Source organism: Roseovarius sp. TE539, from assembly GCF_003298505.1.
Taxonomy (GTDB): Bacteria; Pseudomonadota; Alphaproteobacteria; order Rhodobacterales; family Rhodobacteraceae; genus Roseovarius.
On sequence record NZ_QNGB01000017.1, the window covers coordinates 1 to 54,637 of the forward strand.

Here is a 54,637-nt window from a genome sequence, read left to right on the forward strand (position 1 = left end):
ACCAAAGGTTCGATGATCGCCCACTGCCTGTCTGTCAAAGTCCGTCTGCTCAAGATCGCCTCCCGTTTTTGATCTTGAATCAAACGAGAACCGATTTGGGAATCCCCTAAATGCAGACGCCGCCTAGAGCGGGGTGCTAAGAAAGGTGCATGACCATGATTGCCGAACTCCTGCCAGCGGGCAGCGTGTTTTTCGTGATATTGATCAGCATGCTGGCCGGGCTGGTAAAGGGCGTGGTCGGATTCGCGATGCCGATGATCCTGATTTCGGGGCTGGGGTCTGTCGTCGCGCCGGAGGTGGCGTTGGCAGGGCTGATCCTGCCCACATTGCTCACCAACGGGTGGCAGGCGCTGCGGCAGGGACGACGCGCAGCATGGGACTCCGTTAGTAAATTCAGGGTCTTCCTGATCTCGGGTCTGGTGCTGTTGCTGGCTTCCGCGCAACTGGTTCGGGTGTTGCCGCAGGGCGTCATGTTGCTGATGATCGGAGGGCCGATCCTGCTTTATGCCGGGAGTGCGTTGGCGGGATGGCCGTTACGGCTGCCGCGGAATGCGGGCCGGAGATGGGAAGCGGCGATCGGTGCCGTGGCCGGTTTTTTCGGCGGAATATCGGGCGTTTGGGGGCCGCCAACCGTGGCGATGCTGACCGCGCGGGAAACCGACAAGGGCGAACAGATGCGCGTGCAGGGGGTGATCTACGGCCTTGGCGCCCTCGCGCTTCTGGGCGCGCATGTAGCTTCGGGCGTCTTGCGGGCAGAGACGCTTCCGTTTTCGATTTTCCTGTGTTTTCCTGCATTTGCAGGAATGGCCGTGGGATTGTGGATACAGGACCGGGTGGACCAGCGAAGTTTTCGCCTGCTCACGCTTCTGGTGTTGCTTCTGGCCGCGTGCAACCTCGTCCGCCGGGGAATTTTGGCACTTTGATGCCCCTCCGGATCCTGAACGGTTTGAACAGGGTTTTGACCGGAAAGCCCGACCTTCCGGTCACCCGATTGCGGCGGCTTTCACATCCTCGTCGATATAGGGCACGTACTGTTCAAAATTGTCGGCGAACATCTGCACCAGTCGCTCGGCCTGATTGTCATAAGCTGACGGGTCGTCCCAGGTGCGGCGGGGGTCGAGCAGGACCTCGGCCACGCCGGGTACCTCGACCGGCACCTCGAAGCCAAAATTGGGATCCTTGCGGAACTCGACCTCGCCAAGCGACCCGTCGAGCGCCGCCGAAAGCAGCGCGCGCGTGGCCTTGATCGGCATCCGGGAACCGGTCCCGTAGGCCCCGCCCGTCCAACCGGTGTTGACCAGCCAGCAGGTGGCGCCGTGCTTGGCGATCTTCTCGCGTAGCAGGTTGCCGTAGGCTTCGGGACGGCGCGGCATGAAGGGGGCGCCGAAACAGGTCGAGAACGTGGGCTCGGGTTCGGTCACGCCGCGCTCGGTCCCCGCCACCTTCGAGGTGAAGCCCGACAGGAAATGATACATGGCCTGCGCAGGCGTCAGCCGCGCTATGGGGGGCAGCACGCCGAACGCGTCACAGGTCAGCATGATCACGTTCTTGGGATGCCCGCCAAGCGCGGTATCGGAGGCGTTGGAGATGTAGTGCAACGGATAGGCACAGCGCATATTGGCGGTAAGGCTGTCATCCTCGAAATCCAGTTCCAGGGTCTCGGGATCGTAGACCATGTTCTCGATCACCGTGCCGAACTTGGCCGTGGTCGCGTAGATTTCCGGTTCCGCCTCGGGATCCAGGTTGATCGTCTTGGCATAGCAGCCACCCTCGAAATTAAAGGTGCCGCGATCGGACCAGCCATGCTCGTCATCGCCGATCAGCGTGCGGGCGGGATCCGCCGACAGGGTGGTCTTGCCGGTGCCCGAAAGGCCGAAGAATACGGCCGTGTCAACGGGATTGCCCTCGGCGTGGTTGGCCGAACAGTGCATCGGCATGATGCCCTTTTCCGGCAGGATGTAGTTGAGCAGCGTGAAGACCGATTTCTTGTTCTCGCCGGCGTATTCGGTGCCGCCGATGAGGATCAGCTTGCGATCGAAATTGAGCGCAATCACCGTTTCGCTACGGCACCCGTGGCGATCCGGGTCGGCCTTGAACGAGGGGCAGTTGATGACCGTGAAATCGGCCATGAACCCGTCCAGCGCGGCGCGGTCGGGCCGGCGCAGCATGTGGCGGATGAACAACCCGTGCCAGGCAAGTTCGGTGACCATGCGCACATTGATCGCGTGCTTGGGGTCGGCGCCGCCGATCAGGTCCTGAACGTAGTAGGTGCGGCCTTTCATGTGCGCGCGCATGTCATCGTAGAGCGCGTCGAAGCCCTGCGCGCTCATCTCGGCGTTGTTTTCCCACCAGATGTGCTTGTCCACGGCGGCGGTGCGGACGACATGCTTGTCCCTGGGCGAGCGGCCGGTGAAACGGCCGGTGGAGACGAGGAAGGCGCCGCCCTGTCCGAGGGTGCCCTCGCCGTTGCGCAGCGCCGCTTCGATCAGGGCGGGTTCGATCAGGTTGTAATGGACATCTTCCAGCCCTTCGATGCCCTGATCTTCAAGCCGGAATTGCGGGTTTACCCGTCCGAATGTCATCTGCGTCAGTCTCCAGTCAGTATCATTACCGCACCGGGCGGCGGCCTTGGCCGGGCGGGCAGCCGGGCTTTCCTGTGCCGGGGAGCACCGTCCATTGCTGCCTCATAACATGCCGTTTCCGGAAAAGAACAGGACGCTTTCGCGCAGTTAGCGCAACCAAACGCAAGTTAGCGCAACCACCCTCAGGGCCGGGCAAGGAACCGCCTGACCGTCACCGCAAGGAGCGCAATTTACCCTCCGTTAAGGCGTTGTGCGGCCAAATGGGCGCAGTCGCGGAACCCGATTCGCAGTTTTGGATTGATTGTAAAGGCCGAAAGGGCGCATAATGGAAGAAAAACAGGCAAATCAGAGCAGCACAAGGAACACAGCATGTCGAAGATCGCCCTCGTGGACGATGACAGGAATATCCTGACATCGGTGTCCATGACGCTTGAGGCCGAAGGCTTCGAGGTCGAAACCTACAATGACGGCCAGCAGGCCTATGACGCCTTCAACAAGAAATTGCCGGACATGGCCGTGCTGGACATCAAGATGCCGCGCATGGACGGGATGGACCTGCTGCAGCGGCTGCGGCAGAAATCCTCCATGCCGGTGATCTTCCTGACGTCCAAGGATGACGAGATCGACGAGGTTCTGGGCCTTCGCATGGGCGCAGACGACTACGTCAAGAAGCCCTTCTCGCAGCGCCTGCTGGTAGAGCGGATTCGCGCACTGCTGCGTCGGCAGGACGCGATCGACGGCGACATCGTCGGCGACACCGAGGAAACCAAGGTGATCGAACGTGGCCACCTGCGGATGGACCCACTTCGCCACGCGGTGACCTGGAAGGGAAAGGACGTATCGCTGACGGTGACGGAATTCCTGCTGCTGCAGGCGTTGGCGCAGAGGCCCGGTTTCGTCAAGAGCCGCGATCAACTCATGGACGTGGCCTATGACGATCAGGTCTACGTGGACGATCGCACGATCGACAGTCACATCAAGCGGTTGCGCAAGAAGCTGAGAATGGTGGATGACGAATTCTCGGCGATCGAGACGCTTTATGGCATCGGCTATCGCTACAACGAAGAATAGGCGATGGCGCTGGCGGATGGGATGAGCATGCGCGACGACTCGCGCGGCCAGGACGGCGATGTTGTTCTGGGCGATGATTTCGTTGCGCCCGATGCCGTGGTCGAGGACGAACTTCAGGAACGGCGCGCCCGGCGCGGGTTCCTGTCCCTTCGGGGGTCGCCGCTGACCAGACGGATCATCACCTTCAATCTCATCGCGCTCAATGTGCTGGTCGCCGGAATCCTTTATCTCAACTCGTCGCGGGATGGGCTGGCGCTGCAACGCGCCAACAGCCTTCTGGTCGAGGCCGAGTTGATCGCCGACGTTTTCGAGGCGCAGCTTCCGGCGGGTGCGCCGGTAAGCGTGGTGACCGGTGACGGCGTGGATGTGGCTCAAACGCTGGACGGTCTGGACCTTAGGCGCGGGGCCGAGGTTCTTGTCTTCGACACCTCGGGCACGCTGGCCGGGCATGTCGTGGGCGACGGCAAACCGCGCGACAGCCCCGCCGACACCCGCCCGACGCTGATTACCGACGGGCTGACGGGTATCTGGGAGTGGATATCCGGGCCCTTCGCGGCAGACTCCGACAGTGGCGCGGGTGCGAGCCTGGAGGACAAGGCGCGTGAAATGGTCCCGCGCGCAATTGCGCAGGGCACCCAGATAGAGACCGGCGAGGTGGCCGAAGGCACGGTGTTCGCCGTGGCCACGCCGGTCTTGCAGGGGACGACACCCGTGGCGGTGGTGGCTATTGCCAGCGCCTCGGGCGAGATCGACGCGCTGGTGCGCAGCGAGCGTGAGCGCGTGTTGCAGATGTTCGTCATCGCGACGCTGGTGTCGATCGGACTGAGCCTGATACTCGCCTCGACAATCGCGCATCCGCTGGCCGATCTGGCCGCCGCGGCCGAGATCGGCGGCGACCGGCATCGCGGTCCCGGCAGCGGCGGACGCATCCGTATACCCGATCTCACGGCGCGACCCGACGAGATCGGGAGACTCAGCGGCGCCCTGCGCGGGATGGTGGCAGCACTCTATAACCGGATCGACGGCAACGAGCAGTTCGCGGCCGACGTGGCGCACGAAATCAAGAACCCCCTCGCCTCGCTTCGGTCGGCGGTGGGCACGATGCGGGTGGCCCACCGGCCGGAACAACGCGAGAAGCTGCTGGACGTGATCGACCACGACGTGCGGCGGCTTGACCGGCTGGTGAGCGATATCTCCAATGCCTCGCGGCTGGACAGCGAACTGGTCAAGGAGCAGGAGGAATCGTTCGACCTGCTGGGCATGCTGGAGAACCTTTCACAGTACCTTGGCGAGGAGGCGCGCGGCAAGGGCATCGAGTTCATCACCGATTTTCCTGACCGGGCGGTCGTGATCACGGGGCTCGAGGCTCGTCTCGCGCAGGTATTCGTGAACCTGATCAGCAACGCGATCAGCTTCTGCGAGGATGGTGACGCCATACGCCTGTGGGCGCGTCAGCGCGAGAACCGTGTTCTCGTGGTGGTGGAGGATACCGGCCCCGGCATCCCGGATCAGGCCCTCGGAAAGATATTCAAACGCTTCTATTCGCAGCGCGACGAGAGCGATTTCGGCAATAATTCCGGCCTCGGCCTGGCCATATCCAAACAGATCGTCGAAGCGCATGGTGGTGTCATCTGGGCCGAGAACATCCGCCCGACCGAAGCCGACATCACCTCAGATCCGCTGGGTGCACGCTTTGTCGTGGGCCTGCCTGTCTGAGGGTCCAATGCCGGGCCTGCCTGACCCCCGCGCCGCGTCCGAAGACGACAGGATCGTGCATGCAAGCACAGTTGCCGTGGCGGGTTGCGCGGCAATGATCAGGGGCGCGTCGGGCTCGGGGAAATCGACGCTCGCCCTGGAGATGATCGCGTTGGGTGCGGTATTGGTGGCCGACGACCGGACCCACCTGCGACGCGCCGGTGCAGCCGTCCTGGCGGAGGCTCCGGAGGCGATCCTGGGGCGGATCGAGGCGCGCGGCGTCGGGCTTCTGGCTGCGCCGACGGCGGGACCGGTGCCTCTGATCCTGGTCGTGGACATGGATGCCGGTCCGCCGGCGCGCCTGCCCGAACCGCGCGAAACCGAGATCCTGGGCCTTTCCCTGCCGTTGGTTGAAAATCCGCGCGCGCCCCATTTTCCGGCGGCGCTGATGCTATATCTAAAGCATGGACGCGTTGGATAATGCGCCACGACAAGGAACCGATCGATGCAGGCCAGTGATTATCAGCCCCGACCCACAGCACCGAGCATGGTACTGGTGACCGGGCCATCGGGGGCCGGCCGCAGCACCGCCATCCGGGCGCTGGAGGATATCGGCTACGAGGCGATCGACAACATGCCGCTGTCGCTGGTACCGCGCCTTCTCAACGGGCCGGCGCCGGACCGCCACACGGCGCTTGGCATCGACTGCCGCAATCGCGATTTTTCCACCCATGCGCTGATCGAGGCGATCGACCGCATTGGTGAGGTCAGTGACGTTCCGGTGCAGATCCTTTACGTGGACTGCCGTGCGGAGGTTCTGATCCGGCGTTTCTCGGAGACGCGGCGGCGCCATCCCCTGGCGCCGGCGGAAAGCCCGAGCATCGGAATAGAACGTGAATTCGACCTTCTGAGCCCGATCCGGGCGCGCGCCGACATCCTGATCGACAGTTCGGACCTGTCGCCGCATGACCTTCGCGCCGAGGTGGAACGCTGGTGCGCGCCCGAGGCTGGCCGGCAACTTGCCGTTTCGGTTCATTCGTTTTCCTACAAGCGCGGGCTGCCGCGCGGGGTGGACATGATCCTGGACTGCCGTTTCCTGCGCAATCCCTACTGGGAAGAAGGACTCAGGGCACTGGACGGGCGGGCGCCCGAAGTGGCTGCCCATGTGCGCGAAGACCCGCTATTCGCGGGCTTCAGCGACCGGGTGAAGGGGCTGGTGGAACTGCTTTTGCCGGCCTACGAAGCGGAAGGGAAATCATATCTCTCGATCGCTTTCGGATGTACCGGCGGGCGCCACCGCTCTGTCGTGATGGCAGAAACTTTGTCCACGGCCCTTGCACAGGCGGGCTGGCAGGTGTCAATAAGACATCGTGAACTGGGCCGCGACCGGCAGGCACCTGCCGGAGCGGTCAAAGCATCTGAAGGGAAGACGGGGCGTTGATCGGTATCGTGATCGTGGCGCATGGCGGGCTGGCCCGTGAATATCTCGGTGCGATCGAGCATGTGGTTGGCCAACAGCAGGACGTCAGGGCAATCGCCATAGATCGCGACCATGACCGAGAGTCCAAGCAGACCGAGATCTGTGCCGCCGCCGATGACGTGGACACCGGCGATGGCGTGGTGATCGTCACCGACATGTTCGGCGGATCGCCGTCAAACCTTTCGTTGAGGGCCTGTCGCCCGGAGAATCGTCGCATCCTTTACGGGGCCAACCTTCCGCTGCTGATCAAACTGGCGAAAAGCCGCCACCTGCCCCTGGCCGAGGCGGTGCGCAATGCACTCGATGCAGGGCGCAAGTACATTGACAGCCAGAACATTTCGGTAGAGCAGAAGATCCCATGCCCGAAACAGTGACGCGCAGCCTGCGAATCGTGAATGAAAAAGGCCTTCACGCCCGCGCCGCCGCGCGGCTGGTGGAGGTGGTTGAGGGGTTCGACGCCACCGCGGAGGTTTCCCAGGACGGTCAAAGCACCGGTGGCGACAGCATCATGGGTCTTTTGATGTTGGCAGCGTCGAAAGGAACGACTATTGACGTGCGCACTTCGGGGCCCGATGCCGCGGCGCTGGCTGATGCGGTCGAGGCGCTGATCGCGGACCGTTTCGGAGAGGAAATGTAGCCGCGCAGCCGGAGCGGGCATGACGCAATGGGATCTGAGCAGGTGGCCGAATATCCAGATCAGCAGGCGGGCGATGCGCCGGCGGAGACGGTTTCGTTCACGAAATACGATCGCCGCAGCCTGACCTACGCCAATTCGTTCGACAGCCCGCTGAAATCGGCAGCGATCCGGTCGGTGGAATGGTTCACCGGCAAGATCACTATCCTGCGCCTGATCAGCGAGTTCGAACGCCGCGGCGCGCCCACCGGCCCCGCGTTCTGGCGGGCGGCGCTGGACGTGATGGGAATCGACCTTCGAACCCCGTCCGAACAGTTGCGCAACATTCCCGCCGAGGGGCCCGTGGTGGCGGTTGCCAACCACCCCCACGGAATGGTGGACGGCATGATCCTGGCGGAACTGATCGGGCGGCGGCGCAGCGATTACAAGATCCTTACGCGGGCACTGTTGACCGGGATCGACGAGATCGCAGCCTCCTACATGATCCCGGTGCCGTTCCCGCACGAGCCCGATGCGCAGCGCAAATCCGTGGAAATGCGGGCCAAGGCGATGGCCCAACTCAAGGAAGGCGGGCTTGTCAGCCTGTTTCCCTCCGGAGTGGTCGCCTCGTCGGACACGTTGTTCGGGCCGGCGGTCGAGCGCGAATGGAACGTGTTCACCGCACAGATGATCCGGCGGTCCGGCGCACGGGTGGTGCCGATCTTCTTTCCCGGGGCCAATTCGCGTTGGTACCAGATGGCGAACCGGGTTTCCGCGACACTGCGTCAGGGGTTGTTGCTGCACGAGATCGTGCACAGCTGCAACAAGCCGCAAGCGCCGGTGGTGGGGGCGCCGGTCAGCGACGAGCAGATGCGCCTGCTGGAAAGCGATCCGCGCGGCTTCATGACCTGGCTGCGGGCGCACACCCTGGCACTTGGAGAACAAAACGACGGGCGCGGCGGCGAAACCGGCTGAAGGGTCGGCCAACGGGGCCGCGCGACGACAAGGGCCTTGACCCCGCGGCGCCGCGCGGCCAAGAAACGCGCCCAACCACAGGGGACTTCCACATGGTGCGCAAAGCCGCCAACGACGCCGACAAGATCGATCGGGAGAAATCCAGAAAGGTAAGCGCGCTGGCCGGGCTGTGGCCGCATATACGGCCTTACCGGCTTCTGATGGCAGCCGCGCTTGCGGCGCTTGTGCTGACGGCCTGCGTGTCGCTTGCGCTTCCGCTGGCGGTGCGACGGGTCGTTGACAATTTCAACGCCGAGGACGGCGCCATCCTGGACACATATTTTGCCGCCGCGCTCGGTATCGCGGCGCTTCTGGCCTTGGGCACGGGGCTGCGTTACGCGCTGGTCACGCGGCTGGGTGAACGCGTGGTGGCCGATCTGCGCAAGGCCCTGTTCGACCGGATGATCGGAATGAGTCCGGCATTCTTCGAGCGCATCATGACCGGCGAGGTCCTGAGCCGGATCACCACTGACACGACTCTGGTGCTCAGCGTCATCGGCTCGTCGATCTCGATCGCGTTGAGAAACCTTCTGTTGCTGGTGGGCGGGATCGTCCTGATGCTGTTCACCTCGGCCAAGCTGACCGGTCTGGTGCTGCTCATCGTGCCACTGGTGATCGTGCCGATCATGGTTCTGGGCCGGCGCCTGCGCAGTCTGAGCCGCGAAAACCAGGACTGGATCGCGGCCAGTTCCGGCAATGCCTCGGAGGCCCTGACCAGCGTGCAGACGGTGCAGGCCTTCACGCATGAGGCCGCCAGCCGCGATGCCTTCGGGCAGGTGACCGAACAGAGCTTCGACTCGGCACGGCGGCGCATCCTGACCCGGGCACTGATGACGGTGATCGTGATCTTCCTTGTGTTCACGGGGATCGTGTGTGTCCTGTGGATCGGAGCGCGGGACGTGCGCGCCGGCGACATGACCGCAGGCACGCTGGTGCAGTTCGTGATCTATTCGGTCATGGTAGCGGGGGCGGTGGCGGCGCTGGCGGAAATCTGGGGCGAACTGCAACGCGCCGCAGGGGCCACCGAGCGCCTGATGGAACTGCTGACCGCGGAGGACAGGGTGAGCGACCCGCCGAAGCCGGTGGCGCTGCCCCGGCCGGTACGTGGTGAACTGCGCTTTGACAGGGTGGGCTTTGCCTATCCGTCGCGCCCCGGCGTTCCGGCGCTGGACACGCTGGACCTGACCATCGCGCCGGGGGAAACGGTGGCACTGGTGGGGCCGTCGGGGGCCGGCAAGACCACCATCGTGCAGCTCTTGCAGCGGTTCTACGACCCTGATGCGGGGCGGGTCATGCTGGACGGTGCCGACCTGTCGACGCTGCGGCGGGCAGACTTCCGGCGCCAGATGGCCCTGGTGCCGCAGGATCCGGTGATCTTCGCCGCCTCGGCGCGCGAGAACATCCGTTTCGGGCGGCTGGACGCAAGTGACGCAGAGGTGGAAGCGGCTGCCCGTTCGGCCGCCGCGCATGACTTCATCGTCGATCTGCCGGAGGGATACGACACCTGGCTGGGGGAACGCGGTGTCATGCTGTCGGGCGGGCAGAAGCAGCGTGTGGCGATCGCGCGCGCGATCCTGCGTGACGCGCCGGTCCTGCTGCTGGACGAGGCCACCTCGGCGCTGGATGCGGAAAGCGAGCGGGCGGTGCAGCATGCCGTGGACGCGATGGCCCGCACCCGCACGACGGTGATCGTCGCGCACCGTTTGGCCACGGTCAAGAAGGCCGACCGGATCATCGTGATGGACCGGGGCCGGATCGTCGCGCAGGGCACCCATGACAGCCTGGTTGCCGAGGACGGGCTTTACGCGCGGCTTGCACGGTTGCAGTTTACCGACGGCCAGGCGGCATGAGCCGCAGACCCGCGGGAATCGCCGGAGCGGCCGGAAAGGAATAGTGTCATGAAAGTTGCGACCGCGGCTTATCCCCTGGACCCGTTGAGACATTGGGCCGATTACGCCACCAAGATCGAGGCATGGATCGCCGATGCGGCTGGACAGGGGGCCGAACTCCTGGTGTTTCCGGAGTATGGCGCGATGGAACTGTCAATGCTGGCGGGCGCTTCGGCGGCGGGCGAGCTTGAGTTGGCGGCGGCGGCCGTCTCGGAGCGCATCGGGGAGGCCGACGCCCTGCACGGCGACCTGGCGGTGAAATACAAGGTGCATGTCCTTGCAGCGTCGGCGCCGGTTTTTGACCCTTGGATCGGGAAGCGGCCGGTGAACCGGACGCGGCTTTTCACCCCGACGGGTGGCATGGGCATCCAGGACAAGCAGATCATGACCCGGTTCGAACGGGACGAGTGGCGGATCGCGCCCGGCGGGCCGTTGAAACTTTTCGATACCGCCCTCGGCCGTATCGGGGTTCTGATTTGCTATGACGCGGAATTTCCGCTTCTCGGGCGGGCTCTTGCGGAGGCGGATGTGATATTGGTGCCGTCCTGCACCGAGGCCCTGGCAGGGTACTGGCGGGTACGGGTGGGCGCGATGGCCCGCGCGCTTGAGGCGCAATGCGTGAGTGTCATGGCCTCTACGGTGGGGCCGGCGGAATGGTGCCCCGCGGTGGACGCCAATTGCGGGGCGGGCGGCGTGTTCGGGCCGCCCGATACCGGGTTTCCATCCGACGGGATCATCGGCGCGGGAGTTCTGGGCAAACCGGGCTGGACCTATGCCTCGATCGACTCGGCGGCCGTGGCGCATGTGCGTGCCGACGGCGTGGTTCTTGGCCGTCGTCACTGGGATGAGCAGGCCGGGCGCGACGGGCCGGCCACACCCGAGCGGCTCGGATGATTATGCGCTTGAAAAAAACGCCGGATGGGGCCATTTACATGACATTCCGCGGCAGAGCGGAGACGTTGAAGAAGGAGAGACCATGGCCAAGGAAGATACGCTCGAATTTCCCGGTGTCGTGAAGGAACTCCTGCCCAACGCGACATTCCGGGTCGAGCTTGAGAACGGCCATGAGATCATCGCGCATACGGCAGGCAAGATGCGCAAGAACCGCATCCGGGTTCTGGCAGGCGACAAGGTGCAGGTGGAAATGACCCCCTACGATCTGACCAAGGGTCGGATCAACTACCGCTTCAAGTAACGGGCGGCCGGCTAGTTCATGCGGCTGATCCTTGGGTCCGGCAGCCCGCGGCGCCGCGAATTGCTGGCGCAGATCGGGGTGGTGGCGGATGATATCCGCCCGCCCGAAATAGATGAAACCCCCGCGAAAGGCGAGTTGCCGCGACCCTACTGCGCCCGTATGGCGCGCGAGAAGGCACAGGCCGTGGTGGCGGCCGACGAGGACATCGTCCTGTCGGCGGACACCACGGTGGCGCTTGGCCGCCGCATCCTTGGCAAACCCGCAGACGCGCACGAGGCCGCCGGTTTCCTGCGCGCCATGTCGGGGCGGCGGCACAGGGTGGTCACTGCCGTGGCCATTCGGCGCGGCACCCGCCTGTGGCAGCGCGAGGTGGTGACCGCCGTCAAGATGAAACGGATCTCGGACCCCGAGCTGACCGCCTATCTGGCGACCGGGGATTGGCACGGAAAGGCGGGGGGCTATGGCATCCAGGGGCCCGCCGCGGTGCTTATTCCCTGGATCCAGGGCTCTTTCACCGCGGTAGTGGGGCTGCCGCTCTGCGAGACCGCGGGACTTCTGCAGGCGGCGGGCTATCCCCTTCATGGTGCGGCGTCGTGAAGGGGCGTTTGATCGCGCTGGACCATCTGGGCGGGGCCGAAGCCGCCGCATTGCTGGTTGACGGGCGGCTGGACGACCTTCTGATCGACAGCGACCGGCCACGCCCGGGAACCATCTATCGCGCCATCGCGGACCGGCCCGTGAAGGGCCAGGGCGGCATGTTCCTGCGCACCCCGGAGGGGCCGGCTTTCCTGCGGCAGGTCAGGGGCATATCGCCCGGGCAGTCGCTGCTGGTGCAGGTGACGGGGTATGCCGAACCGGGCAAGGCGTTGCCGGTGACGGGCCGGATCCTGTTCAAGAGCCGTCATGCGATCGTGACGCCGGGTGCGCCGGGCCTCAATGTCTCGCGCGGGATCCGCGACGAGGCGCAGCGCGACACCCTGCTGGAGATCGCACATGAGGCAATGGCCGGCGACGGGCCGGCCGGGAAGACCGGGCTGATCCTGCGCTCGTCCTGTGCGGAGGCGGAAGCGGAGACGATCGCCGAGGACATCGGTGCCATGATGGCGTTGGCCATCGCGGTGATGGGCGATGCCGGGGGCGCCGTGCCCGAGAAGCTGACCGAGGGTGACGGGCCGCACGCCCTGGCATGGCGGGACTGGACCGTGCCGGCACAGGTCGTGACCACGACCGGTTGCTTCGCCGAACAGGGCGTGCTGGACCTTATCGAAGAGTTGCGCGCGCCACAGGCGCGGCTGGCCGGGGGCGCGGGAATGTGGGTGGAGCCGACCCGTGCACTGGTGGCCGTGGATGTGAACACGGGCGGGGATACCTCGCCCTCGGCGGGCCTGAAGGCCAACCTGGCCGCGGCGAAGGACTTGCCGCGCCAATTGCGCCTGCGGGGCCTTGGCGGACAGGTCACGGTCGATTTCGCGCCGATGCCAAAGAAGGAAAGGCCGGGCGTCGAGGCGGCGCTGCGCGCGGCACTGCGCACCGACGGGGTGGAAACGACCCTTGTGGGCTGGACTCCGCTGGGGCATTATGAACTTCAACGCAAACGGGACCGGGTCGACCTGCGGGAGGTGCTTCGATGAGTTGTCCGATCTGTGCCGGAAAACCCGAAGAACGGGTCCGGCCCTTCTGTTCGAAACGCTGCGCGGACATCGACCTGGGCCGCTGGATGAGCGGCGCCTACGCGGTGCCGTCACAGGCCCCCGAGGATGCCGAAAGGGCCGTCGAGGAGGCCGAAGCCGCGACGGTGGCTCCGGGTCCGACGCGCCACTGAAAATTTTGTCCCGCCCTCTGGACACCCACCCGGACCTCGCCTAGAACGCCGTCACCCGAACGCCCAAGCGTTCGCCGTGCCCGGGTAGCTCAGGGGTAGAGCAGTGGATTGAAAATCCTCGTGTCGGTGGTTCGATTCCGCCCCCGGGCACCACTTAAATAATTGAAAGAGAACAATAAAATTCAAGGCCGCTGAGTTGGCTCCTGGTGAAGTCCCATTTTGGGCAACGCCGGGGCAACAGATTTTCTCTGGTCGGGATCTCACGTGTTTGTTATCGTTTTGACGGCATTATTCTTGGTCGCCGGGCGTGGTCGGCGTCAGGCGCTGAATATAGGCATGGATTTGGTCTTCGCGCCACCGGACGCAGCCCCGCGACAAGTGCAGCGGCGGCGGAAACCGAGGGTCGCGCTTTTGCATACGGTAAAGCGTGGCACCCGACACGCTCGTAACCGCCCGATTTCTACCGCAGAGACTGGTCCATGACGGGTGCGATCATGTCGGGATGATCGTTGAAGTCTTGTAGGAAGTTGTTCCAGTCCTCCAGCGAACGCCGGGCGTCCGCGAGCATGTCCTTCAGTTCGCAGATGCCATCGTCGGTCAGCGCCGTGACGTATTCGTCGTGCCCGATCTGGACGCTGACGATGCTGCCGTAGGACAGGTTGTCATCGTCGCTGATGACCGCCTCGAGCAGATTCGGATCTTCGCCCAACTGGCCGGCGACATGGGCGAGGGAGCAGACGTAGGTCGTTGCAGCTATCACGCGGCCTCGCTGTGCGGCTGGCCTGCGGGTTTCCAGTTCCAGGGCAGCAACTCGGCCAGCCGTTTGGCCTTGTGATCGTGGATCCGGTCGAGGACGTCGGCGAGATAGACCTGCGGATCGAGGCCGCTCATCTTCGCGCTCTCGATCAGCGTCATCGCGAGAGCAAGGGTTTCGCCGCCGGTACTCTAGACTTTTCTCTAGCACGTGGATGGAACTCTGCATCAGGTCCGGGTGCCGTATGGGTGTGAATTGACATTACCTACACCAGGCACTGACGCTACCCCGGCCAAGCGCGCGCTGCTTCAAGCGGAACGGATTTGCACGGTCGCACGGATGGGCCGGCAAGATTAACGAGAGTTAAAGTCAGGTGCCCGCGCGTCCTCCAGTTTGCTTGCTGAATCTCGCAGGTCTTGCCACGGGCGGTCGTTGGCGGCGCGCCGGCGCACAAGGCCTTCCTTGCGGTGCGGACCAATCAACCCATAAGGACCGAAGCATGACAAAAACCAGGAGAACCGCACTTGTCACCGGCGGGGTGCAGGGTCTGGGGGCCGCCGCGGCCCGGGCGCTGGACGATGCGGGGGTACGTGTCGCTGTCACGCATCTGGGACAAAGCGGGCGTGCCAGGGAATTTGGAGACGAGACAGGGATGCCGGTTTTCGAATGGGACGTGAGCGATCATGACGCATGTATCCGGGGAATCGCCGAGACCGAAGAGGCAATCGGGCCGCTGGATATCCTCGTCAACAATGCTGGCGTCAATCGCGACGGCATGTTCCACAAGATGCCGCACGACCACTGGGAAGCGGTTCTCAAGGTCGATCTGGGGTCGATGTTCAACGTCACCCGGCAGGTGATCGGCGGGATGCGCGAGCGCGGCTTCGGACGGATCATCAACATTTCCTCCGTGAACGCCGCCAGGGGACAGGCGGGGCAGACCAACTATTGCGCCGCCAAGGCCGGGGTCGAGGGCTTTACGCGGGCCCTTGCCCGTGAGAGTGCGGACAAGGGGATAACGGTGAATGCCGTGGCGCCCGGCTATGCCGACACGCCGATGGTCGAGGCGGTTCCCGACAAGATCATGGAGGGTATACTTCAGCAGGTGCCGGTCTCGCGGCTGGCCGAACCGATGGAGATCGGGCGCTGCGTGCGCTTCCTGGCTTCCGACGATGCCGGGTTCATCACCGGGGTCACACTGCCCGTGAATGGCGGTCTGAAGATGGGCTGAGGGCGACGCCCGGGCGCGCGAAACACTGGAAGGGATCGACATGACGGACACCGGAACCGAGCACAGCAAAGAGACCGAGAGGGCGGCCGAGGCGCGCGCCGAAGAGCGCGGCGATCTCGGGGCGGAGGTGCCCGAGATCGAATACACCTCGCCCATCGCGGCCCCTGACCGCTACAGCACCAAGAGCCTTGACCGCGCCTTCAACGCCCATCTCGCGAGGTTCACGCTGGGTGTCTCGCCCTGGGGTCTTGCTTCGACCTGTTTCAACTGGTGGGGGCATCTGATGGGGGCACCGGGCAAGCAGGTGCAACTGTTGGAAAAGGCGGTGCGCAAGACGGCGCAGCTTGGCGTTTACGCCGGGCAACTGGCGAGTGACCCCACGGCCCCGCCCCGCATCGACCCGCTACCCCACGATCACCGTTTCGAGCACGAGGGCTGGCAGCAATGGCCCTACAACCTGATCTACCAGAGTTTTCTGCTGTCCCAGCAATGGTGGTACAATGCCGCGTGCGACATTGACGGGGTGCGCGACCGTGATGAGCGTGTCGTGTCCTTCGTCAGCCGGCAGATGCTGGACATGGTCTCGCCCTCGAATTTCGTGGCCACCAATCCCGAGGTGGCCGCGGCCACTGTCCAGGAGGGGGGCGCCAACCTTGTCCGCGGCGTGCAGAACTTTTTCGAGGACTGGGAGCGCGCGGTGTCGGGCAAGCTGCCGGTGGGCACAGAGGATTACCTGCCGGGCCGCGCCGTGGCGGTTACGCCCGGCAAGGTTGTTTATCGCAATCGCCTGCTGGAACTGATCCAGTACGAACCGCAGACCGACAGGGTGCAAGCCGAGCCGGTTCTGATCGTGCCGGCCTGGATCATGAAATACTACATTCTCGATCTCAGCCCGCACAACTCACTGGTGAAACACCTCGTCGGGCAGGGGTTCACGGTGTTCATGATCTCCTGGCGCAACCCGACCGCGGAGGATCGCGACAAGGGGTTGGCGGATTATGTCGAGGCCGTGGACGAAGCAATGGGCGCGGTTGGCGCGATCGTCCCGGAACGCAGGATGCACGCGGTGGGCTATTGCCTGGGCGGCACGCTGTTGACGGCAAAGGCCGCGCAGATGGCGCGCGACGGGGACGACCGGCTGGCGACGATGACGCTTTTTGCCACCCAGACGGATTTCGAGGAGCCGGGCGAGCTTCAGCTCTTTGTCAGCGAAAGCGAGGTGTCATTCCTTGAAAACATGATGTGGGATCAGGGATATCTGGACACCAAGCAGATGGCGGGCGCCTTCCAGCTTCTGCGGTCGGCCGATCTGATCTGGTCGCGCTATGTGCATGAGTACCTGATGGGCCGCCGGCAGGAGATGTTCGACCTGATGGCCTGGAACGCGGATGCCACGCGGATGCCCTTCCGGATGCACAGCGACTATCTGCGCCATATCTTTTTGGGCAACGAACTGGCGCGGGGCCAGTATCGCATGGGCGCAGAGCCGGTGACGATCAGCGCGATAGACGTGCCGATATTCTGCGTATCGACCACCGAGGACCATGTCGCGCCTTGGCGGTCGGTCTACAAGCTGCACCTGCTGTCCGATACCGAGGTAACCTTCGTGTTGACCAGTGGTGGTCATAATGCCGGGATCATCAGCGAACCCGGGCATGAAGGCCGCGAGTTCCTGATCCGCAAGACCGGCCCGGATGATGGCTATCTCTCGCCTGAGGCGTGGAAGGGCATGGCCGAACGGCGCGGGGGCTCGTGGTGGCCCGGCCTGGTTGACTGGCTGGTCCAGCGTTCTTCGGGCGAAGCCGAACCGCCGGCCATGGGCACCAAATCAGGGAAGTACCGTCCGCTGGAGGACGCGCCCGGCAGCTACGTGTTTCAACGATGAAAGGCCGCACGAGCATCCGCACTTGCCTTGGGCTGAATCCCCTCCCGGTGACAGTGCCGGTGGGTCCGCCATGGTAATCTGCAACCGTTCGGTGAGTCGGTGGCCGGCATCGTCTTGATCGGTGGCGGGCTGACCCGGCTGTCTGGAGTGATGGCGCCGTTCCTCGGGAGGTGACTGTTCTCGGGGCTGTCCCTGTCCGCAAGTGGGAGCGGGAATGCGCCTTCGTTGACGGTAATTCCAATTTACCTCCGGGTTGCATCCCTCTCACCGAGACGTTGATGATGATCGTGATGGGCCTGTGGCGGTCTCTTCGCAGATGGCCGGCTATGGTCTGATCGTGGAGTGGTCACAGGCGGCTGATGATGCGCCAGGCAGTCCGCAACCGGGTGATTGTGGCGGCGGGCAGGGCGTAATAGCGGCCGATCTCGGCATCGCTCAGGCCATAGTCCACCATCGCCGAAAGGGACATGTAAGGCATCGGCCCGAGCGATCGCTCGAAAGTCTCAACCGTGGTCGCTGTCAGGCGGCCGTCCGGCGCGGACGGATTCTGTTGTCCTCGATCCATTGTCTCCTCCACGACCGGACCCGCCCGAAAGGATCATCGATCATCGGCGTCTTTGCATTGATGTTGGTTAATGCCGCTTTGACAGGATCATGGCACTGTCGTGTTCCGCGACCTGCCTCTCCGGTTTTCATGGCCGGTCCATCGCCGTCCGGCAGACTAAGGGGCGGGGCGCGTTTGCGACAAGAAGAGGGTGGCAATCATGAAAGTCAGTGAAATCATGTCACGCACCGTGATCCGGGCCACGCCCGAAACGACCGTCCGCGAAGCCGCGGAGAACATGCGATCCCACGGAATCGGCAGCCTGCCGATCCTCAGGGGGCGCGATAGGCTGGGCATCGTCACCGACCGCGATATCGTCATCCGCCTGCTGGCGGAGCACGAGGCGGCGGCGCAGATCCCGGTCAGCGAGGCGATGTCGTCCGAGCCCGCATGCTGCCATGCGGATCAGGATGTTGCCGAGGCGGCGGCGCTCATGGGGGATCTTCAGATCATGCGGCTTCTGGTGGTTGACAGGTCGGATGATCTTGTCGGCATCCTTTCGGTCGGTGACATCGCCGAAAACGCCTCGGAAGAGCTTGCCGGGCAGGCATTGGGCGAGATCGCCGAAAAGCGCGGTTCCCCTTGAGCGGGTGGCGGCATGTCACCGCGCGGAAATGATTTCGGCGCGCAGGCGGTCAAGATCGACACCGGCGATCCCGGCCAGCCTGTCGAGATCATGGATCGTGATATCCATATGATCCGCAGTCGATATCACCCCGCTGCGGCTCAGGCGTCTGAGGGTTCGGCAGACATGCACCGACGAAAGGCCGACAAAATCGCCCAGATCCTGCTGCGTCATCGGCAGATGATAATCGCAAACGTCACTTTCTCCGATCGCCTTGAGGCGGATGCAGATTTCGGTAAGGGCATAGGCGATGCGGGATTCGGCCGTGCCCTTGCCCAGACGCAGCATCCGTTCTGACATTCGCGACAGCGAGGCGGCGATGGTCACCGCCTCGATCCGACGCATGCAGGGATCAGCGGCTTCCAGCCTGGCCCATGCCGCCTGCGGCACTACCGCCACGGTGGCGTAGCACAGGGTCTCGATCTGTATCCAGCTGGTATGGCTATCCGCCGAGGACGGGTGCACTATCTCGCCGGGCAGGATGACATCTATGATCTGGCGCTCGCCATCCTCGGTCAGCTTGGACAGGGCAAGCCATCCCGACAGGAGGCAGTAGATGGCACCGCTCTCTTCCGCCTCGACCTTCAGGATGGACCCGGCGCGAAAGCCACGATGGTGCGTTTTCAGCAATTGGCGCAAGTCAGGGGAGGTGCCCGGAAAGAGAAAATCGCCTTTCCCGACGGGCGCCTTGCTGCCCTCCGTCGTTTCGACCTGTGGACCGGGCATCGGCACCCCCTCTCGATCAACGAACGAATTTTTTTCAATCACGCCAAAGAAGGCAAGGGCAAACAAAGTAAGACTGTTAAGTTTGATTTAATCACATATGGCGCGTGGCGATGCAATGCGGCCAAATCGTCGCAGTGCGAGAAGCATCCCTGCCCGGGCGCCCTGCTTTACTCAGGTTAATGCGCGAACAGCTTTCACAAATCACTATTGTTTTGGGGAACTGAGCCCGATGACACGGAGGATTTTCGATGACGACCAGGAAGAAGAGTACGGACAACAAGGCCGCCGGGATCGGCGACGTGATGCAACAGGCAAGAGGACTGCTTGCCGTGAACCCGATGATGGCGCCGCAATTCGAACAATTCTGGAAGATGCAGGAAAACGTCCTTCAGGAGGCCGAGGCCTTTTCCAGGGGCTGGTTCCAACGCCGCCACGAAGCCGCGAAATCGGCACTCGAGGCCACCCGCGAACTGAACGGCAATGGCGGTGCTGAGTCTCCGTCGGGCCTTCAGGCCATCACCGACTGGAACCGCCACTCGATGGAACGCATGACGGAGGATTTCCAGGAATGGATGAAATTCTGCACCCAATGCGCCGGACATCTTTCGAAAGCAGAGGCGGAGGCCGGAAAACAGGAACTGGAAGAGGCCCGGAAACAGGCCTCCGCCGCCGGCAAGGCCAAGCATTCGAACCCGGTCTGAACGCGAGAAAGGCGGATGTTCCGCCTGCCCCGAAATCGGCCGGGACAAGAGCCGGCAACACGCATCAATGAAGCGCCGTCACGGCGTTGTTGGAATTCACGTGCATGAATCAGGATGCGGTCAATCTGCTGGGTAAAACAGGTGGTTTGGAATTACAGAGGTGGACATCAATCCGGTCAAAATGCCGGTTTCTCGTGACTCGGTTCCGAAGCGCACCATGCCTTTGAGTGTCATCCTGCTGACGGCACGGAACGGATCACAGGATCGCAGAGGAGTCTGGTTCATGAAAGCCTTTCATAAGATCGTTGAAGATGCCCCTGCTCAGGCGACAGACGGGCGGTACGAATTTCGCATATGGCCCGGTCACTGGCCGCGGGCTGCGGCTCTGATTCAGAAATTCTGGCTGCTTGCCGGGGCCGAGCGGCGATCCGACATTTATCTGCTCACGTCGCGCAGCCCTCGCAGGCTGGTGAAACTGCGTGCGGGTAACCGGCTTGAATCAAAAAGACGCGGTTCTGATCTGGGCGTGCTGCAACACTGGACGCCACACCCCTATCCGATGTTTCCGCTGTCGCGAGAGACGATGCGCCAGTTGGCGCGGGAACTGGGGGTGGCGCCGTTACCTGACGAGTCCGGGATTTCGCCGGGCCACCTTGTTGCCCGGCTGGGCAGAACGGCACCGGAAGTCCGGGTTGAAACGGTCTGCAAGTCGCGGCTCCTGTTCCGCAACGGCAGCACTCGTGCCGAATTGTGTCGCGTCGCTGTTGCCGGCCAGACGAGGCCGACGCTTGCCATCGAGGATCCCGATCCCGAGAGCGCGCGACGCACGCTTGACCTGCTTGGCATCGGGCATCTGATCAACCGCTCTTATGCCGAGATGCTCTGCCGCCGCGTGCTTTCCGCCGCGAAGGCGGGTCCGGTCCGAAATCCAGCAATCTGAAAGGAAAAACCAATGAAACGACTTGACGGAATGACCTGCATCGTCACCGGCGGCAGCAAGGGCATCGGAAAGGCGACCTGCCTGAGGTTGGCCGAGGAAGGCGCACGTGTGGCCGTGACCGATATCGAGGAGGATGCCGGCAAGGAGGTCTGCGACAGCATCGCGGCTCAGGGCGGCACGGCGGAATTCTGGGCCCTCGACGTGACCGACCCCGAGGCTGTGCAGACAGTGTTCGCTGCGGTTGCCGACAGGTTCGGCCGCATAGACGTTCTCGTGAACAATGCCGGAATCGCGGGGGTGAACAAGCCGACCCACGAAATCGACGTCGAGGAATGGCGCAAGGTGATCGAGGTGAACGTGAACGGGGTTTTCTATTGCACCAAGGCGGTGGTGCCATATCTGCAGGCAGGCGACGGCGGCAGCATTGTCAACCTTTCGTCGATCTATGGCTTGGTCGCAGCCCCGGACGTGCCACCCTATCATGCCTCCAAGGGTGCGGTCCGGTTGATGACGAAGACCGACGCGCTGCTTTATGCCAAGGAGGGTATCCGGGTGAATTCCGTCCATCCCGGTTTTATCTGGACGCCCCTCGTTCAGGAGCTTGGGGAACAGTCCGCGGAGGGCCCGGATGCCTTCCGCCGCGCGCTGGATGACCTGCATCCCGTCGGCCATGTCGGCGAACCCGGGGACATCGCCGCCGGGATCGCCTATCTCGCCTCGGCAGACGCGAAATTCGTGACCGGGTCCGAGCTGGTCATTGATGGTGGCTACACGGCCCGGTAGACGCCCGGGATACATGGCCCGGCGGCGGTCCCGGCCGCCGCTTCGGGCTCTGCCATGACGCAAGCCGTGTCGGCCAGCCGCAATCCGAACGGGGGAGAGGCGCCCATCTCCCTCGGCTGTCCCGGCGCAGCCCGCGATATCCAGCCTTTCCCGGGAAAGTGGCTCAGACCGGGGCGGCCCCTTCTTCCCCTTGAACAGAGCGCCATCCGTCATCTGGTGTTTGCTCAAACGTGGCTGCAGGTGCCGGTCCTTTCCGCCACGCTCACCCTGTGCGGGCCAATAGCGCGCGGATCTCGGCATCGTGCTGCCCCCGCTCGGGCAGTTGAGCAGTGGACGGCTGGGAATCCGAAAACCGCGGAGCGGGAGCGGGTTGCAGCACCCCGTGCTGCTGCTGCCATGTGCCGCGGGCCATCATATGAGGGTCTCTGGCAGCCGCTTCGGGCGACAGCACCGGCGCTGCACAGGCATCCGTGCCCTCGAACAGCGTCGCCCAGTGATCCGTTGAGGCGGTCGCGAACAGACCGGCCAGACGTGCGGTCTGAAGCGGCCATTGCCGGGGGTCGTGCTGATCGTTGAAATCCGGATCCTGCGACAGCCCCATCAGACCGAGAAATGTGTCGTAGAATTTCCGTTCGAGGCATTGAACACTCATGAACCCACCATCGGCACACGCGTAGGTGCGGGACCAGTGCGGCCCGTCAAGAAGGCTCCGACCGCGCTCCATCCTCGGCGCGAGCGACATCAGAAGCGCCATCATGTGTGCCGAGCCGTCAACGATCGCGGCATCGACGACGGTCCCGGTTCCCGAGCTGCGAGACTTGATGAGCCCGGCCAGAATGCCGGCGACGAGGTACAGCGCCCCGCCGCCCACATCCCCGAGTAGAGACGGCGGCGTAAGGGGTGGGCGGCCCGGCTCGGACGCGTACCAGAGAGCTCCTGACGTGGCAATGTAGTTGAGGTCATGGCCCGCCATCCCCGACTTGGGACCATCCTGGCCCCAACCTGTCATGCGTCCGTAGACCAGCGCGGGATTGTCTGCCATGCAGATATCCGGCCCCAGGCCAAGGCGTTCCATCACGCCGGGTCGAAACCCCTCGACCAGGGCATCGGAAATCGCGATCAGGTCGCGCGCTGTCCGGCAGTCCGCAGGGCACTTTAGGTCAAGCAGGATCGATTTCTTTCCGCGGTCCAGCAGCCGTGCCGACGGGTGGTCCTGCACCGCGCCACCGGGACGGTGGACCGTGATAACCTCGGCGCCGAGATCGGCCAGCATCATGGCGGCAAAGGGCCCCGGCCCAATGCCCTCGATCTCGATTACGCGCACACCATCCAGCATTCATACCCCCCTCGTTGAAATCCGGCCCGGGCAGCTTAATCGCAGCGTCCGGCAAGCACCAGCAGCCTGCTGGATTTCAAAGTCGCCGGTTGGCGCGCTTGCTGCTGATCAGGGGGCGGTTGCGCTGTCTTTCCCTAAGGAACACGAAAAGCCCGGCCCCGAGGATTAGTACGATACCCGCGACCACGATCGGATCGGGCAGTTCCCCGAAGATCGCCCACCCCCAGAAAATCGCCAGCGGCAGACCCACATATTCGAAAGGGGCCACCGTCGCGGCATCGGCCATGCGGTAGGCGGCACTCAGCGAATAGCCGATAATCGCCGAATTGAAGCCAAGTCCGACGAAAAGCCAGGTATCAATGCCCTCCGGCCATTTCCAGGCCCGCAGAAGGAAGATCAGGCTTTCGTTCTGAAGCCCCTGCGTGTGCCGTCCGTCTCCTGCGACGAGCCAGAAGCCAAGACTGGCGATGATGAATACGCCCTGGATGTAGACGGCCATCGCGGATGCCTTGGAGCGTGCGCCCAGTTTCCGGGTCAGGATCTGGTTGATGGCATAGGTCAGCGCCCCGAGGATCGGCAGAAGATAGATCACGAAACTCACGTCGCGCGCTGAACCGCTCTGCCATGGCCGGGTCATGATGACGACGCCAAGCAGGCCAACGACAACAGCGCCGATGCGAAGCGGACCGACCTTTTCCCCGAGAAACGGAATGCTGAGAAGCGTGATCATCAGAGGCGCGACGAAAAAGATCGCCGTGGCCTCGGCAAGCGGCAGCACCGCGAGGGCCGAGAAGAACAGCAGATTGGCAAGGACGATCATCACCCCGCGCAGAAGGTGCAGGCCGGGTGTGCTGGTTTTCAGGATGCTCCAGCCACCCTCGAACTGGACCAGTGTCAGGCTGAAGACGATCCCGATCGCCGACCGGATGAAGACCATCTGGTGCAGGGGATAGCCGCCCGAGAGCTGCTTGATCAGCATGTCGTTGACCGAGATCGCCAGGATGCCGAGAAGGATGAATCCGATGCCTGCCGCCGGGTTCTGATGGTTTGTCGCGGTTTCCATGAAAGCCGTCCTTTCCCGGTGCGCCTATCATGCCTGTTGTGAAAGCGGCATGTCTGTTTGCGACAGCCCCCGCTCTTGGCGGGATGCAACCGTTGGTCTAGGCTGCGGTCATCAACCGGAGGATCAGCCCAGCATGAAGATGAGCGATGAGAGAAGGATCGAGGCCGACCGTGAAACTGTCTGGGCGGCGCTCATGAGGCCCGAAGTCCTGAAGGAATGCGTGCCGGGTGCGCAGGAGGTTTCCGGATCTCCCGATTCAGGATTCGAGGCCACGGTGACCCAGAAGGTGGGCCCGGTGAAGGCGACCTTCAACGGCCGGGTCGTGATGTCGGAGATGGTCGAGCCCGAAAGCCTGGTGATCAGCGGCGAGGGCAAGGGGGGCGCCGCGGGGTTCGCCAAGGGGGAGGCCAGCGTCCACCTGAAGGAGGAAGACGGCGGCACGGTCCTGTCCTATGATGTGGAGGCCAAGGTCGGCGGCAAGCTGGCCCAGTTGGGTAGCCGTATCGTGGATGGCTTTGCCAAGAAGATGGCCGATCAGTTTTTCACCCGCCTCGAGGAGGTGATCGAAGGCCCGTCGGAGGAGGACGAGACCGAGGAATCCGAGAAGAAAGGCTGGCTCAAGCGCCTGATAAGCTGATCGGGTTTCGGGCTGCATTCAGTCATGGGCGGGATCGTTCCTGCGTATGATTCCGGCAATCCGGTCCGCGATCGCGGCGCTGCCCTTGACTGACGGATGGATCAAATCGATCGCGTGATGTGATCGGTCTCCGGGGGGCACCATGTCTGCCAGGCTCAGGAAGTGCAGCCCACCATCCAGTTCGGCCAGCCGTGCCATGCGGGCGTCCATCTTGTCGCCCTCGTCGGCGCAGCCCTCGATCGGAGAGTTGACCCCAGGGGTCCTGAGGTAGCCCACATAGATCACCTGTGCACCGGTGGCGCGCAGCCTGGAAAGCAAGCCGGGAATGACCCCGCTCCGCCCGTCATCCGAGATCAATCTGTCGATCCTGCGGTTACACACCGCACAGCCGCAGCCGAACCAGATATCGTTGCCACCGCCATTGACAATTATCCAGTCCCAGTCTCCGTCATGGTATTGCTTGGGGATGTTCAAACCCGCACTGCCTGAAATCGGCAGAACGTAGATCATCCGCGCACCAATGACCGAACGGTCGGTGACCTGGGTGCCGAGCTCCTTTTCAAGCGCATGTGATACGGACTGGCCCGTGAGCTTGTGGGATGCCATCAACGAGTCGCCCATCAGCAGTATCCGCGCGGTGCTGTCACGCGTAACCGGCTCGCCGCAGGCGGAAAGCATGAGGATGAGAGCCATAAGTCGCAGATGAGTCACTGTCATCCGGTTCACTTTCGTTATGCGCGATCGGACATATCTCACACATGGCCGGATAGCATTTGCCATGAAGGGTTTACACCCGAATAATCAAAGATCACACCATCTGCGCGGGGCTTTGCCACATCCCCGCACATGGGGTGGTGCACAAAGCGCGAGTTGCACGCGGTGCCACGGCTTCTAGTTTGAGCGGGTGGGATACGAAGGGGTTCGCATGGCACCAATTGTTGATGTTCAAGGTCTGCGCAAGGTCTACAAGGGCGGATTCGAGGCCCTCAGAGGCGTGGATCTGGTGATGGAGGAGGGCGAGATCCTTGCCCTTCTCGGACCGAACGGTGCGGGCAAGACAACGCTCATATCGGCGCTGTGCGGCATCACCAACCCGACAAGCGGCCGCGCGAAGGTTGCCGGCCATGATATCGTCAGCGATTATCGGGCGGCGCGCCGAATGATCGGGCTTGTGCCGCAGGAAGTGGCGCTGGAGCCTTTCGAGCGGGTCATCAACACGGTGCGATTCTCCCGGGGGCTTTTCGGCAAACCGCGTGACGACGCGCTTACCAAACGGCTGTTGCAGCAGTTGTCGCTCTGGGACAAGCGCCGAAGCCGCACGAAGGAACTTTCGGGCGGCATGAAACGGCGGGTTCTCATCGCCAAGGCGTTGTGCCACGAGCCGCGGGTGCTTTTTCTGGACGAACCGACGGCGGGCGTGGATGTCGAATTGCGTCGTGACATGTGGCAGATCGTGGAGGAGTTGAAGAAAAGCGGTGTCACCATCATCCTGACCACCCACTACATCGAGGAAGCAGAGGCGATCGCGGACCGTGTCGCGGTGATCAACCGAGGCGAGATTCTGCTGGTCGAAGAGAAGGAAGCGCTGATGGCGCGCATGGGGCGCAAGATGCTCCGCATCGACCTGAACGAGCCTGCGGCGGAGGTGCCCGATGACCTCAAGGGGTACGACCTTGAGCTTTCCGATGATGGCCGCTCGTTGACATATCACTACGACACGCACGGGGAACGGACCGGCATCACCAGCCTTCTTCAGGCGCTTTCGGCCGCGGGGATGTCCCTGAACGACATTCATACACGGCAATCAAGCCTGGAAGAGATATTCGTGGATCTGGTCAAGGAGGACGCCGCATGAACCTCCATGCCGTCTGGGCGATTTACGTCTACGAGATGAACCGGTTCTTCCGCACGCTGATGGAAAGCCTGTTGTCGCCGGTGATCTCGACATCGCTTTACTTCGTGGTCTTCGGGGCGGCGATCGGCAGCCGCATCGAGCAGGTGGAGGGCGTGAGCTACGGCGCCTTCATCGTGCCGGGGCTGATCATGCTTTCGGTGATGACACAGGCGATTTCCAACGCGTCGTTCGGGATCTATTTTCCCAAGTTCATAGGCACGATCTACGAACTGCTGTCGGCGCCGGCCAACTTCCTTGAAATCGTTCTTGGCTATGTCGGAGCGGCGGCCACCAAATCCTTGATGATCGGTGTCGTGATCCTGTTCACCGCGCAGTTTTTCGTCGAGCTCGAGATCCGGCATCCGTTGGCGATGCTGGCCTTTCTTGGTCTCACCTGCCTGTCCTTCTCGCTTTTCGGGTTCATCATCGGCATATGGGCCGAGAATTTTCAACAACTTCAGATAATTCCCTTGCTGGTCATCACGCCGCTTGTCTTTCTTGGCGGGTCTTTCTATTCGATCTCGATGTTGCCGCCGCTTTGGCAGACGATCACGCTTTTCAACCCGGTCGTCTATCTGATCTCCGGGTTCAGATGGGCCTTCTTCGGGCAGGCGGACGTTCCGGTTGGCCTAAGCCTGCTGGCGATCACGGGGTTCACGGCGCTGTGTCTGGCGCTGATATGGCTGATCTTCCGTACCGGGTACCGGATCAAGTCGTGAACACCCGGGCGATGCAACGGCAACCGGGCAACTTTTTTGCCGCCGCTCCGAGTTAGGAGGGTCTGGTGTCTTGTTTGTGCTGGCGCGGCAATCTAAATCGTCAGGGATGACATTCCGGCGACCTTACAGGATTTCCATACCATTCTTGAAGCGGGGCCCTCTGGTCTCGGTGGTCCGGCTTTCCGGTTCGATCGGATCGGGACCGCGGGCGCGGCTCAGCGATGAGGCGATCGGCCCGGTGATCGAGAAGGCGTTCAAGCGCGGCCGGCCCGCGGCGGTGGCGCTGTTGATCAACTCGCCCGGCGGCTCTCCGGTGCAGTCGTCTCTGATCGCGGCGCGTATACGGCGCCTCGCTGAGGAGAAATCGGTACCGGTCCATGCGTTCGTTGAAGATGTGGCGGCCTCTGGCGGGTACTGGCTTGCGGCGGCCGCGGACGACATATGGGTCGATCAGGGATCGATCGTTGGATCCATCGGCGTCATATCGGCCGGGTTCGGAGCGCCGGTCCTTCTGGCGCGGCAGGGTCTCGAGCGCCGCGTTCACACCTCGGCCAGGTCCAAGAGCATGCTGGACCCCTTCCTGCCCGAAAAGGAAGAGGATGTGGACAGGCTGAAAGGCATCCTGGAACAATTGCATGACGGCTTCACGGATTATGTGAAATCTCGGCGCGGTGACAAGCTTGATACCGGAGAAGAGCTTTTTACCGGAGAGTTCTGGCTGGGACGCAGGGCGATCTCGCTTGGCCTGGCGGATGGCGAGGCGCATCTCGTCCCCAAGCTTAAGGCACTTTATGGCGACAAGGTTCGTATTTCGCGCTACGGACAACGGCGCGGACTGCTACAGCGCTTTGGCGCTGACATGGCCCGGGATGCGCTTTCGGTTGTCGAGGAGCGGGCGGATTACGCCCGTTTCGGGCTCTGACTTGATAGTCAAGATCGTCACCCTCTTCCTGATTGGCATCGGGGTGCTTGCAATGTTCGGCAAGCTGCGTGTCCCGGGCCAGAAGCGGCTGGCCGCGGCGCGATGTCCCAAATGCGGAAAGTTCCGTATCGGCAAGGGGCCATGCGCCTGCGGGAAGGGCAGGCGCCGATGATATCAGTGTGGCTTTTCGCGCTGCTGGGATTGGTTATTCTTCTTCTGGCGGGTGACGCGCTCGTGAAGGGAGCAGTCAATCTCAGCCTGAGGCTTGGTGTGCCGGCTCTGATTGTCAGTCTGACCATTGTCGCCTTCGGCACGTCCGCACCCGAACTTCTGATTTCCGTGAACGCCGTGCTTGAGAACAAGCCCGGCCTCGCCTTGGGCAATGTCGTCGGTTCCAACATCGCGAACATCCTGCTGGTGCTTGGCGTCCCGGCCATAATCGCGGGGCTTCAGACCAGCGAATGCAACAGCCTCAAGACCTATGTCTTCATGCTGATTGCCTCTTGCCTCTTCATCGGCCTGGCTTTTTGGGGCGAGTTCAATTTCGTTTCCGGGCTCATCCTGCTGGCCGTGCTGTTTTTCGTCCTGGCGGATGCGTTCCGCGATGCGCATCAGCATCGCCGGGCCAACGCCCAGGTGCCGGTCACGAACGACCCCGAGGCAGTGGAGGGCGCTGACCCGGACATGCCCTGGTGGCAGATCGTCGTTTTCCTTCTGCTCGGCCTCGTTGGCCTGCCCCTTGGCGCGGATATCCTTGTCGACAACGCCTCGATAATCGCCCGGACATATGGTGTGAGCGATTCCGTGATCGGCCTCACACTGGTTGCACTCGGAACATCCCTGCCCGAACTGGCGACAACGGTGATGGCGGCCTTGCGCAAACAGGCGGACGTGGCGCTGGGCAACGTGATCGGGTCGAACATGTTCAACCTTCTCGCAATCATCGGAATCACATCACTCGTCGGCCCCATCCCGGTGGATCCGGAATTCCTGAAATTTGACCTTTGGGTCATGCTGGGTGCGTCGCTCCTGCTTATACCCGCCGTAGTTTTCTGCCGCGATATCGGAAGGGTGTGGGGCGTGGCCTTGACCGCGCTCTATCTGGCCTATGTCACTTTCGTGCTGAGTTGAACGGAGATGGAAAATGACGCGGGCTCTCGTGACAGGCGCAGGTCGCAGGTTGGGGCGGTGCATGGCCTGCGAATTGGCGCGGCGCGGTTTTGATGTGGCCGTGCATTACGCCGAATCCGCAGACCAGGCGATGGAAGTGGTTGACGAGATCCGCGATCTCGGAAGACAAGCGACGGCAATTCGGGCCGATCTTCTGGATGAAACACAAAGCGCGGGCCTTATACCGGCCGCCGCCGAAGCCCTCGGGGGCCCGCTGACGACGCTGGTCAACAATGCTTCTGTTTTCGAACATGATACGCTTCACTCCGCGACGCGCCAGAGCTGGGACCGCCACTTTGAAAGCAATCTTCGTGCGCCGGTGATATTGGCGCAAACCCTCGCCGCGCATGTTCCGGATCCCGTCACGGATGCAATGGGCGAACCGGTGGCGCAGGGCCTTATCGTGAACATGATCGACCAAAGGGTGCGCAAGCTGACGCCGGATCATTTCAGTTACACACTGGCCAAATCCGCACTTTGGACCTTTACCCGGACTGCGGCTCAGGCACTTGCACCCCGTGTCCGCGTCAATGCGATCGGCCCCGGCCCGACCTTGCAAGGCGCCCACCAGAGCGCCGAGGATTTCCGCCAACAAAGGGGCGCCACGATCCTGGAACGCGGGGCTGATCCCGAGGATATCACCGCCGCCCTGGGGTATCTCTTGACGGCCCGCGCGGTGACAGGACAGCTTCTGTGCGTCGATGGCGGACAGCATCTTGGCTGGAAGACGCCGGATATCGACGGGCTGGAATGAGCCCCCGGGGGTAGAGGTTTTACACCGGCGCCGATTCCGTTACCAAAGCGTTACAAAATCTTCAGTGTTTTCAGGATATTGCCCTGTGGAGATAAAAATAACACGGGAAAACAGTGTGTTAAGAGTTTGCCCAAAAAATAGGCAAATCAACGAACCGGGCCGAATCCAACGAAAATTTTCTGTTCACGGAAAGTTATCTCCAGACTTGTCCACAGAAAAAGTGGAAACCCTTTCCCTTGCTTTCGCCGGTCAGAGATTGCAGCCGCAACGGGGAATCATATCTTCATGTCATGAACGATGAACCTCGGGATACTGCTCCGGTCACCGGACATGCGCTGATCCAATCTTATCTGCGCACTCTCGACGGTTCGCCGGGTGTCTATCGGATGCTCGATGCGCAGGCGCGGGTTCTCTACGTGGGTAAGGCCCGCAACCTGCGCGCCCGTGTCTCAAGCTATGCGCGTCCGGGCGGACATACCGGGCGCATCGCGCGCATGATCCGCGAAACCGCGTCGATGATGTTCCTGACGACGGCGACCGAGACCGAAGCGCTGCTTCTGGAACAGAACCTGATCAAACAGCTCAAGCCGCGCTACAATGTCCTGCTTCGGGACGACAAGAGCTTTCCCAACATCCTGGTTTCCAAGGACCATCCCTATCCGCAGATTCGCAAGCATCGCGGCGCGAAGACCGAAAAGGGCGCCTATTACGGCCCCTTTGCAAGCGCCGGTGCCGTAAACCGGACGCTCAACCAGCTTCAGAAGGTGTTCTTGTTGCGCAACTGCTCTGACAGCGTGTTCGAGTCGCGCACCCGCCCCTGTCTTCTCTATCAGATCAAACGCTGCAGCGCGCCATGCGTGGACTACATCAGCGAGGCGGACTACGCGGCATCGGTCAAGGATGCCGAACGGTTCCTCGCCGGCAGGTCCACCCGCGTTCAGCAGACCCTCAAGGAACAGATGGCCGAGGCCTCTGCAGCGCTGGAATTTGAACGGGCGGCAGCGCTGCGAGACAGGATCAAGGCACTGACCCAGGTACAGACAAGTCAGGGGATAAACCCGCGCACCGTAACCGAGGCGGACGTGATCGCGCTCCACCTCGAGAACGGACAGGCCTGCGTTCAGGTTTTCTTCATCCGTGCCGGTCAGAACTGGGGCAATCGTGATTTCTACCCCCGTGTCGGGGCTGACGTTGAGGAGGCCGAGGTTCTGGAGGCGTTCATCGGTCAGTTCTACGACACCAAGGAACCGCCCCGGCGGCTGATCCTGTCGCACCCGATTGAAAATGCCGATCTCATGGAAGAGGCGCTGACTGACAAGCTGGGCCGCAAGGTCAGTCTTGCCGTGCCCAAGCGCGGTGAGAAGGCCGAGCTTGTGGACGGCGCCCTGCGCAATGCCCGCGAGACGCTTGCGCGAAAGATGGCTGAGACTGCGACCCAGGGCAAGTTGCTGAAGGGACTGGCCGAAGCCTTCGACCTGGAGGCGCCTCCGCAACGGATCGAGGTTTACGACAACTCCCACATCCAGGGACAGGATGCGGTCGGCGCGATGATCGTTTCTGGGCCTGAGGGTCTTGTGAAGAACCAGTACCGCAAGTTCAACATTCGCGGCGAAAACCTGACTCCGGGCGATGATTTCGGGATGATGAAAGAGGTTCTTGAGCGTCGGTTCAAACGCCTGCTCCGGGAGGATCCGGATCGGGCCGAGGGCCATTGGCCCGACCTTCTGCTTATCGACGGCGGGGCAGGGCAGGTCAGTGCGGTCAATGGTATCCTTGAGGATCTTGGCGTGGCTGACCTGCCGGTGATCGGTGTCGCCAAGGGCCCGGACCGTGACCACGGCAAGGAAGAATTCCATCGCCCCGGCAAACGGCCGGTCGCGCTGCCGCGCAACGATCCGGTGCTCTATTTCGTTCAGCGACTGAGGGACGAGGCGCACCGCTACGCCATAGGGACACACCGCGCGCGCCGCGCGAAGGCCGTGGGCGCAACGCCTCTGGACGAGGTGCCCGGTGTTGGCGCAGCGCGCAAGCGGGCATTGCTGGCGCATTTCGGCTCGGCCAAGGCGGTGAGTCGTGCCAACCTCGCGGACCTGCGTGCCGTGGAGGGTGTTTCGCAGCGTCTTGCGGAAAAGATTTATGCCCATTTCCAGGAAAGTTGAATGGCTTTAATCCGCCCTTCCTCTCGCATCCTCAAGCCGCTAAGACGGGGATGATGAGGTGGACCCTTCCGAATATCCTGACCACGCTCCGCCTGCTTGCGGCGCCGGGGGTGGCTGTGATGTTTCTATATTTCACAAGGCCTTACGCGGACTGGTTTGCACTTCTCCTGTTTGTTGGCGCGGCTTTGACGGACTGGATCGACGGATATCTGGCGCGGAGCTGGAAACAGGAAACAAAACTGGGGGCGATGCTTGACCCGATCGCGGACAAGGCGATGGTGGTCATCGCGCTCATGGTGATCGTGGGATTTTCAAGCATGTCGCCCTGGCTGGTGCTGCCGGCCACGGTGATCCTGTTCCGGGAGGTGTTCGTTTCCGGGCTGCGCGAATATCTTGGAGACACCGCCGGGACGCTGAAGGTCACGAAGCTCGCAAAATGGAAGACGACCGCGCAAATGATTGCGATCGCGACACTTTTTTCGCAGGGCGTGTTTGAACACTATTTCGGGATGTCGACCATGGGGATGGACCCCGATTTGGTCCGCGACATCGTGGAGGGGCGCGAAGATGACCTGCACGGGCTGCGCTGGAAGCTTGAAGGCATGATCTGGACCTGGCACGCAGGGCTGTGGCTGCTTTGGCTCGCGGCCGCGCTGACGCTTGTGTCGGGTGTGGATTACTTCAGAAAATCAATACCTTACCTTAAGGACAAGACGCCATGAACGTGATGTATTTCGCATGGGTGCGGGAAAGGGTAGGACGACCGTCGGAAGAAGTGGAGACCGCGGCGACAACGGTGCGGGAACTGGTTGACGAACTCACCGCGCGGGAGCCGCGTTATGCAGCGGCCTTTGCCGATCCGACGGCGCTCCGCGTTGCTGTCGATCAGCAGCTGAGCGATTTTGACGCGCCCTTGGAAAATGTCCGGGAAGTGGCGTTTTTTCCACCCATGACAGGGGGTTAAACCATGGATATCAGGGTGCAGGACGCGCCCTTCGATCTGGGTGCTGAATCCGGTGTTTTTGCCGCGCGGCAGAGCGGGATGGGCGCGGTCGTCACGTTTACGGGGATCGTGCGCGACAACGCTGCGGGCGACCTGAGCGAGATGATGATCGAACATTATCCCGGCATGACCGAGAAGGCCATCGGGGATATCGCCACGGAAGCGTCAAACCGCTGGAATCTTGGCGATATTCTGATCATTCACCGCTACGGTGCGTTGGCCCCGCAAGAGATGATCATGATGGTTGCCACATCCGCGCCGCACCGGTCTGATGCCTTTGAAGCCGCTGAGTTCCTCATGGATTTCCTGAAATCCCGTGCTCCGTTCTGGAAAAAGGAAGTGACCCGCGATTCGGCCCGCTGGGTCGAGGCGAAGGACGAGGACGAGGATGCCCTCTCGCGCTGGCGCTCGGGAGTGGCAGATTGAACAACCCGACGGTTTTGGATGGATTTCCCGAGCAGACAACCGGGGATGCCGAAAATTTCTCGTCCATATGGTCAGTCGCCGGTTCGAAGGCCCCACCCGGCGCCTCACCCCCGCATAAGCGCCGGCAGATCACCGGTGAGGCCGGCGGCCTCGCGGATGAGTCCGCGGCGCAATCCGGGGATTGCGTTCACCGCCCCCATGCCAAGGTCGCGCCCGAGGCGTAAGAACGGATTGTCGTTGGAAAATAGCCGGTTGGTCAGGTCGGTGGCCGCGGCAAGAGTGGCAGTATCGAAGCGGCGCCACTGCTGATAGCGCGCCAGCACGTCCTGCGCCCCGATATCCTCGCCGCGGCGCGCAGCTTCGTCCAGCACTTGTGCCAGAGCGGCCACGTCGCGCAGCCCGGCATTGAGACCCTGACCCGCGATAGGGTGCATGCCGTGTGCCGCGTCCCCGACCAGCGCAAGCCGGTCGGAGATGAAGCTGTCGGCAAGGCTCAATCCCAAAGGATATGTGAAGCGGCGCCCCTTGAGGCGAATTGGCCCCAGGAAATCGCCAAATCGCGGGCGCAGCACCTCCATGAACGCCGCATCGTCGAGCGTGGCGAAGCGTGCCGCTGTGGCATCGCTTTCGCTCCAGACGATGGAACTGACATTGCCGGGCAGGGGCAGGATGGCCAGCGGTCCGGGCGGCATGAAGAACTGGTGCGCAATGCCGTGATGCGGACGCTCATGCGCAATGGCGGCCACGAGTGCCGTCTGACCGTAGCCCCAGCCGGTGCGATGTATGCCTGCCCGAAGGGCCGTTCCCGAGCCGCGCCCGTCGGCCCCGACCAGCACCTGCGCCGAAAGCGTGCGCCCCGTTTCCAGGGTCACCGTGGCGCCCCGGCCCGAAATCTCCTGAGCGGTCACGGCCTTTCCCGAGATCCGGGTGATGGAATTATTTTCACCCATCGCGTCAAGAAGGGCACGGCGCAGGAACCGATCCTCGAGCATGTGACCCATCGGGCCTTCCTCGATCTCGGCATGGTCGAAATCCAGCCCGAATGGCGAGGCCGGGCCCTCGCCGGCCCGCCCGTCGCTGACCCGGATCCGGTTGATCGGCTCTGCGCGGTCGGAAACGCGCTCCCAGACGCCGATATTGCGCAGCAGCCGGGCCGACGCGATGGCAAGCGCGTAGGCGCGTCCGTCAAATCCGGCGTCTCGGCGCACGGTTTCGCCGAGCGCGTCGACAACTGTGACGCCAAAGCGGGCCCCGGCCAGCGCGAGGGCAAGTGCCGGGCCACCCAGTCCACCGCCAACGATCAGAATGTCGGTTCGATCGGTCATGCGCCAAATATGGCGGTCGCTGCGGGATTGTCCATGCGCCGCGGCGCCGCTACCGTCCCTGCCGGAAAGAAATGTCGAGGGGACGGGACATGCGCGAATGGTTGAACATGGGGGCGGTGGAACTTGGGCGCGGCATTGGCCGGGCAGAGATCGACCCGGTGGCGCTGACCGAGACGTATCTGGACGCGATCGCGGCGCATCCGGCGCGCGATCGGATCTATTCCGTGGTCACCGCCGGACGCGCGCGGGCCGAGGCCGAGGCGGCGGCCGACCGGGCGCGTGCCGGGCAACGGCTGAGCCTTCTGGACGGTGTGCCCATAAGCTGGAAGGATCTTTTCGACAGTGCTGGCGTGGCCACCGAAGCCGGATCGGCCCTGCTGGAGGGGCGGGTGCCGGCGCATGACGCGCGGGTGCTGCGCAACGCGGGCGCCTCGGGCCTTGTCTGCCTCGGCAAGACGCACATGAGCGAGCTGGCCTTTTCGGGGCTTGGACTGAACCCCAGCATGGAAACGCCGCCCTGCGTCAACGACCCTGAGGCCGTGCCCGGCGGGTCATCTTCGGGCGCGGCGGCAAGCGTGGCGTTCGGGTTGGCGGCGGCGGGAATCGGCAGCGATACTGGCGGATCGGTGCGTATCCCCGCGGCGTGGAACGACCTTGTCGGGCTCAAGACGACCCCGGGGCGGCTTTCGCTGGAGGGGGTAGTGCCGCTGGCGCCACGCTTCGACACGGTGGGACCGTTGGCGCGAAACGTGGAGGACGCGGCCTTTCTGCTGGCGGCACTTGAGGGGGCGCGGGTGCCGGATCTGCGCGGGACTTCCCTCAAGGGATGCCGGTTTGCCGCTCTTCGGACCGTGGTGCTGGATGATCTGCGCGAAGGCCCGGCGCGCGCCTATGTCGAGGCGGTTGCGCGCCTGACGGAAGCGGGTGCCGAGATTGAGGAAGCCGACGCGCCGGAAGTGTCCGAGGCGATGCCGATGTCGGGGGTCCTTTACACAGGGGAAGCCTACGGTCTTTGGGGCGAGACGATCGAAGCGGCGCCGGAGAAGATGTTCGCGCCGGTCCGTGAGCGGTTTCGTGGCGGGCGCGACGTGAGTGCTGCCGAATACGTGGGCGCGTGGCGGCGGCTGGACCGGCTGCGGGCGGAGTGGCGGTCGCGTTTCGCGGGTCATGACGCGGTGATCATGCCCACTGCGCCCAACCTGCCGCCCGACGCCGCGCGGTTGATGGCGGACGGTGAATATTACGTCAACGAGAACCTCCTGACCCTGCGCAATACGCGTGTGGGCAACCTGATGGGCCTGTGCGCGGTGAGCCTGCCCACCGGCGTGCCGTCCTGCGGACTCATGCTCTGTGCACCACCGGGGGCGGAGGCGCGCCTGCTGCGCCTCGCGCAGGCGGCCGGCGCGGCACTGTCGTGACCGGGCGGGTCCGGATGCCATAATTGCCACAGGCCCGGCGCGCGGGGTGATTTTTGTTGGACCTGAGAGGGTTGCTTGGGTAGATTCCAATCAAACGGGGCGAAAAACGACCCCGGGCCCTGAGGCAGTACAGGTTGAACGAGCGATGCTCCCCGAGCGGTTTTCGAACCTACCGGAATACGCGTTTCCGCGCTTGCGGCGGCTTCTGGACGCACATGCGCCGGGCGGTGACGTGGTGCATATGAGCATCGGTGAGCCGAAGCATCCGTTCCCCCCGTGGATCGCCGGGATCGTGGCCGGGCATGCGGCGGAATTCGCCCGCTATCCCGTCAACGAGGGCAGTTCGGGATTGCTTTCGGCGGCGGCAGGCTGGATCAAACGGCGCTATGACGTGGAGGTGGAGCCGCAAACCCGGATTATTGCCCTCAACGGCACCCGCGAAGGGCTTTACAATGCCATGATGGCACTCTGCCCCGAGGACAAGCGCGGCAATCGGCCCGTCGTCCTGATGCCGAATCCGTTCTATCAGGTCTACATGGTGGCGGCGCTGAGCGTGGGCGCCGAGCCGGTTTTCCTGCCTGCCACCCGAGAGACCGGGCATCTGCCCGATTTCAATGCCGTGGCCCCGGAGATCCTGGATCGTACCGCGGTCGTCTACCTGTGCTCCCCGTCCAACCCGCAGGGAGCGGTGGCGGATCGGGGCTACTGGGCCGATCTTCTGGTGCTGGCGGAAAAGCACGATTTCATCGTCTTCGCGGATGAATGCTATTCCGAGATCTATCGTGACCTCCCGCCGCCCGGCGTGCTTGAGGTGGCGGCCGGGCAGGGCACCGACCCCGAGCGGGTGCTGGCCTTTCACAGCCTTTCCAAGCGTTCCAACCTGCCGGGATTGCGCAGCGGCTTTGCCGCCGGGGGGCCACGGGCGATCGCGCGGATGCGGCAATTGAGGGCCTATGCCGGCAGTCCCCTGCCGATGCCGTTGCAGTATGCCGCCGAGGCAGCATGGAAGGATGACGCCCATGTCGAGGAAAACAGGCGCCTCTACGCCGAAAAATACGTGGTCGCCGACCGGATTCTTGGCGATGTGCCGGGTTACGAGGGCCCGGACGCGGGGTTTTTCCTTTGGTTGCCGGTTGATGATGGCGAAGCTGCGGCGTTGAAGCTGTGGAAGGAGACCGGCGTGCGGGTCCTGCCCGGCGCGTATCTGAGCCGCGCCACCGGGGCCGGAAATCCCGGCGCGGCATATATCAGGGCCGCGATGGTGGCCCCGACGGACGAGATGGCGCTGGGGCTGGACCGGCTTCGCGGTTGTCTCTGGAACTGAGAATTGAAGGCGAGGAACAGGATGGCATATCAGGCACGCGGGCGCGACCCGCTTCTGGACGGCAACATGGCGCAGGCGATCGAACGGCGCGGCATCGAGCTTCTGGGGTTGTCGATGCTGGTTCTGGCGGCACTGGTGGCGGCGCTGGCCTTCAGCTACAGCCCTGACGATCCGAGTTGGCTTTCCGCCACGGACGCGCCGGTGCAGAACTGGCTGGGCCAGCCGGGTGCGACGATTGCCGCGACGCTGTTCATGATCGCCGGCCTGTCGGTCTGGGGTCTGCCGGTGGCCCTGGTGGTTTGGGGCCTGCGCCTGATCCTGCATCGCGGACAGGAGCGTGCCCTTGCCCGGCTGGTCTTCGCGCCGGTCTGGATCGCGCTGGTCGCGCTTTACGCGGCATCGCTTGCGCCGGGCGGTGCGTGGTCCGCTGCGCACAGTTTCGGGCTGGGTGGTCTTTTCGGTGACACGATCCTGGCCGCGCTTCTCAATATCCTGCCGGTATCCGCTGCACTGGGGCTGAAGATACTGTCGTTCTGGCTTGGCATTGGCGTGCTTTTGCTGGGCGGTTACGTGAGCGGGCTGGACCGGGCCGAGACGGGGCGCATCCTGCGGTTCCTGCGCGACAGCCTGCGAATGACGCTTGGCGGGCTGGCCGGTGCCGCGCGCGCCACACGCACGCGCCGGAGCGCAGGCACGGATGCAGCCAGCGACGGTGACGGGCGGGTCAGCGGCAGCTGGGCCGAAGCCACGACGCGGGTGCAGCCGCGGGTTTCGCGGCCCGGTGGTGACATCGCGAAAGAGGCCGCAGACGCCCCCGGCACCATGGCCGAACATCCCCCGGAACCCGATTCGCGCGGCGGTGGCGGGTTGCTGTCGCGGATGCCGTCGCTGATGCGGCGCCCTGACCCGATGCCGGAACCCGAGTTGGTGGAGCGGGAGCCGGAATCACTGCCTGACGAGACGATGCCCGGAGACGCGCGCATCCGCCGCAAGATCGCTGACGTGATCCGTGACCGTGTGCGCCGCAATCCTGATTTCGAGGTGGCCAGCGTGGCGCCCCTGACCCGGGGACGGGGCCGTGGCCCGGCGCCCCTGCTGGCCTCGACCTCGGTACCGGCGGCCGATGGCCTGCCGCCCGAACCGCCCCTGACCGCTTCGCATGGCACGGAAACACCCAACCCGGATGGTGCGGCCGGCCCGGAAGCCCCGTTCGTGGCCGCACCGGAGATGGCCACACCCGACCCGCAGGCGATGACCGATCCGTTGCCGGGAACGGACCAGCATGCGCCGGCGGCCCCGTCCAGCACGGCGGGATCGGCGCCGCGCATCCCCGTGTCCGAGCCGCGGCGCGTGGTGCAGCATACTCCGCGCAAATCTCCGCCGCCCTCGGCACGTGCCGAGGCGGAGGCACAGCCATCCCTGCAGTTCGAGGAGGTCGAGCGGCCGGTCTTCGAACTGCCGCCGCTTAGCCTTCTGACCAACCCTGAGGTCATCGAGCGCCATCACCTGAGCGATGATGCGCTGGAGGAAAACGCCAGGATGCTGGAGAACGTGCTTGATGATTACGGCGTCAAGGGCGAGATCGTGAGCGTACGCCCCGGCCCGGTTGTCACCATGTACGAACTTGAACCCGCCCCGGGCCTCAAAGCGAGCCGCGTCATCGGGCTTGCCGATGACATCGCCCGGTCGATGAGCGCGCTTTCGGCGCGCGTGTCCACGGTTCCGGGCCGTTCGGTGATCGGCATAGAACTGCCCAATGAAAGCCGCGAGATGGTGGTCCTTCGGGAGATCCTGTCGACCCGCGATTTTGGCGACGGCAACCAGAAATTGCCCTTGGCGCTTGGCAAGGATATCGGCGGTGATCCGATCGTCGCGAACCTGACCAAGATGCCTCATCTGCTGATCGCCGGGACCACCGGGTCGGGCAAGTCGGTTGCGATCAACACCATGATTCTCAGCCTGCTCTACAAGCTGACGCCCGAGGAATGCCGGCTGATCATGATCGATCCCAAGATGCTTGAGCTTTCGGTCTATGACGGCATCCCGCACCTGCTGAGCCCGGTGGTGACCGACCCCAAGAAGGCGGTGGTCGCGCTCAAGTGGGTGGTGGCCGAGATGGAGGAACGCTACCGCAAGATGTCGAAGATGGGGGTGCGCAACATCGACGGCTACAACGGCCGCGTGAACGAAGCCCTGTCGAAGGGCGAGATGTTCAGCCGCACCGTGCAGACCGGCTTTGACGACGAGACCGGCGAACCGATCTTCGAGACCGAGGAGATCGTGCCGGAGAAGATGCCCTATATCGTGGTGATCGTGGACGAGATGGCCGACCTGATGATGGTCGCCGGCAAGGAGATCGAGGCCTGCATCCAGCGCCTGGCCCAGATGGCGCGGGCGAGCGGAATTCACCTGATCATGGCCACGCAGCGCCCGTCGGTGGACGTGATCACCGGCACGATCAAGGCCAATTTCCCCACGCGCATCAGCTTCCAGGTGACCTCGAAGGTCGACAGCCGCACCATCCTCGGAGAGATGGGGGCCGAGCAGCTTCTGGGCATGGGCGACATGCTCTACATGGCCGGGGGCGCCAAGATCACCCGCTGCCACGGGCCCTTCGTGAGCGACGAGGAGGTCGAGGAGGTGGTTTCGAACCTCAAGGCCTACGGGCCGCCGGAATACGTGCGCAACGTGCTGGACGGGCCCGAGGACGACAAGGCCGAGAGCATCGACGCGGTGCTGGGCCTTTCGACCGGCGGCAACACCACCGGCGAGGACGCGCTTTACGACCAGGCGGTGCAGATCGCGGTGAAGGACCGCAAATGCTCGACCTCCTACATCCAGCGCAAGCTGGCGATCGGCTACAACAAGGCCGCGCGTCTGGTGGAGCAGATGGAGGAGGAGGGCGTTGTCAGCGCCGCCAACCACGTGGGCAAGCGCGAGGTGCTGGTGCCCGAGCAGGGGTAGGAACGCGGAGGCGGGTGGAGTGACGGGCCTTTTGCCCCTTGAATGGCTCGCACCGGAGCGCCCCGCCCCCGCGCCGGAGCCTCCGGGTGCGGTTCGCGGGATGGGCGCGAGCACCCATCCCACGCACGGAGAGATGCCTTTCGGTGAAACGCAGCCCGGGGCCGCGCGGACCGGTCGACGGGGTCGTCGTGCCAAGGCATCGGGTGGTGCGGGTGCGGGCTTGATAAAGGGTGCGGCCATGATGATATTCTTGAAGGCGTGGCACCACCACGCGCGACCACGGCCGACACCCCTTGAAGAGGAGCACCGCGCTGATGCGTTTCACCGGACTTGCCCTGGCCGCGGCGATCGGCCTTGCCACCGTGCTTCCGGCGGTGGCGGCCGAGGACGCGGCCGAGAAGCTGACGCTGCGCGAGATCTCGGCCTATCTCAACGGGCTGGGGACGGCGCGGAGCGATTTCACCCAGATCAACGATGACGGCACGATCAGCACCGGGCGGTTCTATCTCAAGCGGCCCGGAAAGGTGCGGTTCGAATACGACCCGCCCGAGGAGATCCTGGTGGTCGCCAATGGCGCAACGGTGGGCGTTGTGGACGGAAAGTCCAACGCGGGTACACAGGCCTACCCGTTGAACCAGACTCCGCTCAAGATCATCCTGGCGCGCAAGGTGGACCTGACGCGCGAACGCATGGTCACCGCACATGCGAGTGACGGCACCAGCACGAGGATCACCGCGCAGGACCCCGAGAACCCCGATTACGGCAATATCGAACTGGTCTTCACCGGTGATCCGGTGGAGCTCAGGCAGTGGGTGATCAATGACGGTGGCGGAAGCCGCACCACGGTCATTCTTGGGGCGCTCGAAGAGGTGGATCGGCTAGACGCCGAGCTGTTCGAGATCCCGGGCCTGCCCGACGCCGCACCCGCCGACCGCTGAGCGGGGGCGCATGGGGGCGCATGGCGTCCTCAGAAGATCCCGCCGCAGCGTTGCAGTTGCGACCGGTAGGTTCGCGACCGCGCGCCCACCTCGCCGGCGACACGCATCAGCCAGGGCTTGCGGCGGTAGCTTTGCCGCGCATAGCCGCCTCGCCCCTCGTGATAGGCCAGGTATTGCCGGCGCGCATCGCTCATGGGAATGCCCAGACGCTCGTTGGACTTTGCCATGTACCAGCCCATGAAATCGGCCGCGTCATGGATGTTGTCGCGCCGTCCCCCGAAGCGGCGGGTTTCGTCCCGGTATTCGTCCCACGTCCCGTCGAGGGCTTGCGAATACCCGAAGGCGGAGCTTTGCCGGCCCATCGGGATCACGCCGAGCGCCCAGCGGTAAGGTGTCCGGGCGTCCGAGACGAATTTGCTTTCCTGGTAGATGGTGGCCATCTGGACATGCACGGGCACGCCCCACCGGCGTTCGGCGGCGCGGAAGGCGCGAAGGTATTCGGGACGCTCGTTGATGATCGAACAGGCGTCACTCAGCGTGTCGGGTGGCGTGCCGTACCCTCCCCCGCGGCCACAGGCGGCCACGAGGACAATCAGGACCAGCGCGCGAAGAGTTCTGCTCATCTGCCTCTCGCTTTCTTGGTTTTTTGCACAGTCTATCGCAAAGCCGCGCGCGGGGAAATCCTGATTTCCAAAGGTGCTCCGGGCCACTGTCGGGATCGGGTTCACAGACTGTTTCCCGAACGCCGGGGGACGGAATTGGACAAACCGCCCTTGAAACCGCTAGTCTCTGCCGTTAGGGGCAACTGATGATGTTGAAGACTCGTGCGAAATATCACCTTGGCCAAGTCGTGCGCCACAAGAAGCACCCGTTCCGGGGTGTCGTGTTCGATGTTGATCCCGAATTTTCCAACACCGAGGAATGGTATCATGCCATCCCGGAGGACAGCCGTCCTGCCAGGGAACAGCCGTTCTATCACCTTCTGGCCGAGAACGAGCAAAGCTACTACGTGGCGTATGTGAGCGAACAGAATCTCGTCGCGGACTATTCCGGCGAACCTGTGGAGCATCCTGACATACCCGATCTTTTCGGACCGTTCGAGGACGGGCACTACCCGCTGCATTTCCAGCTCAATTGAGGGGACGCCGGCACTGCGCCGGCATCTCGGGGAGTCGCATCGGTCGGGTCAGGTAAAGGCCTTTGCCGGCTTTGCCTTCGAGGTGTCGGCCGTAACGATCACCGCCTGCGACCCGGGAGGCCGGCCTTGACCGGCCGGGAACGTGCCCCCTTGCGCCTCAATATCCCAGGGCGCAGCCGTCCTTGCGGGGATCGCTTGCGCCTTCGAGCACGCCGTCGCCACGGATAAGGATCGCCTGTGCGCCGCCAATGGGTTCCTCCGGGGTGACCACGTTGTGACCCAATTCCGCGAGGGCGGCGCGCGTGGCCTCCGGATAGCCGCGTTCGACCCTCAGGTCGCCTTCATGGGCAAAGCAGCGCGGCGCGTCGATGGCGCTCTGCGGGTCCAGGCCGAAGTCACGCAGGTTGGACAGGAAGCGCGCGTGCCCGTTGGGCTGGTAGGCCCCGCCCATCACTCCGAAAGGCATGGTGACGCGCCCGCCCTCGCGCAGCATTCCGGGAATGATCGTGTGCATCGGGCGCTTTCCGCCCGCCATTTCGTTGGGGTGCCCGGGTGTCAGGGAAAAGCCGCTGCCGCGGTTCTGGAAAAGGATCCCGAACTTTTCGGACGCGATCCCGGAACCGAAGCTGCGGAAGATGGAATAGATCAGCGATACCGCCATGCGATCCCGGTCCACCACCGTGATGTAGACAGTGTCGCGGTGAACCGATTCGGTCAGCGGTGCGGCACTCGGCATGGCCTGTCGCGGGTCGATCAGCTCCGCCAGCCGGGCGGCGGTTTCAGGGGCCAGCATGTGCTCGAGCCGCGCGGTATGATCCGGATCGGCAAGAAGCCGGTTGCGCGCGTCATAGGCCAGTTTTGCCGCCTCGGCCTCGATATGGGCGCGCTGCGCACCCAGCGGATCCATCGAGGCGATGTCGAAATGCGCAAGGATACCCGCCATCAGGATTGCCGTCGCGCCCTGGCCGTTCGGTGGATGCTCGACCAGTTCGACATCACGGTAACGGCCGCTGACAGGCGTGGCCTCAAGGCTGCGGTGACCCGTGAAATCTTCGGGTGCGTGGACCCCGCCAAGCGCTTTGAGCGCCGCCAGCATGTCCTCGGCGACCTCGCCATCGTAGAAGGCATCGCGCCCGTCACGTGCGATGCGGCGCAGAACCTCGGCCTGCGCGGGGGCGCGGAAGATCGTACCGGGGGCCGGTGCGGTACCTTCGGGCAGGTAGTGTTCGCGGGCCGCTCCTTGCAGGAAGCCGGCCGCGCCCTGCCAGTCGAATGCGACGCGCGGGGCGATAGGCACGCCCTCTTCGGCGTATCGGATGGCCGGGGCGAGAATCGCGTCCAGCCCGAGCACGCCGTGCGAGTCCGAGAGTTGGCAGAAGGCGTCGACGGCCCCCGGGATGGTCACCGCCTCCGGGCTGCCGGCCGGCACCGTTTCGTGGCCCGCCGCCCGCATGGCTGCCGCCGAGGCGGCGGCCGGAGCGCGGCCCGAGCCGTTCAGCGCCCGCACCGGACCGTCCGGCGTGGCATGCAGCACGAAGCAGTCGCCCCCGATACCCGTCATTTGCGGTTCGCAGATGCCCAGAAGCACAGCACCGGCGATCGCCGCGTCCATCGCGTTGCCACCCCGGGCCATGATGTCGACGGCGGCATGCGCCGCAAGCGGATGGGAGGTGGCGCAAAGGCCGTTGGCAGCGAGGACCGGCGAGCGGCCGGGCAAATGGAAATCACGCATCTGTTCTCAGGCTCCTTCGGATGATTCGAACACCCTAGAGCACCGGGCAGGAAGACTGAACAGGGTCGCGCGGGCAAATCCGGCCGGGGGCACCGGGACCGGTGGAGGATGTTGCATGCCGTCGGGCCTGAACCTCCTCGGCATGCGGTCAGTGATGTTGGGGGAAGACCTCGACGCCGCGTGCTGGGTGGGGGCAATTGAACGCGACGCCGAGGGAAGCCATTTGCAGCTACAAAACAAGGTATGACCGGTTTTTCAGGCAGCATTTGGCACGCAATGGGGCAAGTTTGCGGCATTTGTGCCTTGTGACGGTTGGCGTCCTGATTTCACCGGCCAGTGCGCGGAATGCACAGTGTCAGGCGGTTCTCGCCGCGAACCCGCCGGTAGCGCCTTGCCGTCGTCAGGTCACGGATCAGGAACCAGCCGAAACCGCCCTCCGGCATCGCTTCGCGCCGGACGCCGATGGCCGGCGGCCCCGGTTCCGGCATCCGGTTTCCCGGCATCGGCCGGCCCCGGTCGCGCAGCGATGCCGTGATCCCGCCCCGGCCCGTCCTGAGGGCCAGCTGGACAGGGCCGGGGCGTTGTCCGCCATAGGCATGTTCGGCGATGTTGTTGAGAGCTTCGGCAAGGACCAGTTCCGTGGTATCGCAATCCGTGGGGCCAAGGCCCCGACCTGCCAGTGCGCGGCGCAGCGTCGCGAGGGCCGCGCGGATATGCGCCTCTGTCGCCGTCAGGCCGATACGAATGCCCGTCGGTGCCAGGCCCGTGGTCGCGCCGGTCCGCGCTCCCTGTGCGTCCATGTGTCCTTGCCCCCGTTTCGTTCAGCGCCGGCCCACGTTCAGCCGGCGGCCAAGGATCCCGGATCGTTGGCGGACGCATGAATCGTGAACACCCTGTCCATCCGTGTCAGGCGAAAGACCCTGTCCACCTCCGGGCGCAGCGCGGCGAGGTCCAGCCGCTGCCGCGGCCCGAGCTGTTTCATCGCCGCGACAATGGCGCCGAGACCGCTGGAATCGACAAACTCCACCTGCGCCAGGTCGAGCACGACGTGATCCGGCCCGTCTTTCGTGAGCGTGCGCATCTTGTCCTTGAAGCGGATCGCGGCGGCGGCGTCGATCCGCCCCGCGTCGACCGTGATGATCGCTATGCCCTCTGACCGGGTGCTGCGCAGTTCCATGGCCCTTGCTCCTTGCTACGTAGAAACACAGGCAAGGCTAGACCCCAATCCTTACCATCCGGTATTCAGATCCCTGACAAGAAGGAGGATAGCCGATGCAGGACGTTGTCATAACGGGCGCCCGGCGGACGCCGATGGGCGGGTTTCAGGGTGATTTCGACGGGATCGCCGCGGCCGAACTCGGTGCGACGGCGATTCGGGCGGCGCTGAAGGATGCCGGGGCCGCAACCGCCGAAGAGGTCCTGATGGGCTGTGTGCTGCCCGCCGGGCAGGGCCAGGCACCGGCGCGGCAGGCCGGCTTCGCCGCCGGACTTGGCGAGGACGTGCCCGCGACCACCCTCAACAAGATGTGCGGATCGGGCATGAAGGCGGCGATGATGGCGTTCGACCGGATCGCGCTGGGACATGCCGGGGTGATGGTTGCGGGCGGCATGGAAAGCATGTCGAACGCTCCGTACCTGTTGCCCGGGATGCGTGGCGGTGCGCGGCTTGGGCATGCCGAGGCCAAGGATCACATGTTCCTTGACGGGCTGGAGGACGCCTATGACACCGGCCGCCTGATGGGCTCCTTCGCCGAGGATTGCGCCGAGAAATTCCAGTTCACGCGTGAGGCACAGGACGCCTATGCGCTCGGGTCGCTGGAAGGCGCGCTCGCGGCGCAGAAGAGTGGTGCCTTCAAGACCGAAATCGCGCCGGTCACCATCACCGGCCGCAAGGGCCCGGTCATCGTCGGCGAAGACGAGCAGCCCGGCAAGGCGCGGCCTGACAGGATCCCGCATCTCAAACCGGCCTTCCGCAAGGACGGCACGGTGACGCCGGCCAATTCCAGCTCGATCAGTGACGGGGCGGCGGCACTGGTTCTTGCCTCGCGCGGGGCTGCTGAAGACAAGGGGCTGAGCGTGCGTGCCCGGATCCTGGGCCATGCGAGCCATGCACAGGCGCCGGCGCTGTTCACCACCGCGCCGGTGACGGCGGCCCGGAAGCTTCTCGAGACGATCGGCTGGCGAAGCGCGGATGTCGATCTCTGGGAGGTCAACGAGGCATTCGCGGTCGTGCCGATGGCCTTCATGCGGGAAATGGATCTGCCGCGCGAGCGTGTGAACGTGAACGGCGGCGCCTGTGCCCTCGGTCATCCCATCGGTGCCAGCGGTGCGCGGATCATGGTGACCCTGCTCAACGCGATGGAAAGGCACGACGTAAAACGCGGCGTCGCGGCGATCTGCATCGGTGGCGGCGAAGGCACGGCGGTCGCGATCGAGCGTGGCTGATTACCACTTGAACGCCCATCGGGGCCATGCTGCACGGTTGCCACACCCGCGGGGCCGGTCTTCTTTTGGCCGCAAATATCCCGGGGGTCCGGGGGCTGGCCCCCGGTCCTGACCTGTGCCAGTCTCGTCATATGCGGATCGATTACGAAACCATGGGCAAGTCCATCGACGCGCTCACCGAGGGCGAGTGTGACAGCGTGGCGCTCATGGCCACCGTCGCCTGCGAGCTTCACCATGCCGACGACAGGTTCGACTGGACCGGGTTCTACCGCGTCGTGGCGCCGGAACTGCTCAAGATCGGACCCTACCAGGGCGGGCATGGCTGCCTCGTGATCCCCTTCTCGCGGGGGGTCTGCGGCGCGGCAGCGCGCACCGGGCAGGTGCAGGTCGTGGATGATGTCGACGCCTTTCCCGGCCACATTGCTTGCGCAAGTTCCACGCGGTCGGAGATCGTGCTGCCGGTACGCGATGGCCGCGGCACCCTGATCGCGGTTCTGGATATCGACAGCAACCGGCCGGCAGCCTTCGACGACGGTGATGCCTCGGCCTTGACGGCGATCCTCGACAGGGTGTTCCGCGGCGCTGCGTGAAATTTCCTTTGAAATTTTCACGGAATCGGCGCACCGTGAAATCAGATCAGGGATTTTCACGGGCGGGGCCGCCAGATGTTGCAGAGCGATCCAAGCAAGATCCGGACCCTTGGCGCGGATTTGAGGGCGCTGCGCAAGGCGCGGTCGATGACGCTCAGCGACCTGGCCTGTCGGCTGGGGCGCTCCGTCGGCTGGTTGAGCCAGGTCGAGCGTGACCTTTCGGACCCCGCGATCACGGATCTGCGCCAGATCGCGGCGGCGCTGGACGTGCCGATGTCGCTGCTTTTCACGCATGCGCCCGGCCCGGCGGACGAGGCCGGCCACGTGGTGCGCGCCGGGGCGCGACGGCGGATCGGTTCCGGCGGGGCGGGGCTGATCGAGGAGTTGCTGTCGCCGGACCTGACGGATGATTTCGAGGTGGTCCACTCCACCTTCGAGCCGCACAGCCGCAGCGGCAGCGCTGTGGCCCGCCCCACACGGGAACTGGGATACCTGGTTTCCGGTCGGCTGGAGCTTGTGGTGGGTGACAGGCGGTTCACCATTCACCCCGGCGACAGTTTCCGCATCCGCGGTGAGCCATTCGAGTGGATGAACCCCCATGATGCGCCTGCTGTGGCGATCTGGGTGATCGCCCCGCCGGTGTATTGAGGTGCAGGATGGAGGAACGTGATACCGGTGACCGCTCCCTTTTCGGCAATCATCCAGGAAAGAGTTGGTCGGCACCGGCGGGAGGAAAGCGCGGATGATGGAAAAGGGCGGATGTCTCTGCGGGGCGGTGGCCTTCGAATTCGACGCGGACCCCGATAGAGTGATTGCCTGCCACTGTCGGCAATGCCGAAGGCAATCAGGTCATTACTTCAGCGCCGTTTCCGCCTCCAAGGCGGGGCTTCGCTTTGGCCGCGATGACGGCCTCAAGTGGTATCGCGCCAGCGATATCGCGCGGCGCGGCTTCTGCGGAACCTGTGGATCGACGCTTTTCTGGTGGCCGGACGAGGGGCCGGTGACGATGGTGGCGATGGGATCGCTGGAGGCGCCCACGGGGCTGCGCCTTGGCGGACATTACTGGGTGAACGCCAAGGGCGACTATTACGACATCGCGGACGGGCTGCCGCAAGAGGATCGATAGGGAGAGGCGACATGGCTGAGTTTCCAACCACGGCGCGCGTGGTCATCATCGGCGGCGGTGCGGTGGGGGCGTCTTGCCTCTATCACCTGGCCCGCGCGGGCTGGACCGACAGCGTGCTTTTGGAGCGCAACGAACTGACGGCGGGGAGCACCTGGCACGCGGCGGGCAACGTGCCGACATTTTCGGTCAGCTGGTCGGTGATGAACATGCAGCGCTACTCGACCGAGCTTTACGCGCGGCTGGGTGACGAGGTCGATTACCCTATGAACTACCATCAGACCGGCTCGATCCGGCTGGCGCATAGCCTCGAGCGGATGCAGGAGTTCGAGCGCGCCAGGGGGATGGGCAAACACCAGGGGATGGACCTGGAGATACTTGGCCCGGAGGAGATCAAGGCGCGTTACCCGTTCATCGAGACGCATGACCTGAAGGGTGCCCTCTATGACCCGAACGACGGCGATATCGACCCCGCGCAGCTGACGCAGGCGCTGGCCAAGGGCGCGCGGGGGATGGGCGCGAAGGTGGTGCGGTTCTGCCCGGCCACCGGGGTGACGCAGAAACCCGACGGAAGCTGGATCGTGCATTCCGAAAAAGGAGACATCGCCTGCGAATACGTGGTCAACTCGGCCGGGTATTACGCGCAGCGCGTCGGCGAATGGTTCAAGCCCTATGGCGGGCGTACCGTGCCGATGATGGTGATGAGCCACCAATACCTGCTCAGCGAGGAAATCCCCGAGATCGAGGCGTGGTCGAAGGAGCAGGGCCGCAAGCTGCCGCTGTTGCGCGATGTCGATGTCTCCTACTACCTGCGTCAGGAAAAGCACGGCTTCAACCTCGGCCCCTACGAGCCGCGCTGCCGCGCGCATTGGGCCGACCCGTCCGATCCCATGCCCGACGATTTCAGTTTCCAGCTCTGGCAGGAGGATCTCGACCGGGTCGAGGAGATCGTCACCGACGCGATGGCGCGGGTGCCGCTGCTGGGCTCGTCGGGGATCAACAAGATCATCAACGGCCCGATCCCCTACGCACCCGACGGCATGCCGCTTCTGGGGCCGATGCCGGGGGTGAGGAACGCGTTCGAGGCCTGCGTGTTCACCTTCGGCATCGCGCAGGGCGGCGGCGCGGGCAAGGTGCTGGCCGAATGGGTGACCGAAGGGGCGCCGGAATGGGACATGTGGTCCTGCGACCCGCGCCGTTACACCGATTACACCGACCCCGAGTATTGCGTCGCCAAGGGCATGGAGGTCTACGGCCACGAATACGCCATGCATTTCCCCTGGCACCGCTGGCCCGCCGCGCCCGACCGCAAGCTCAGCCCCGTCCATGACCGGATCAGGGAAATGGGCGGCCAGATGGGCGACTACAATGGCTGGGAGCGCGCCAACTGGTTTGCCAGGCCCGGTGATGACACCTCGGAGGAGGCCACCCAGACATGGGACCGCGCCGGCCCGTGGGAGCCGCGCATAAGGGAAGAATGCGAGGCGGTGCGCGACCATTGCGGCGTGCTCGACCTGCCGGGTTTTTCGCGCTTCAAGGTTCAGGGGCCGGGGGCCGATGACTGGCTGCGCGGGCTCGTGACCGGCAGTCTACCCAAGGTGGGGCGCGTGGGGCTGGTCTATTTCGCCGATGAGCGGGGCCGGATCGTCACCGAGATGTCGGTCACGCGCGAGGCCGAGGACCTCTTCGTTCTGGTCACTGCCGCCGCCGCGCAATGGCATGACCGCGAGTGGCTGGAACGGCACATGCCCGAGGGGGCCAGTTTCACGCTGGAGGACTGGACCGACCGGATGTCGACTCTGATCGTCACCGGCCCCGCGTCGCGCGATCTGCTCGGCCCCCTTTCCGATGCCGACCTGAGCCTGCCCTGGCTCAGCTTTCAGGAGACCGAGGTGGCGGGGCGGTGGGCCGCGCTGCTGCGGGTCTCGTTCGCCGGCGAACTCGGCTGGGAAATCCATGCGGAAAACGCCGACCTTCCTGCGATCTACGAGGCGGTCCTCGACGCGGGGGCCACACCCTTCGGCATGTGGGCGCTCAATTCCCTGCGCATCGAGAAGGGGTATCGCGCCTGGAAGGGGGATCTTTCCACCGATTACTCGATGCTGGAGGGCGGGCTGGAACGGTTCGTGAAATTCGACAAGCCGCAGGATTTCCCCGGCAAGGCGGCGCTTCTGGCGGAAAAGCAACAGGGCCGGAAGAAGGCCTTCGTCACGCTGATGGTCGATGCGGGCGCGGCGGATGCCCCTTACATGTCCACGGTCTGGCATGACGGGCAGATCGTGGGCGAAACGACTTCGGGTGCGTGGGGCTACCGCGTGAACGCCTCGGTCGCGCTGGCGGTGATCCGGGCTGATCTGGCCGTGCCGGGCCGCGTGCTGGAGGTGGACATCTACGGTGAGCGGTGCAGGGCCAAGGTGCAGCCCGACGCGCCGCTCTGGGACCCGGAGAATGAAAGGCTGCGGGCGTAGGTCTCAGCTCATCGTCCCGGAACTGTAACCGGGACGCACACGGAAAAGGAGAGCAGGATGCTGCCTGAAGCCATGTCCGGCGTCACCCTAAACCGTCACGGCGGGCCCGATGCACTGGAATGGCGTGATGATATCCCGGTGCCGCGCCCCGGTGCGGGCGAGGTCCTGGTGCGGGTGCTGGCGGCCGGGGTCAACAACACCGATATCAACACGCGCGTCGGCTGGTACGCGGCGGAGGTGACCGGGGCCACCGAGGAGGGCGACACGGCGGTCGAGGCCGGCGGCTGGGGCGGCGCGCTGGATTTCCCGCGCATCCAGGGCGGCGACCTGTGCGGCGAGGTGGTCGCGCTCGGCCCGGGCGTGACGGCCTTCGCGGTCGGGCAGAGGGTGACCTGCCCGATCAACCAGCCACGCCCGAGCGAGGACAACCCGGTCGGCTTCGTCGCGCTCGGGTCGGAATATGACGGGGCGTTTGCCCGGTATTGTCTGCTGGAGGCGCGCGACCTTCATGACGTGACCGACGCGCCCCTGAGCGACGTGGAGATCGCCGCCATCCCCTGCGCCTTCGGCACCGCGGCAGGGCTCTTGCACCGGGCGGGCGTGGCACGGGACCAGGAGGTGCTGATCACCGGCGCCTCGGGCGGGGTGGGGTTGGCCGCCGTACAGCTGGCCGCGCGGATGGGCGCGCGGGTGACGGGCATCGCCTCGCCTGCCAAGGCCGATTGCGTGCGCGAGCAGGGCTCGGCGGAGGTCATCGCGCGCGGCGCGCCGGTGCCGGAGGGGTGCTTTGACGCGGTGATCGACGTCGTCGCCGGCCCGGACTGGAGCGCGTCCATCGACGCGCTGCGGCCCGGCGGGCATTACGCGGTCTCGGGCGCCATCGCCGGGCCCGTTGTGGAGGCAGACCTGCGCCGCATCTACCTGCGCGACATCACCATTCACGGTTGCACCTACCAACCCGCCGAGGTGTTTGCGCGGCTCATCGGGATGGTCAATGCCGGGCAGGTGCGGCCGCTGGTCTCGAAGACCTACCCGCTGCGCGAGATCGCCGCGGCGCAGGCGGATTTCATCGCCAAGGCCCATCCCGGCAAGCTGGTCCTGCTGCCATGGGAAGAGGTGTGACATGTCCCTGAACGCTTTCGCCAAGCGCCTGATCGCGACCTTCCCGTTGGGCTTCGTCGCCACGGTCACGCCCGAGGGGCGCCCGGCGGTCAGCCCCAAGGGCACCTTTCTGGTGCTCGACGACGACACGATCGCCTTCGGGCATATCCGTTCGCCCGGTACATTGGCCAATTTGACGTACTGGCCCGAGGCGGAGGTCAATTTCATCGACCAGTGGACGCGAAAGGGCCTGCGCGTACGTGGCGGCGCGCGTGTGATCTGGCCGGGAGCCGAGTTCGACACACTGATCGGCCGCTGGAGGACTGTCTGGGGTGATCTGGCGGGGCGGATCGAGGCACTGGTGCTGATTACCGCCGAGGACGTCAAGCCGCTCACCACCCCACCTTACGATGACGGGGCGACCGAGGAAGAGATGATCGCCCTCTACAAGGCAAAATTCGCGGAGATATACCCATGACGGAGATAACCCTTCTGGACGGGTCCATCGGGCAGGAACTGGTGAAACGTTCTGGCGACCGGGCTACGCCGCTCTGGTCCACGCAGGTGATGTTGGAGCACGCCGACCTGGTGCGGCAGGTGCATGACGCCTATTTCGCCGTCGGCGCCACGGTTGCCACCACCAACACCTACGCGGTGCTGCGCGACCGCCTCGTACGGGTGGGCCTGCAGGACGAGGTGGCGTGGCTGACCGAGACCGCCGTCGATGCGGCCCGGCGCGCCCGCGACGCGGCGGGCGGTGGCCGGGTGGCGGGGGCGATCGGGCCGCTGGTCCAGTCCTACAAGCCCGAGGTCTGCCCGCCCGCGGCCGAGGCCGCGGCGATCTATGCCGAACCTGTCGGGCTGTTGTCCCCGAAGGTGGACTTTCTGATCCTCGAAACCATGGCCTCGGTCGATCAGGCCGAGGGGGCGCTCCGTGCGGCGAACGTGGCGGGTGTTCCGGTGTGGCTGTCGGTCACCGTGGACGATGATGATGGCGCGCGACTGCGTTCTGGCGAGGGTGTCGAGGATCTGGCCCGTGTGGTGAAGCGTTACGCGCCCGCCGCGGTGCTGGTCAACTGTTCGCGCCCCGAGGCGGTGGCCCCGGCCCTGGAGATCATCAAGGGCTTCGGCAAGCCCTTCGGCGCTTATGCGAACGGGTTCACGCGGATCAGCGAGGGGTTCCTTGGCGATGCGCCGACGGTGGATGCGCTCGAGCAGCGCACCGACCTTGATCCCGCGGCCTATGCTGAGTTCGCAATGGGCTGGGTGGACCAGGGCGCGACCATCGTCGGCGGCTGCTGCGAGGTCGGGCCCGATCATATCGCCGAACTGGCCCGTCGGCTGAGGGAGGCAGGGCATGCCATCGCCTAGCGAGACGCACACGAGAGGGGGCGGCGAGTGGCTCTTCGGGCCTTGTGGCACGCCTCGCAGAAACGGGAGATGAAAGAAATGGAACTTCCCCGGACGGCCCGCGTGGTCATCATAGGCGGCGGTGTCGTGGGCGCTTCAGTCGCCTACCACCTGGCCAGGCTGGGCTGGCAGGACGTTGTCCTGCTGGAGCGCAAGCAGCTCACGTCGGGCACAACCTGGCATGCGGCGGGGCTGATCGCGCAGCTGAGGGCCACCGCCAACATGACCCGGCTCGCCAAGTATTCGCAGGAGCTTTACGGCAGCCTCGAGTCGGAGACGGGGGTCGCCACCGGGTTCAGGCGCGTGGGCTCGATCACCGTGGCGCTGACCGATGAACGCCGGGAGGAGATCCACCGGCAGGCCGCCATGGCACGGGCTTTCGGCGTCGACGTGGAGGAGGTTTCCACCGCCGAGGTAAAGAAGAAATATCCCCATCTGAATGCCGATGACGTGACTGGTGCGGTCTATCTCGACAAGGACGGGCAGGGTGATCCCACAGGGATCGCGCTGGCGCTGGCCCGGGGTGCGCGGGCGCGCGGGGCGCTGCTGCGCGAAAGGGTGAGGGTGAGCGGCATGGTCCGTGACGGCCGCCGGGTTACCGGCGTGGACTGGGTGGCCGAAGACGGCGACAGCGGCCACATCGCCTGCGACATGGTGGTCAACTGCGCGGGCATGTGGGGCCGCGAGGTGGGCCGCATGGCCGGCACCAACGTGCCGCTGCACGCCTGCGAGCATTTCTACATCGTGTCCGAGCCGATCGCCGGATTGACCGAATTGCCGGTACTGCGGGTGCCGGACGAATGCGCCTATTTCAAGGAGGATGCGGGGAAGATAATGCTGGGCGCCTTCGAGCCGAACGCCAAGCCTTGGGGCATGAACGGAATTCCCGGCGATTTCGAGTTCGATCAGTTGCCGGAAGACTTCGATCACTTCGAGCCGATCCTCGAAAAGGCCGTCAACCGGATGCC

Annotated in this window: 57 protein-coding genes, 1 tRNA gene and 1 pseudogene (1 of these 59 cut by a window edge); 45 read left to right on the forward strand and 14 right to left on the reverse strand. The window is 64.3% G+C overall.

From position 1 onward, the window contains the following. Nucleotides 1-149: 149 nt before the first annotated feature. Nucleotides 150-923, forward strand: coding sequence for a sulfite exporter TauE/SafE family protein (locus tag DQW77_RS11525; RefSeq protein WP_113258383.1), 774 nt, complete (start codon nt 150-152; stop codon nt 921-923). Between the two features lie 60 nt (nt 924-983). On the opposite strand, the gene DQW77_RS11530 is transcribed toward DQW77_RS11525, so the two are convergent. Beyond that, nucleotides 984-2,582, reverse strand: coding sequence for a phosphoenolpyruvate carboxykinase (locus DQW77_RS11530; protein WP_113258384.1), 1,599 nt, complete (start codon nt 2,580-2,582; stop codon nt 984-986). 369 nt (nt 2,583-2,951) lie between these two features. On the opposite strand from DQW77_RS11530, the gene DQW77_RS11535 reads away from it, so the two are divergent. From DQW77_RS11535 to DQW77_RS11600, 14 genes are all read left to right on the forward strand, one after another. After that, complete coding sequence (locus tag DQW77_RS11535) at nt 2,952-3,653, forward strand: response regulator transcription factor (RefSeq protein WP_113258385.1); 702 nt, start codon at nt 2,952-2,954, stop codon at nt 3,651-3,653. A 3-nt stretch (nt 3,654-3,656) separates the two neighbouring features. Beyond that, a complete protein-coding gene (locus DQW77_RS11540) occupies nt 3,657-5,369 on the forward strand; it encodes a sensor histidine kinase (protein ID WP_181711250.1) in 1,713 nt (570 codons plus the stop codon). Between the two features lie 7 nt (nt 5,370-5,376). Continuing rightward, nucleotides 5,377-5,829 (forward strand): HPr kinase/phosphorylase, encoded by a 453-nt coding sequence (locus DQW77_RS11545; protein WP_113258386.1) that lies wholly within the window; start codon nt 5,377-5,379, stop codon nt 5,827-5,829. 24 nt (nt 5,830-5,853) lie between these two features. Then, entirely contained in the window at nt 5,854-6,789 is a 936-nt protein-coding gene (gene rapZ / locus DQW77_RS11550) for an RNase adapter RapZ (RefSeq protein WP_113258387.1), read from the forward strand. Next, nucleotides 6,786-7,202 carry a PTS sugar transporter subunit IIA gene (locus tag DQW77_RS11555; RefSeq protein ID WP_113258388.1) on the forward strand — a complete coding sequence of 139 codons (417 nt, stop codon included), beginning with the start codon at nt 6,786-6,788 and terminating at the stop codon, nt 7,200-7,202. The genes rapZ and DQW77_RS11555 overlap by 4 nt, the downstream gene beginning before the upstream one ends. Next, complete coding sequence (locus DQW77_RS11560; protein WP_113258389.1) at nt 7,187-7,465, forward strand: HPr family phosphocarrier protein; 279 nt, start codon at nt 7,187-7,189, stop codon at nt 7,463-7,465. Before DQW77_RS11555 ends, DQW77_RS11560 begins: the two co-directional genes overlap by 16 nt. Nucleotides 7,466-7,492: 27 nt before the next feature. After that, nucleotides 7,493-8,416: a lysophospholipid acyltransferase family protein gene (locus tag DQW77_RS11565; RefSeq protein ID WP_113258390.1), complete on the forward strand. Its 924-nt coding sequence runs from the start codon at nt 7,493-7,495 to the stop codon at nt 8,414-8,416. Between the two features lie 92 nt (nt 8,417-8,508). Beyond that, nucleotides 8,509-10,305: an ABC transporter transmembrane domain-containing protein gene (locus DQW77_RS11570; protein ID WP_113258391.1), complete on the forward strand. Its 1,797-nt coding sequence runs from the start codon at nt 8,509-8,511 to the stop codon at nt 10,303-10,305. A 48-nt stretch (nt 10,306-10,353) separates the two neighbouring features. Then, entirely contained in the window at nt 10,354-11,238 is an 885-nt protein-coding gene (locus tag DQW77_RS11575; protein WP_113258392.1) for a carbon-nitrogen hydrolase family protein, read from the forward strand. Between the two features lie 82 nt (nt 11,239-11,320). After that, nucleotides 11,321-11,539 (forward strand): translation initiation factor IF-1, encoded by a 219-nt coding sequence (gene infA / locus DQW77_RS11580; protein WP_005978431.1) that lies wholly within the window; start codon nt 11,321-11,323, stop codon nt 11,537-11,539. 18 nt (nt 11,540-11,557) lie between these two features. Beyond that, complete coding sequence (locus DQW77_RS11585; RefSeq protein WP_113258393.1) at nt 11,558-12,136, forward strand: nucleoside triphosphate pyrophosphatase; 579 nt, start codon at nt 11,558-11,560, stop codon at nt 12,134-12,136. Further along, a complete protein-coding gene (locus DQW77_RS11590) occupies nt 12,133-13,170 on the forward strand; it encodes a ribonuclease E/G (RefSeq protein WP_113258394.1) in 1,038 nt (345 codons plus the stop codon). Before DQW77_RS11585 ends, DQW77_RS11590 begins: the two co-directional genes overlap by 4 nt. Then, on the forward strand, nt 13,167-13,361 hold the full coding sequence (locus tag DQW77_RS11595; RefSeq protein ID WP_113258395.1) for a DNA gyrase inhibitor YacG: 195 nt from the start codon (nt 13,167-13,169) through the stop codon (nt 13,359-13,361). Before DQW77_RS11590 ends, DQW77_RS11595 begins: the two co-directional genes overlap by 4 nt. A gap of 78 nt (nt 13,362-13,439) precedes the next feature. Further along, a tRNA-Phe gene (locus DQW77_RS11600) sits at nt 13,440-13,514 on the forward strand. A gap of 135 nt (nt 13,515-13,649) precedes the next feature. Here the strand turns inward: DQW77_RS11600 and DQW77_RS18795 are convergent. From DQW77_RS18795 to DQW77_RS11615, 3 genes and pseudogenes are all read right to left on the reverse strand, one after another. Beyond that, a complete protein-coding gene (locus DQW77_RS18795; protein ID WP_147094967.1) occupies nt 13,650-13,802 on the reverse strand; it encodes an AlpA family phage regulatory protein in 153 nt (50 codons plus the stop codon). A gap of 19 nt (nt 13,803-13,821) precedes the next feature. Then, nucleotides 13,822-14,121, reverse strand: a complete 300-nt coding sequence (locus DQW77_RS11610) for a hypothetical protein (protein ID WP_258523844.1) — start codon at nt 14,119-14,121, stop codon at nt 13,822-13,824. After that, a pseudogene (locus DQW77_RS11615) lies at nt 14,118-14,300 on the reverse strand (transposase domain-containing protein); the annotation flags it as partial. The pseudogene DQW77_RS11615 and the gene DQW77_RS11610, both read right to left, overlap by 4 nt. A 314-nt stretch (nt 14,301-14,614) precedes the next feature. Between DQW77_RS11615 and phbB the strand changes: the two are divergent. Next, nucleotides 14,615-15,346 carry an acetoacetyl-CoA reductase gene (gene phbB, locus DQW77_RS11620; RefSeq protein WP_113258397.1) on the forward strand — a complete coding sequence of 244 codons (732 nt, stop codon included), beginning with the start codon at nt 14,615-14,617 and terminating at the stop codon, nt 15,344-15,346. 40 nt (nt 15,347-15,386) lie between these two features. Further along, nucleotides 15,387-17,231 carry an alpha/beta hydrolase gene (locus tag DQW77_RS11625; RefSeq protein ID WP_113258398.1) on the forward strand — a complete coding sequence of 615 codons (1,845 nt, stop codon included), beginning with the start codon at nt 15,387-15,389 and terminating at the stop codon, nt 17,229-17,231. 346 nt (nt 17,232-17,577) lie between these two features. On the opposite strand, the gene DQW77_RS11630 is transcribed toward DQW77_RS11625, so the two are convergent. Continuing rightward, entirely contained in the window at nt 17,578-17,796 is a 219-nt protein-coding gene (locus DQW77_RS11630) for a hypothetical protein (protein WP_113258399.1), read from the reverse strand. A 199-nt stretch (nt 17,797-17,995) separates the two neighbouring features. Here DQW77_RS11630 and DQW77_RS11635 point away from each other — a divergent pair, with 199 nt between their 5' ends. After that, on the forward strand, nt 17,996-18,421 hold the full coding sequence (locus DQW77_RS11635) for a CBS domain-containing protein (protein WP_113258400.1): 426 nt from the start codon (nt 17,996-17,998) through the stop codon (nt 18,419-18,421). 15 nt (nt 18,422-18,436) lie between these two features. Here the strand turns inward: DQW77_RS11635 and DQW77_RS11640 are convergent, their stop codons facing one another. Next, nucleotides 18,437-19,186: a Crp/Fnr family transcriptional regulator gene (locus tag DQW77_RS11640; protein ID WP_147094968.1), complete on the reverse strand. Its 750-nt coding sequence runs from the start codon at nt 19,184-19,186 to the stop codon at nt 18,437-18,439. Nucleotides 19,187-19,434: 248 nt separating this feature from the next. Between DQW77_RS11640 and DQW77_RS11645 the strand changes: the two genes are divergently transcribed. From DQW77_RS11645 to DQW77_RS11655, 3 genes are all read left to right on the forward strand, one after another. Then, nucleotides 19,435-19,887 carry a hypothetical protein gene (locus tag DQW77_RS11645; protein ID WP_113258402.1) on the forward strand — a complete coding sequence of 151 codons (453 nt, stop codon included), beginning with the start codon at nt 19,435-19,437 and terminating at the stop codon, nt 19,885-19,887. 283 nt (nt 19,888-20,170) lie between these two features. After that, nucleotides 20,171-20,827, forward strand: coding sequence for a hypothetical protein (locus DQW77_RS11650; RefSeq protein WP_147094969.1), 657 nt, complete (start codon nt 20,171-20,173; stop codon nt 20,825-20,827). A gap of 12 nt (nt 20,828-20,839) precedes the next feature. Further along, the gene (locus DQW77_RS11655; RefSeq protein WP_113258404.1) at nt 20,840-21,610 is read left to right on the forward strand and encodes an SDR family NAD(P)-dependent oxidoreductase; all 771 of its coding nucleotides are present in this window, start codon (nt 20,840-20,842) and stop codon (nt 21,608-21,610) included. Between the two features lie 262 nt (nt 21,611-21,872). Here DQW77_RS11655 and DQW77_RS11660 read toward each other — a convergent pair whose 3' ends face one another. Continuing rightward, complete coding sequence (locus DQW77_RS11660; protein ID WP_113258405.1) at nt 21,873-22,946, reverse strand: CaiB/BaiF CoA-transferase family protein; 1,074 nt, start codon at nt 22,944-22,946, stop codon at nt 21,873-21,875. Between the two features lie 76 nt (nt 22,947-23,022). Beyond that, nucleotides 23,023-24,009 carry a DMT family transporter gene (locus DQW77_RS11665; RefSeq protein ID WP_113258406.1) on the reverse strand — a complete coding sequence of 329 codons (987 nt, stop codon included), beginning with the start codon at nt 24,007-24,009 and terminating at the stop codon, nt 23,023-23,025. A 133-nt stretch (nt 24,010-24,142) separates the two neighbouring features. On the opposite strand from DQW77_RS11665, the gene DQW77_RS11670 reads away from it, so the two are divergent. Beyond that, complete coding sequence (locus DQW77_RS11670; protein ID WP_113258407.1) at nt 24,143-24,646, forward strand: CoxG family protein; 504 nt, start codon at nt 24,143-24,145, stop codon at nt 24,644-24,646. Nucleotides 24,647-24,664: 18 nt separating this feature from the next. On the opposite strand, the gene DQW77_RS11675 is transcribed toward DQW77_RS11670, so the two are convergent. Then, nucleotides 24,665-25,363 carry an SGNH/GDSL hydrolase family protein gene (locus tag DQW77_RS11675; RefSeq protein ID WP_113258408.1) on the reverse strand — a complete coding sequence of 233 codons (699 nt, stop codon included), beginning with the start codon at nt 25,361-25,363 and terminating at the stop codon, nt 24,665-24,667. A 208-nt stretch (nt 25,364-25,571) separates the two neighbouring features. On the opposite strand from DQW77_RS11675, the gene DQW77_RS11680 reads away from it, so the two are divergent. The 9 genes from DQW77_RS11680 (at nt 25,572) to DQW77_RS11720 (ending at nt 33,693) form a co-directional block, all read left to right on the forward strand. Beyond that, nucleotides 25,572-26,501: an ABC transporter ATP-binding protein gene (locus tag DQW77_RS11680; protein ID WP_113258409.1), complete on the forward strand. Its 930-nt coding sequence runs from the start codon at nt 25,572-25,574 to the stop codon at nt 26,499-26,501. Then, nucleotides 26,498-27,259 carry an ABC transporter permease gene (locus DQW77_RS11685; protein WP_113258410.1) on the forward strand — a complete coding sequence of 254 codons (762 nt, stop codon included), beginning with the start codon at nt 26,498-26,500 and terminating at the stop codon, nt 27,257-27,259. The genes DQW77_RS11680 and DQW77_RS11685 overlap by 4 nt, the downstream gene beginning before the upstream one ends. 106 nt (nt 27,260-27,365) lie before the next feature. Further along, nucleotides 27,366-28,181, forward strand: coding sequence for a S49 family peptidase (locus tag DQW77_RS11690; RefSeq protein WP_113258411.1), 816 nt, complete (start codon nt 27,366-27,368; stop codon nt 28,179-28,181). 168 nt (nt 28,182-28,349) lie between these two features. Beyond that, nucleotides 28,350-29,312 carry a calcium/sodium antiporter gene (locus tag DQW77_RS11695; RefSeq protein ID WP_404947934.1) on the forward strand — a complete coding sequence of 321 codons (963 nt, stop codon included), beginning with the start codon at nt 28,350-28,352 and terminating at the stop codon, nt 29,310-29,312. Nucleotides 29,313-29,325: 13 nt separating this feature from the next. Then, complete coding sequence (locus DQW77_RS11700) at nt 29,326-30,105, forward strand: SDR family oxidoreductase (protein WP_113258412.1); 780 nt, start codon at nt 29,326-29,328, stop codon at nt 30,103-30,105. 290 nt (nt 30,106-30,395) lie between these two features. Next, nucleotides 30,396-32,264: an excinuclease ABC subunit UvrC gene (gene uvrC / locus DQW77_RS11705; RefSeq protein ID WP_113258413.1), complete on the forward strand. Its 1,869-nt coding sequence runs from the start codon at nt 30,396-30,398 to the stop codon at nt 32,262-32,264. Nucleotides 32,265-32,317: 53 nt separating this feature from the next. After that, on the forward strand, nt 32,318-32,986 hold the full coding sequence (gene pgsA / locus DQW77_RS11710) for a CDP-diacylglycerol--glycerol-3-phosphate 3-phosphatidyltransferase (RefSeq protein ID WP_113258450.1): 669 nt from the start codon (nt 32,318-32,320) through the stop codon (nt 32,984-32,986). Continuing rightward, the gene (gene moaD, locus DQW77_RS11715; protein WP_113258414.1) at nt 32,983-33,228 is read left to right on the forward strand and encodes a molybdopterin converting factor subunit 1; all 246 of its coding nucleotides are present in this window, start codon (nt 32,983-32,985) and stop codon (nt 33,226-33,228) included. The genes pgsA and moaD overlap by 4 nt, the downstream gene beginning before the upstream one ends. Nucleotides 33,229-33,231: 3 nt before the next feature. Then, the gene (locus tag DQW77_RS11720; RefSeq protein WP_113258415.1) at nt 33,232-33,693 is read left to right on the forward strand and encodes a molybdenum cofactor biosynthesis protein MoaE; all 462 of its coding nucleotides are present in this window, start codon (nt 33,232-33,234) and stop codon (nt 33,691-33,693) included. Nucleotides 33,694-33,797: 104 nt separating this feature from the next. On the opposite strand, the gene DQW77_RS11725 is transcribed toward DQW77_RS11720, so the two are convergent. Next, the gene (locus DQW77_RS11725) at nt 33,798-35,018 is read right to left on the reverse strand and encodes a UbiH/UbiF/VisC/COQ6 family ubiquinone biosynthesis hydroxylase (protein ID WP_113258416.1); all 1,221 of its coding nucleotides are present in this window, start codon (nt 35,016-35,018) and stop codon (nt 33,798-33,800) included. A gap of 89 nt (nt 35,019-35,107) precedes the next feature. On the opposite strand from DQW77_RS11725, the gene DQW77_RS11730 reads away from it, so the two are divergent. The 4 genes from DQW77_RS11730 (at nt 35,108) to DQW77_RS11745 (ending at nt 41,662) form a co-directional block, all read left to right on the forward strand. Then, nucleotides 35,108-36,436: an amidase gene (locus tag DQW77_RS11730; protein WP_113258417.1), complete on the forward strand. Its 1,329-nt coding sequence runs from the start codon at nt 35,108-35,110 to the stop codon at nt 36,434-36,436. A gap of 145 nt (nt 36,437-36,581) precedes the next feature. Next, the gene (locus DQW77_RS11735; RefSeq protein WP_113258418.1) at nt 36,582-37,760 is read left to right on the forward strand and encodes an aminotransferase class I/II-fold pyridoxal phosphate-dependent enzyme; all 1,179 of its coding nucleotides are present in this window, start codon (nt 36,582-36,584) and stop codon (nt 37,758-37,760) included. 21 nt (nt 37,761-37,781) lie between these two features. Continuing rightward, the gene (locus DQW77_RS11740) at nt 37,782-40,724 is read left to right on the forward strand and encodes a DNA translocase FtsK (protein ID WP_113258419.1); all 2,943 of its coding nucleotides are present in this window, start codon (nt 37,782-37,784) and stop codon (nt 40,722-40,724) included. Nucleotides 40,725-41,038: 314 nt separating this feature from the next. Beyond that, the gene (locus tag DQW77_RS11745) at nt 41,039-41,662 is read left to right on the forward strand and encodes an outer membrane lipoprotein carrier protein LolA (RefSeq protein ID WP_113258420.1); all 624 of its coding nucleotides are present in this window, start codon (nt 41,039-41,041) and stop codon (nt 41,660-41,662) included. 29 nt (nt 41,663-41,691) lie between these two features. Here DQW77_RS11745 and DQW77_RS11750 read toward each other — a convergent pair whose 3' ends face one another. Continuing rightward, a complete protein-coding gene (locus DQW77_RS11750) occupies nt 41,692-42,285 on the reverse strand; it encodes a lytic transglycosylase (RefSeq protein WP_113258451.1) in 594 nt (197 codons plus the stop codon). Nucleotides 42,286-42,473: 188 nt separating this feature from the next. On the opposite strand from DQW77_RS11750, the gene hspQ reads away from it, so the two are divergent. Beyond that, nucleotides 42,474-42,800 carry a heat shock protein HspQ gene (hspQ, locus tag DQW77_RS11755; protein WP_113258452.1) on the forward strand — a complete coding sequence of 109 codons (327 nt, stop codon included), beginning with the start codon at nt 42,474-42,476 and terminating at the stop codon, nt 42,798-42,800. Nucleotides 42,801-42,957: 157 nt separating this feature from the next. Here hspQ and DQW77_RS11760 read toward each other — a convergent pair whose 3' ends face one another. From DQW77_RS11760 to DQW77_RS11770, 3 genes are all read right to left on the reverse strand, one after another. Beyond that, entirely contained in the window at nt 42,958-44,532 is a 1,575-nt protein-coding gene (locus DQW77_RS11760) for a gamma-glutamyltransferase family protein (protein ID WP_113258421.1), read from the reverse strand. A gap of 326 nt (nt 44,533-44,858) precedes the next feature. Further along, nucleotides 44,859-45,332: an ATP-binding protein gene (locus tag DQW77_RS11765; protein WP_113258422.1), complete on the reverse strand. Its 474-nt coding sequence runs from the start codon at nt 45,330-45,332 to the stop codon at nt 44,859-44,861. A 38-nt stretch (nt 45,333-45,370) separates the two neighbouring features. Then, entirely contained in the window at nt 45,371-45,709 is a 339-nt protein-coding gene (locus tag DQW77_RS11770; protein ID WP_113258423.1) for an STAS domain-containing protein, read from the reverse strand. A 95-nt stretch (nt 45,710-45,804) separates the two neighbouring features. Here DQW77_RS11770 and DQW77_RS11775 point away from each other — a divergent pair, with 95 nt between their 5' ends. From DQW77_RS11775 to DQW77_RS11815, 9 genes are all read left to right on the forward strand, one after another. After that, nucleotides 45,805-46,977 carry an acetyl-CoA C-acyltransferase gene (locus DQW77_RS11775; RefSeq protein ID WP_113258424.1) on the forward strand — a complete coding sequence of 391 codons (1,173 nt, stop codon included), beginning with the start codon at nt 45,805-45,807 and terminating at the stop codon, nt 46,975-46,977. A 131-nt stretch (nt 46,978-47,108) separates the two neighbouring features. Then, complete coding sequence (locus tag DQW77_RS11780) at nt 47,109-47,567, forward strand: GAF domain-containing protein (RefSeq protein ID WP_113258453.1); 459 nt, start codon at nt 47,109-47,111, stop codon at nt 47,565-47,567. Between the two features lie 75 nt (nt 47,568-47,642). Further along, nucleotides 47,643-48,215 (forward strand): helix-turn-helix domain-containing protein, encoded by a 573-nt coding sequence (locus tag DQW77_RS11785; RefSeq protein WP_113258425.1) that lies wholly within the window; start codon nt 47,643-47,645, stop codon nt 48,213-48,215. A 94-nt stretch (nt 48,216-48,309) separates the two neighbouring features. Continuing rightward, nucleotides 48,310-48,693, forward strand: a complete 384-nt coding sequence (locus tag DQW77_RS11790) for a GFA family protein (protein WP_113258454.1) — start codon at nt 48,310-48,312, stop codon at nt 48,691-48,693. A gap of 11 nt (nt 48,694-48,704) precedes the next feature. Further along, a complete protein-coding gene (locus tag DQW77_RS11795) occupies nt 48,705-51,158 on the forward strand; it encodes an FAD-dependent oxidoreductase (protein WP_113258426.1) in 2,454 nt (817 codons plus the stop codon). A gap of 57 nt (nt 51,159-51,215) precedes the next feature. Next, nucleotides 51,216-52,280 carry an alcohol dehydrogenase catalytic domain-containing protein gene (locus DQW77_RS11800; RefSeq protein ID WP_404947935.1) on the forward strand — a complete coding sequence of 355 codons (1,065 nt, stop codon included), beginning with the start codon at nt 51,216-51,218 and terminating at the stop codon, nt 52,278-52,280. Nucleotide 52,281: 1 nt separating this feature from the next. Continuing rightward, nucleotides 52,282-52,737, forward strand: a complete 456-nt coding sequence (locus DQW77_RS11805) for a pyridoxamine 5'-phosphate oxidase family protein (RefSeq protein ID WP_113258427.1) — start codon at nt 52,282-52,284, stop codon at nt 52,735-52,737. Next, nucleotides 52,734-53,630 carry a homocysteine S-methyltransferase family protein gene (locus tag DQW77_RS11810; RefSeq protein WP_113258428.1) on the forward strand — a complete coding sequence of 299 codons (897 nt, stop codon included), beginning with the start codon at nt 52,734-52,736 and terminating at the stop codon, nt 53,628-53,630. The genes DQW77_RS11805 and DQW77_RS11810 overlap by 4 nt, the downstream gene beginning before the upstream one ends. Nucleotides 53,631-53,708: 78 nt before the next feature. Beyond that, on the forward strand, nt 53,709-54,637 hold the beginning of the coding sequence (locus DQW77_RS11815) for an FAD-dependent oxidoreductase (RefSeq protein WP_113258456.1). The gene runs 1,516 nt beyond the window's last position; only the first 929 of its 2,445 coding nucleotides appear in the window; its start codon is at nt 53,709-53,711; the stop codon falls past the right edge of the window.

What these genes read in the sequence shown, in the direction of transcription:
- DQW77_RS11525 (WP_113258383.1), top strand. Translation starts at nt 150, where the DNA reads ATGACCATGATTGCCGAACTCCTGCCAGCGGGCAGCGTGTTTTTCGTG.
- DQW77_RS11530 (WP_113258384.1), bottom strand. Translation starts at nt 2,582, where the DNA reads ATGACATTCGGACGGGTAAACCCGCAATTCCGGCTTGAAGATCAGGGC.
- DQW77_RS11535 (WP_113258385.1), top strand. Translation starts at nt 2,952, where the DNA reads ATGTCGAAGATCGCCCTCGTGGACGATGACAGGAATATCCTGACATCG.
- DQW77_RS11540 (WP_181711250.1), top strand. Translation starts at nt 3,657, where the DNA reads ATGGCGCTGGCGGATGGGATGAGCATGCGCGACGACTCGCGCGGCCAG.
- DQW77_RS11545 (WP_113258386.1), top strand. Translation starts at nt 5,377, where the DNA reads ATGCCGGGCCTGCCTGACCCCCGCGCCGCGTCCGAAGACGACAGGATC.
- rapZ (WP_113258387.1), top strand. Translation starts at nt 5,854, where the DNA reads ATGCAGGCCAGTGATTATCAGCCCCGACCCACAGCACCGAGCATGGTA.
- DQW77_RS11560 (WP_113258389.1), top strand. Translation starts at nt 7,187, where the DNA reads ATGCCCGAAACAGTGACGCGCAGCCTGCGAATCGTGAATGAAAAAGGC.
- DQW77_RS11565 (WP_113258390.1), top strand. Translation starts at nt 7,493, where the DNA reads ATGGGATCTGAGCAGGTGGCCGAATATCCAGATCAGCAGGCGGGCGAT.
- DQW77_RS11570 (WP_113258391.1), top strand. Translation starts at nt 8,509, where the DNA reads ATGGTGCGCAAAGCCGCCAACGACGCCGACAAGATCGATCGGGAGAAA.
- DQW77_RS11575 (WP_113258392.1), top strand. Translation starts at nt 10,354, where the DNA reads ATGAAAGTTGCGACCGCGGCTTATCCCCTGGACCCGTTGAGACATTGG.
- infA (WP_005978431.1), top strand. Translation starts at nt 11,321, where the DNA reads ATGGCCAAGGAAGATACGCTCGAATTTCCCGGTGTCGTGAAGGAACTC.
- DQW77_RS11585 (WP_113258393.1), top strand. Translation starts at nt 11,558, where the DNA reads ATGCGGCTGATCCTTGGGTCCGGCAGCCCGCGGCGCCGCGAATTGCTG.
- DQW77_RS11595 (WP_113258395.1), top strand. Translation starts at nt 13,167, where the DNA reads ATGAGTTGTCCGATCTGTGCCGGAAAACCCGAAGAACGGGTCCGGCCC.
- phbB (WP_113258397.1), top strand. Translation starts at nt 14,615, where the DNA reads ATGACAAAAACCAGGAGAACCGCACTTGTCACCGGCGGGGTGCAGGGT.
- DQW77_RS11625 (WP_113258398.1), top strand. Translation starts at nt 15,387, where the DNA reads ATGACGGACACCGGAACCGAGCACAGCAAAGAGACCGAGAGGGCGGCC.
- DQW77_RS11630 (WP_113258399.1), bottom strand. Translation starts at nt 17,796, where the DNA reads ATGGATCGAGGACAACAGAATCCGTCCGCGCCGGACGGCCGCCTGACA.
- DQW77_RS11635 (WP_113258400.1), top strand. Translation starts at nt 17,996, where the DNA reads ATGAAAGTCAGTGAAATCATGTCACGCACCGTGATCCGGGCCACGCCC.
- DQW77_RS11640 (WP_147094968.1), bottom strand. Translation starts at nt 19,186, where the DNA reads ATGCCCGGTCCACAGGTCGAAACGACGGAGGGCAGCAAGGCGCCCGTC.
- DQW77_RS11645 (WP_113258402.1), top strand. Translation starts at nt 19,435, where the DNA reads ATGACGACCAGGAAGAAGAGTACGGACAACAAGGCCGCCGGGATCGGC.
- DQW77_RS11650 (WP_147094969.1), top strand. Translation starts at nt 20,171, where the DNA reads ATGAAAGCCTTTCATAAGATCGTTGAAGATGCCCCTGCTCAGGCGACA.
- DQW77_RS11655 (WP_113258404.1), top strand. Translation starts at nt 20,840, where the DNA reads ATGAAACGACTTGACGGAATGACCTGCATCGTCACCGGCGGCAGCAAG.
- DQW77_RS11660 (WP_113258405.1), bottom strand. Translation starts at nt 22,946, where the DNA reads ATGCTGGATGGTGTGCGCGTAATCGAGATCGAGGGCATTGGGCCGGGG.
- DQW77_RS11665 (WP_113258406.1), bottom strand. Translation starts at nt 24,009, where the DNA reads ATGGAAACCGCGACAAACCATCAGAACCCGGCGGCAGGCATCGGATTC.
- DQW77_RS11670 (WP_113258407.1), top strand. Translation starts at nt 24,143, where the DNA reads ATGAAGATGAGCGATGAGAGAAGGATCGAGGCCGACCGTGAAACTGTC.
- DQW77_RS11675 (WP_113258408.1), bottom strand. Translation starts at nt 25,363, where the DNA reads ATGACAGTGACTCATCTGCGACTTATGGCTCTCATCCTCATGCTTTCC.
- DQW77_RS11680 (WP_113258409.1), top strand. Translation starts at nt 25,572, where the DNA reads ATGGCACCAATTGTTGATGTTCAAGGTCTGCGCAAGGTCTACAAGGGC.
- DQW77_RS11685 (WP_113258410.1), top strand. Translation starts at nt 26,498, where the DNA reads ATGAACCTCCATGCCGTCTGGGCGATTTACGTCTACGAGATGAACCGG.
- DQW77_RS11690 (WP_113258411.1), top strand. Translation starts at nt 27,366, where the DNA reads ATGACATTCCGGCGACCTTACAGGATTTCCATACCATTCTTGAAGCGG.
- DQW77_RS11695 (WP_404947934.1), top strand. Translation starts at nt 28,350, where the DNA reads ATGATATCAGTGTGGCTTTTCGCGCTGCTGGGATTGGTTATTCTTCTT.
- DQW77_RS11700 (WP_113258412.1), top strand. Translation starts at nt 29,326, where the DNA reads ATGACGCGGGCTCTCGTGACAGGCGCAGGTCGCAGGTTGGGGCGGTGC.
- uvrC (WP_113258413.1), top strand. Translation starts at nt 30,396, where the DNA reads ATGAACGATGAACCTCGGGATACTGCTCCGGTCACCGGACATGCGCTG.
- pgsA (WP_113258450.1), top strand. Translation starts at nt 32,318, where the DNA reads ATGAGGTGGACCCTTCCGAATATCCTGACCACGCTCCGCCTGCTTGCG.
- moaD (WP_113258414.1), top strand. Translation starts at nt 32,983, where the DNA reads ATGAACGTGATGTATTTCGCATGGGTGCGGGAAAGGGTAGGACGACCG.
- DQW77_RS11720 (WP_113258415.1), top strand. Translation starts at nt 33,232, where the DNA reads ATGGATATCAGGGTGCAGGACGCGCCCTTCGATCTGGGTGCTGAATCC.
- DQW77_RS11725 (WP_113258416.1), bottom strand. Translation starts at nt 35,018, where the DNA reads ATGACCGATCGAACCGACATTCTGATCGTTGGCGGTGGACTGGGTGGC.
- DQW77_RS11730 (WP_113258417.1), top strand. Translation starts at nt 35,108, where the DNA reads ATGCGCGAATGGTTGAACATGGGGGCGGTGGAACTTGGGCGCGGCATT.
- DQW77_RS11735 (WP_113258418.1), top strand. Translation starts at nt 36,582, where the DNA reads ATGCTCCCCGAGCGGTTTTCGAACCTACCGGAATACGCGTTTCCGCGC.
- DQW77_RS11740 (WP_113258419.1), top strand. Translation starts at nt 37,782, where the DNA reads ATGGCATATCAGGCACGCGGGCGCGACCCGCTTCTGGACGGCAACATG.
- DQW77_RS11745 (WP_113258420.1), top strand. Translation starts at nt 41,039, where the DNA reads ATGCGTTTCACCGGACTTGCCCTGGCCGCGGCGATCGGCCTTGCCACC.
- DQW77_RS11750 (WP_113258451.1), bottom strand. Translation starts at nt 42,285, where the DNA reads ATGAGCAGAACTCTTCGCGCGCTGGTCCTGATTGTCCTCGTGGCCGCC.
- hspQ (WP_113258452.1), top strand. Translation starts at nt 42,474, where the DNA reads ATGTTGAAGACTCGTGCGAAATATCACCTTGGCCAAGTCGTGCGCCAC.
- DQW77_RS11760 (WP_113258421.1), bottom strand. Translation starts at nt 44,532, where the DNA reads ATGCGTGATTTCCATTTGCCCGGCCGCTCGCCGGTCCTCGCTGCCAAC.
- DQW77_RS11765 (WP_113258422.1), bottom strand. Translation starts at nt 45,332, where the DNA reads ATGGACGCACAGGGAGCGCGGACCGGCGCGACCACGGGCCTGGCACCG.
- DQW77_RS11770 (WP_113258423.1), bottom strand. Translation starts at nt 45,709, where the DNA reads ATGGAACTGCGCAGCACCCGGTCAGAGGGCATAGCGATCATCACGGTC.
- DQW77_RS11775 (WP_113258424.1), top strand. Translation starts at nt 45,805, where the DNA reads ATGCAGGACGTTGTCATAACGGGCGCCCGGCGGACGCCGATGGGCGGG.
- DQW77_RS11780 (WP_113258453.1), top strand. Translation starts at nt 47,109, where the DNA reads ATGCGGATCGATTACGAAACCATGGGCAAGTCCATCGACGCGCTCACC.
- DQW77_RS11785 (WP_113258425.1), top strand. Translation starts at nt 47,643, where the DNA reads ATGTTGCAGAGCGATCCAAGCAAGATCCGGACCCTTGGCGCGGATTTG.
- DQW77_RS11790 (WP_113258454.1), top strand. Translation starts at nt 48,310, where the DNA reads ATGATGGAAAAGGGCGGATGTCTCTGCGGGGCGGTGGCCTTCGAATTC.
- DQW77_RS11795 (WP_113258426.1), top strand. Translation starts at nt 48,705, where the DNA reads ATGGCTGAGTTTCCAACCACGGCGCGCGTGGTCATCATCGGCGGCGGT.
- DQW77_RS11800 (WP_404947935.1), top strand. Translation starts at nt 51,216, where the DNA reads ATGCTGCCTGAAGCCATGTCCGGCGTCACCCTAAACCGTCACGGCGGG.
- DQW77_RS11805 (WP_113258427.1), top strand. Translation starts at nt 52,282, where the DNA reads ATGTCCCTGAACGCTTTCGCCAAGCGCCTGATCGCGACCTTCCCGTTG.
- DQW77_RS11810 (WP_113258428.1), top strand. Translation starts at nt 52,734, where the DNA reads ATGACGGAGATAACCCTTCTGGACGGGTCCATCGGGCAGGAACTGGTG.